We start from the raw sequence: 57,671 nt of genomic DNA on the forward strand, positions 1-57,671 counted from the left end.
TGCAGTCGCGGCAGGATTCTTGCTCAAAGGCATGGTGGACATCCAAACCTGTTTAATGGTCTTAGGCGGTTTGGTGGTCTTTACCGCAGCTTCTGTAATGTTGATCCGATTCTCAGTTGAGCATAAAGAAAAAGAACAACGCTTGTTTGAACAGGCTGTTTTAGAACGTGGCACAGAACAAAGTAGCGCAGCTTAATCATTCATCAAATTTTGGGAGAAGAACAATGAAATTAGTGATGATTGGTCACGGTATGGTCGGACATAAATTCATCGAAGCCATCTTGGAGAAAGCGGACGATGAGCTGGAAATTACTATTCTCGCTGAAGAACCACGTATTGCCTATGACCGCGTACATTTGACTGAATACTTCTCTGGTAAAACAGCCAAAGACTTATCGCTGGCACGTTTTGACTTTGCTGATGCGCATGGGATCGACCTCCGATTAAACACCAAAGCGGTTGAGATCAATCCTGCCGAGCAAACGGTGACCACCAATTTCGGTGATGTGATTCATTATGACAAATTGGTCTTAGCAACAGGTTCTTATGCCTTTGTCCCGCCAATCTCGGGTAATGACCGTGAAAACTGTTTTGTCTATCGTACCATCGAAGACTTGGATGCCATTCGTGCAGCAAGTCTGAATGCGAAGACAGGTGTGGTGATTGGTGGCGGCTTATTGGGTTTGGAAGCAGCCAAAGCCTTGCGTGATTTGAATCTGGAAACCCATGTGGTCGAGTTTGCACCACGCTTGATGGCAGTACAAATTGATGATCTTGGCGGTAAAGTATTGCGCCGTAAAATTGAAAATCTTGGGGTCAAAGTCCATACCCAAAAAACCACACAATGTATTGAAGCGGGTGACAGTGCAACGCATGTCATGAAGTTTGCCGATGGTAGCGAGCTGGAAACCGACATTATTTTATTTTCGGCGGGGATTCGCCCACGTGATGAATTGGCACGACTCAGCGGATTGGCATTGGGTGAGCGTGGCGGGATTAAAATCAATGATTACTGCCAAACCTCAGATCAACATATTTATGCGATTGGTGAATGTGCGCTCTGGGAGAATAAAATCTACGGTCTGGTCGCGCCGGGTTATGACATGGCACGTATTGCCGCAAAACATATCCTAGCCGAAGAAACTCATTGTTTCGCGGGTGCAGATATGAGTACCAAGTTGAAGTTGATGGGCGTTGATGTGGCATCCGTAGGTGATGCGCATGGCATGACGCCAAACTCGCTCAGCTATTTTTATGCTGATGAAGATAGCTTGGTTTATAAAAAGATCGTGGTTGATGCAGATAAAACCAAGTTGCTCGGTGCGGTCTTGGTCGGTGATGCTAAAGAATATAATGACCTGCTTCAAATGATGTTGAATGGTTTGGCACTCCCAGAAAGCCCTGAAAGCTTGATCATGCCCGGCTTTGCCGAATCAGGTGCGAAGGCAGGTGGTAGTGGTGTCGATTTATTGCCGGATAGTGCCACCATTTGTTCATGTAACAACGTCTCTAAAGCTGATATTTGCCAAGCGATTTGTGATGGTTCAACCTCGCTAGGTGCATTGAAAAAATGTACCAAAGCGGCAACAGCTTGTGGTGGCTGTGCGCCTTTAGTAACGCAAGTGTTAAAGTCCGAGCTACAACGCCAAGGCGTAACAGTCAATAACCATGTCTGCGAACATTTTCCATATTCACGCCAAGAGATTTATCACTTGGTTCGTGTCAATGAAATTAAGACTTTTGATGATTTGATTCATCAACATGGTCATGGTTTAGGTTGTGATATCTGTAAACCCATGGCGGCCAATATTTTGGCATCGTGCTGGAATGATTTTGTACTTGAACCAAGCCATGCAGGTCTACAAGACAGTAATGATTACTACTTGGGCAATATTCAAAAAGATGGTTCTTACTCGGTTGTACCACGTATGGCAGGCGGGGAAGTCACACCTGATGGCTTAATCGCTGTCGGTCAAATCGCCAAGAAATATAATCTATATACTAAAATCACGGGCGGACAACGGGTTGACTTATTTGGTGCGCAAATCCATCAACTGCCGTTTATTTGGGAAGAGCTCAATGCAGCTGGTTTTGAATCTGGTCATGCGTACGGTAAATCATTACGTACCGTGAAATCATGTGTCGGTAGTACATGGTGTCGTTATGGGGTCGATGATTCTGTGGGCTTGGCGATTGAATTAGAGAATCGTTATAAAGGCTTACGTTCACCGCATAAACTGAAAATGGCAGTGTCAGGTTGTACCCGTGAATGTGCCGAAGCGCAAGGTAAAGATGTCGGGGTGATTGCAACTGAGAAAGGCTGGAATCTGTATGTCTGTGGCAATGGCGGCATGAAACCGCGCCATGCCGAATTATTAGCATCAGATCTCGATACGCAAACCTTGATCCGTTATATCGACCGCTTCTTTATGTTCTATATCCAAACCGCAGATCGTTTACAGCGTACTAGTGTCTGGCGTGACAATATGGAAGGTGGTCTGGATTATCTCAAAGCCGTGATTGTGGATGATTCCTTAGGATTAGCCGAAGAACTCGAAAGCCGTATGCGCCATGTGATCGGTACTTATCAAGATGAATGGCGCACTGCGGTGGAAAATCCTGAAATCCGCAAACGTTTCCAAACCTATATCAATGCCAGTGCCGAGGAGCAGGCCGATCCACATATTCAGTTTACCCAAGTCCGTGATCAGATTCGCCCTTTGAATGAGGCTGAACGTTCAGTCGATCGCATCCCCATGGTTGAAGCATAAGGAGAACTCAAATGACCAGTTTAAAGAATATGGATATGCTGCCAGACGATCAATGGGTTGAGGTGTGTGGGCTGGATGACATCACACCCAATACAGGGGTCGGCGCATTGATTGAAGGTCAATCAGTGGCTCTGTTCCGTGTCGGGCATGAAAAACGCATTTATGCTTTAAGTAATAAAGATCCATTCAGCCAAGCCAATGTGATGTGTCGCGGCATCATCGGTGATTTACAAGGTGAACGTGTGATTGCATCGCCGATTTACAAACAACATTTTAGTTTGGCGACGGGGCGCTGTCTGGAAGATAAAGATCAAAAACTCTTGGTCTTTCCAAGCAAAATTGAAAATGGTCGGGTTTGGGTCGGGACTGTTCCGCAAAAAACCTATATTACCAACAATGGCGCTGCGCAAGAAAAATTAAAACTGGTGCTGATTGGTAATGGTCTGGCAGGTATGCGTTGTCTGGAGGACCTACTGGATATGGCACCAGATCGTTATGACGTCACGGTGATTGGTGAGGAACCTTGGGGCAACTACAACCGTATTATGTTGTCACCAGTACTTTCAGGTGAAAAAACCATTGATGACATCATGCTGCATCCACATGCATGGTATCGCGATAAAGGGATTCAGTTTATTGCCGATGATCCCGCGATCAAGATTGATCGTACCCGAAAAGTGGTGCATACAGAGAAAGGTGAAAGTGTTGATTATGATCGTTTGATTATTGCGACTGGTTCATCACCGTTTATTCCACCCGTGCAAGGTGTAGATTTAAAAGGCGTGATCAGCTTCCGTGATATTTATGATGTCAACACCATGATCAAATATTGCGAAAGCAAAAAAAATGCGGTGGTGATTGGTGGTGGTTTGCTGGGTCTGGAAGCGGCGTATGGACTGAAACAACGCGGAATGAATGTGACAGTTCTACACCTGATGGATCGCATTATGGAACGTCAGTTGGATGGACGTGCCAGCCGTATGTTGCGTCAGAGCATTGAGCAAAAGGGTATCAATATCATCACGGAAGCCAATACCGAAGCGTTGATTGGCGAAGATGGTCATGTCAGTCAAGTCCGACTTCAAGATGGAACACTATTGGATGCGGATTTGGTGATTTTTGCGGTTGGGATTCGTCCGAATATTGCTTTGGCTCAACGTGCAGGACTGCGTTGTAACCGTGGCATCTTGGTGAATGACACCATGCAAACTTTTGACCCAAGTATCTATGCCGTGGGTGAATGCATCGAACATCGTAATCAAACTTTTGGTCTGGTTGAGCCGTTATGGGGACAAGCATTTATCTGTGCAACGCATTTGGCTGAACATGGCAGCTTAACCTTTAAATCACCGACGGTACCAACCCAGTTAAAGGTGAGTGGTGTCGACGTATTCTCGGCTGGGAACTTTGAGCCGAAAGAAGATTATGAAGACATCATCCTGAATGATGATAAACGTCAAATTTATAAACGTATCATTATCCAGAAAGATAAAGTGATTGGTGCGGTTCTATTTGGTGATACAGAAGATGGGATGTGGTATGCCGAGTTGATTGCTGATCAAACGCCAATTTCTACCTTTAGAAATAAGCTGCTATTTGGTAAGGACTTTGCAATGAAAAAGGCAGGGTAATATTTCTAAGAGATTAAATTCCTATGTAAGTAGTTTGATACTCGGAAAAGTCATCTGCAACCTGCATGGTTTTTGTAAGAAATGTTTCTGCGATGAACCTAAATAGGTGACAGAAGAGAACAGGTTTTGCAGATGACAATGGTTTTGCCTACTTTTCCCAAAAGAAAAGTAGGTCGAGCCGAAGGCTTAGCCTGAAAATAAGATGAAAACTCGGTAAGACTCCCGAGAGTACGCATCTTTAAAAAGATTAACTAGGTAAAAGGGGCAGTCATGAACAGTATTCAAAATTTAGAACACAGTCGCTCCGATCAGGCAGGAACAATCATTACAAAAACGACATGTCCCTATTGTGGTGTTGGCTGTGGTGTGGATGTTAGTGTGCAACATAAAGCCCATGGCATGACGGTACAAGTTGCGGGTGATCTGGATCATCCTTCCAACTTTGGACGACTGTGTATTAAAGGCAGCAACTTGGCGGATACATTAGGCTTGGAAACTCGTGTGTTGCACCCTATATTTGGCCGTAAAAACCATCGTCAAGTGACGACATGGGATCAAGCTATCGAGAAAATTGCAGACCAGTTTCAAGCCTGTATTGACCAGTATGGAGCAGACAGTATCGCTTTCTATGTCTCAGGTCAGTTACTGACCGAAGATTATTATGTAGTGAACAAGTTTGTTAAAGGCTATTTGGGCACCGCCAATATTGATACCAATTCACGCTTATGTATGTCATCTGCGGTTGCAGCACATAAACGTGCCTTTGGTGAGGATATTGTGCCTGCCAGTTATGAGGATTTTGAACATACTGACATGGTGGTTTTGGTGGGTTCTAACACCGCATGGTGTCATCCCGTGCTGTATCAACGCATCATGCAGGCGAAAACTCAAAATCCTGATTTATTTGTGGTGGTGGTCGATCCTCGTTTTACCAGTACCTGCGAGCAAGCAGATTTACACATGCCAATTTTACCTGGTCAGGATGTGGCTTTATTTAATGGTCTGTTTCAGCATCTTTACCATCATGATTATACCGACCATCATTTTGTAGAGACCTATACCGAAGGTTTGGAGTCATTGTTAGCAGCGAGTGAAAGTGAGCAAGATTTTAATGCTTTAGTCAAACGAACTGGAATATCCGCAGAAAAATTACAGCTGTTTTTTGATAAGTTTGCTCAAACAGAAAAAGTCATCTCCTTGTTTTCGATGGGCGTCAATCAATCATCTCAAGGAGTCAATAAAGCCAATAGCATTATCAACTGTCATTTACTGACGGGAAAAATTGGCAAATTAGGTGCAGCGCCATTTTCAATGACCGGTCAACCCAATGCCATGGGCGGTCGAGAGGTTGGCGGACTGGCCAATATGTTGGCTGCACATCTGGATCTGGACAATCCTTCACATCAAAAACTGGTACAAGATTTTTGGAATAGCCCAGTGATTGCCAAGCAAGCAGGTTTAAAAGCAGTGGATTTATTCCAAGCGGTAGAGAATGGCAAAATCAAAGCGATCTGGATTATGGCCACCAATCCTGTGGTGAGCTTACCCGATGCCGATCAAGTCAAACGTGCCTTGGAAAAATGTGAGTTTGTTGTAGTCTCCGATATTTGTGCAGATACCGATACCACGGCTTATGCAGATGTATTGTTACCCGCGCTGGGTTGGGGGGAAAAAGATGGCACAGTCACCAATTCTGAACGCCGTATTTCACGGCAACGTGCCTTTTTAACTCCGCCAAAGCAAGCCAAAGCCGATTGGTGGGCGGTGGCTGAGGTTGCAAAAAAACTCGGTTTTACTGGTTTTGATTTTAATCATGCCTGTGACATTTTTAATGAACATGCGGCTTTATCAGCTTATCAAAATGCCAGTGTCGATCAACGTGACCAAGTTGAAAATTTCCGTTATTTCAATTTAAAAGGCTTAATGAATTTAAGTCTGGATGAATATAGCCATCTGCGCCCAATCCAATGGCCAGTCTGGGAGAAAGGTCAAAGTGTTGCGGTGCAGCAGCTATTTGATCGAGGCAGTTTTAGCCATAAAAATAAAAGAGCCAAACTGATTCCAACTGTTGCCATTGATCCAGTGCATACCATCTCCGAAGATTATCCATTGGTGTTGAATACAGGACGTATCCGTGACCAATGGCATAGCATGACCCGTACCAGTTTATCGGCAAACCTTACCACGCATCGCGCTGAACCTTTTTGCGAGATTCACCCGAATGATGCATTAAAATTCGGTATTCGTGATAAAGCTTTGGTGGAAGTCCGATCACAATGGGGCCGTTGTGTGTTGCGGGTGACCTTGGCACAAGGTGTGCGCCGTGGCCAAATCTTCGCCCCGATTCACTGGACTGAGCAAGTCGCTTCTGATGCGCGGATTGGTAAAGTGGTCAATCCAGTGGTGGACGCGATCTCAGGTGAGCCTGAGTTTAAACATACACCTGTGGCCATTCAGCCATTCCATACCACATGGCAAGGCGTGCTGTATGTGCGTGAAGGCTTTGAACATCAGATTAAAGCTTCATTGCAAAATTGTGCGTGGTGGGCCAAGATTAAAACGACAAAAGCCATTCGTTATGAACTTGCCGACCGTCAGAGTCTTGATCAAACTCAAAACAATCTGAAAAGCTTTTTGCCTTTTGTCGATGAAACCTATGAATGGTTAAGTCTGGAAGATATTTCATCGCAGCTCAGTCATAGTGTAATTTTAAAAGAGGGTATTCTGATTGCCAGTTTATATATCGCACCTGCTGATCTATTACCAGATCGGGATTGGGTGGCGAGTCTATTTAAACGCGAACGATTAAGTGCCATGCATCGTAAAGCCTTGCTGGCAGGGATGCCGATGTCTGCTGCAAATACTGATGGACCCTTGGTCTGCAGTTGCTTTAAAGTGGGTAAAAATAAGATTATCGAAGCCATTAAAACACAAAAGATTACTCATGAAAAACAAGTTACAGCCTGTTTAAAAGCAGGCGGCAATTGCGGTTCTTGTTTACCTGAGATTCGTGGTCTGATTAAAACCTGTCAATTGGAGGCAGAAGCATGAATACAGAATATCCTGCTACAGATCTGGTAATTTTGGCGGGAGGGCAAGCACGCCGTATGAATGGCCTAAATAAGTTACTGCAACAATTTGATGATCAGATTCAGCTTTCAAAGATCTGTGCAAAGTTAAGAGCAGACGTACAAGATATTTGGGTCAATAGCCATCGAGATTGCACGATTTACCAACAAATTGAACCTGATATTCAATGCTATGCCGATGATCAGCTGGGTTTTCTAGGCCCATTGATGGGGATGAAAAGTGCATGGTTACATTTGCAAGCCGACTATGCTTTATTTATTCCTTGTGATGTGACCTATATTCCCAATCAGGTTGTGTTTAAACTGCATCGTGCTTTGCAAAAGCAGCCGCTGGCTCAAGTGGCTTATGTCAATATCAATGGAGATGCGTTATATCCATTTTGTTTGCTCAAGCGGAGCAGTTTGCCTGTGCTGGAACAAGCGATTGATAAGGATCGCTTAAGCTTACGATACTGTTTCAAGCAACTAAATGCTCAAGTTGCACATTTTCAAAAACAAAGTCTATTCTGTCATAGCATTAACTCTTTAGATGAATTGCAACAATACAAACAAATGAAAAACTTTAAGCAAATGTTTTCAGACTAATCTCTGCTTAACTTATACCATTCAATTAGGTCGCTTTTAGACTGATTGCTGTAGCAATCAATAAAGCACAACATGCAACAAGTAATGAACTGTTGAAGGTATGATGAATAGAAAATAAAGCGTTTGACACCATTGGGCCAATGATTTGACCTATGCCATAGACAACCGTCATCAGGGCAATTAAATTATTTTGTGTTTGACGGGCGATTCGCTGTGCGATGGGCATGGCAATTGTGACAGTACCCATAAAGGTTGCCCCGACCAAAAATGCACTGAGCAAATAACCCAAAGTTGTTGGTAGAATAATTGGCAAGACTACACCGAAAGCCTGTAAACCTAAGTTTGAGGATAAGGCGACTTGTGTACCAAAACTTTGATGGAGACGATGCCAGAAAAAACAGGAAGGAATCGCACCCAAGCCAAAGATTGCCCAGATTTGTGCTGCATTAATATTGGGAAGTGCATTTTTGACTAACAATGGTAAATAGGTTGCGGTAATGATGTAGCCAAAACCCGCCAAGGCATAAATGATAATCAAAGCGTAGGCATGGGGGATTTTTCTATTGGCCTTGAATGTATCTTGAGCTGAAATCGCATTGGGTTGAGCCCGCGATAAACCAAACGTTGCGATGCAGCCAAGAACCAAACTGGATATACCGAGCAATAACCACAGTATTTTGCTGTGCCAACCCAGATGCGTACCAAAAACCAAAAGCTCGGCAGAGAGTGCAATCCCGAGCCCAACCCCAGCATATAAAATAGGGGCTTGATGTGTTTGTCTCTGCTGTTCAAGCAGCCATAATGAGGCTGACACCATGGCAAAGGCGCTAAAAATGCCCGCCAGACCACGAATCAAGATAATTAGGCTAATCGTATTAATACAACTGAGCAGAATCAGACAAAGTGCGGTACCCACTGTGGCAATAATACTACTGAGATAGCTCTGCTGTGATTTAATCTTGACCGCAAATAAAGCACCGAACAGATAGCCTGCATAGTTTGCAGAAGCAGCCAAACTGGCATGCTGTAGATTGACGATACCTTCATCAATCATATGCGGGTAGACCGCAGTAAACGCAAAGCGTCCGAAACCCATGCCAATCGCCATAACCAGCGCGGCACAGATTGCTGATTGTAGTGAGCTGTTGTTGTTTTTTCCCAGATCTGTCATGGCGGGTTTACTTCAACCCTTAGTCGCTATGACGCATGTGTTCTAGAGGTGGTGCCTTGGCAAGAAATTTGTAGTCCAGTAAATAAAGTCCATAGCTAAAGAAACTTAAAATACAGATCAAAAATAGAAGTTTAGAACCACTCATTATTTAAATCATCTTTGAGTTTTGAGAAATCAAGGAATATTTAAACAAGTGTCATGAATCATGTAAAATGATTTGAATTGATACCAACTATCTCTAATAGTGATGGCGATGCAGATTAAGTCTTTAGAAATTTTTATGATGGTAGTGAAGCTAGGGAGTTTTTCCGAGGCAGCAAAATCGCTTTATACGGTACAATCCAATGTCACCAGTCATATCAAAAAACTGGAAACAGAATTGAATGTCGAATTGCTACATCGGCAGAACCCAATTCAACTCACCAGAGCTGGGCAGCAGTTGTATGGTTATGCTGAAAAAATGCTGCATCTACAAAAAGAGCTGTTGGATAGTTTTTCCAATCATCATCTTGCAGCCAATCTGCCTTTGCAAATCGGCAGTATGGAAACCACGGCAGCAGTTCGACTGCCATCATTATTCCGCGATTTACAACAGCACAGTCCAGATTTTCCTTTTGCATTATTGACTGCACCCACACGAGATTTAATTGATTTAGTAAGTGCATCCAAGCTAGATTGTGCCTTTGTAGCACATCATGCACCGATTGATGGGATGTTTAATTTACATGTATGGACTGAGCAATTGGTGCTGATTTCCTCAACACATGCACCTGAACGACTTACAAATGAGGATCTGATTCAAAAGAGGTTCATTGCCTTTAAGCAAGGCTGTAGTTATCGCAAAGCCATTGATCAGTTCTTATCTGTCCATCATTTGCCCGCAGCCAATGTGATTGAAATGGGTAGTCTAGATGGCATTATCAGCTGTGTCAGTCTAGGTGTTGGCCTCGCAATTTTGCCGATGAGCTATGTACAGCAATCCCATTTTGCTCAAAGTGTGAAAATTCATCCCATCGATTCAGCCACAGCTCAGATCAATACCTATCTGATTGCGCATCGTGATATGAGCACATGGGCAACCAATATGCATCATTTCTTTAGACATTTAAAAATAATGATCCAGCCAAAGTCGGAAGTAAATCTGAGCTGATCGAAAAGAAAACAGAGAAATGCCACTTCTCTGTTTATTCTACGGATTGGGCTAGGCGATGTTCATGCTTTCGCCAGATAATTTTGCATTTCTTCTACAGGAACCATTCCGCCACCCGTTGCCCATACAATATGATTGGCATGTTGTAACTGCTGTTGAGTAAATTGATGCAAGTTTATATAAGCTTGATGTTTGCTCACGAGAATTGGGCCTAACATCCCTGCGAGTGCAGAAGGTTCGAGTTGTAGATTTTCAGACTGGTTAAGCATTCCTAGTAAGCGATACATGGTTTGATCATCCAATGTATAAAAAGCATCTAATAAGCGTTGCATGGCACGGCCGACAAAACCTGAAGCACGGCCCACAGCGAGACCATCTGCCGCGGTAATATTGTCAATGCCAATATCCTGAACGGAAATTTCATCATGTAAACCAGTGGCTACACCAAGTAACATACAAGGCGAATGGGTGGGTTCGGCAAAGATACAATGCACATGATCGCCAAAGGCCATTTTTAAGCCAAAAGCGACACCACCCGGTCCACCACCCACACCACAAGGTAAATAAACAAATAAAGGATGATCTTGATCGACAATAATATGCTGTTGATCCAATTGTTTTTTTAAACGTTCACCCGCAACGGCATAGCCTAAGAATAATGTTTTGGAATTTTCATCATCAATAAAAAAACAATCTGGATTTTCTAATGCTGCTTTTCGGCCAGCCTCTACTGCAACACCATAATCTTGCTCGTATTCAATTACCGTTACACCATGAGCGCGTAACTTGTCTTTTTTCCATTGGCGGGCATCGGCTGACATATGCACAGTCACATCAAAGCCTAATTTTGCGCTCATAATGCCAATCGAAAGTCCTAGATTGCCTGTAGAACCGACCGCGATGCAGTATTGACTAAAAAAATCTCTAAATTCGGGGCTGTCTAGCTTTGTGTAATCATCTTCAACGCTAAGCAGATTGGCTTGTAGTGCAAGTTGCTCAGCCCGATAAAGCACTTCATAAATACCACCACGTGCTTTAATTGATCCCGAAATTGGAAGATGGCTGTCTTTTTTCAGCCAGAGTTTGCCTGTAATTTTCTGATCGAAGCACATTTCAAGCGACTGTTGCATATTTGGGATTGTGCTTAGTTCCGATTCAATAATGCCTTGAGTTGCAAGCGTTTCCGGAAAGACAGCCATCAAGTAGGGGGCAAAACGTGCTAAGCGGTCACGGGCATCATCAATATCAGATTGATTAAGACCCACATAGGGCAAGCCCTGTTCAAGTGTCGTAAACTCAGGGTTAAACCAGATGCTTTCTTTAAGTTCAATCAGGTCTTTAACAATAGGGTAGCGTGTTACGAGGTCTTGAATTTGATCTAATTGCATACAGGTACTCAAAAAGTTTAAATTAATGTGGGTTCGTACAGTTTAGAAAACTTATTATTGATGTTGTATTGATCGTGAACTCCGTCATAGTCATAAATCTTATTATAGATAAGAGGTGAGTAGTGATTATATCTGCGACAAATGAACATTCACTTGAAGTTGTTAACGTTATACAACAAAGTATTCTCTCTTGTACGCTTGATCATAGGGATGATGCCACGATTATTCAGCATTGGTTAGAAAATAAAACTGAAGCGAATATAGGTGAGTGGATTAACAATAATATTTGTTTTTTATATTGCTTTTCAGGAAAAGTGGTTGGATTTATATGTATGTCTAGACATGGGAATTTATTTCTAAATTACATATTACCTGGTTTTCAAAATCAGGGCATTGGTGAAAAGCTTTTAAAGTATCTGATTGAGTATTGCAAAACTAATCATATTCAGACGATATTTTTAGAGTCTACTTTGACAGCGCTTAATTTCTATAAAAAACATAATTTTAAAGTAGTTGATGTGGTCACTGAAAATGAAAGAATAGTGGCTTATGAGATGTTGCTCCATGTAAAAATTTAAGGTTGGAAAATAGGCCTTAGCATTACCTGATTATTTGTTGTTAATTTCTGGTTAATGTACTTGACCTTTAATTAAATGAGTTCTATTTTGGAACTTAATTGGTTTTTGACCAGATCAGGCTTGTCTAATCAGGACTAGAATTAACCCAACTATGGTTTGAGAACTGAGAAAAATAAAAGGAACAGGAGTTTCATATGTTTGCGATTCGCTACCAACAGATTCCATTGCAATTCTTATTTGAGCATCAGGCAACTTTGGCAGGACTTGGAAAAATAGGCTTACGCAGTCTTAAAAAAACAAAGATTGCTCCAGTTGACTGGCAGTCATTAGCATCGATTAATGAAGTGATTGATGCGCCGAGTCAAGATTTGATTGAACATTACATCCTATGGAGTGGCGCTGAGCCTGATAAATATCATGACTCAATTCCACCACATATGGTGTCACAATGGGGACTATCCTTTACGACGCGATTATTGCTCCAAACGCATTATCCATTGAGTCAAGTGATCAATCAGGGCGTCAGTCTGAAAATTCACGGCAAGATTCCAAGAACAGAAAAACTCATGATTCAAGCCAAGATCGCACAGGTAGATGGACGTAATGGTTTGGCACGTGTTTCAGTTCAAATTACCACAGGTACGATTGCTGAACCTGAACTGGTGGAAGCGCTACTACATATGGCTTTTATTCTGCCTCATTTTGAAAAAACCAAGCGCTTGGACACCGCAGACACAAAGCTTTGGCATACACTTGGCGAATGGTCGGCTCGTTCAGATGATGGTTTGAAATTTGCCTTACTCACAGGAGACTTCAATCCGATTCACTGGGTTACACCATTAGCCAAACTGTCAAACTTTGGTCAAAAAGTGCTGCATGGCTTTGGGGTGTTTGCACGTAGTTTTGAATTACTGCCAGAACCGATTCAGCAAATTGATGTCCGCTTCCTAAAACCGGTCAAACTTCCTTCAGAACATAACTGCGTGGAAACCAGTACTGAGCAGGAACAAAAGTATCTCCGTGTTGTTAGTTCAGCAGGGCAAATCTGCTTAATGGGCCAATATTCATAAAATAATAAGGTGAGAGCAATGACGACGCTTACAGCAGCAAGACAGGATGTAACCGCTTGTATTTTGTGTTCACGCAATTGTGGACTCAGTGTAGAAATTGAAGATAACCAGTTTAAGAAGATTAAAGGTGATGATCAGCATCCTTTCTCGCAAGGCTATATCTGCCAGAAGGCCGCACGTTTGCAGCATTACCAACAACATGCTGATCGTTTAACTTCACCGTTAAAACGTCAGGCAGATGGTTCATTTAAAGAGATTAGCTGGGAACACGCCATTCAGGAAATTGCTGAGCAGCTTGTACAAATTCGAAATAGCCATGGCGGAACTGCCTTTGCATCTGTAGGTGGTGGTGGTCAGGGGAATCATTTAGGTGCTGCTTATGGTCGTCAGTTGCTCTATGCCATGAAAAGTTTTTATTCCTATAATTCTTTGGCGCAGGAAAAAACGGGCGATTTCTGGGTCAATGGTCGTTTGTTTGGCAGCCAAGCGTGTCATACCACCGAAGATGTAGAGCATGCAGATTATGTGCTGTTTATTGGCACTAATCCTTTTCAGGCGCATGGGATTCCAAATGCACGAGACACTTTAAAACATATTAAAAAAGATCCGAATCGAACCATGGTGGTGTTTGATCCACGTGTGACCGAAACCGCTAAACAAGCTGATATCCATGTGCAATTAAAACCAGGAACTGATGCTTATCTGATGTCCGCCATGATTGCAATCATGCTGCAAGAAAGATTGTATGATCAACAATTTATTCAGCAACATACGCACGGCTTTGATCAGGTCAAACAAGCCTTCTTAGCGGTTCCAATTGAAGAATATATCCAAAAAGCCGATGTCTCCGTAGAACTGATTTATCAGATTGCGCGTGATTTTGCCAAGGCACAACGTGCTTGTGTCCGAATTGATCTCGGTATTCAACATACCTTAAATACCACTTTAAATGGTTATCTGGAGAAACTTTTATATTTGCTCACAGGGAATTTTGGTCAACAAGGCGGCAATAATCTGCATACCATGTTTATTCCAATCCTCAGTAATACCGATGAACGTAATCCTAAATATCGCCGTACCGTACACCACAAAATGTTCCCGATTTCAGGCTTCTTTCCTCCGAATATTTTACCTGATGAGATTCTAAAAGCAGGGGAAAAGCGAGTTCGTGCGGTGTTTGTAGATAGCTGTAATCCTTTATTGACCTATCCCGATACTGCCGCTTATGAACAGGCTTTTCAGTCCTTAGAGCTCTTGGTGGTGGTCGATGTGGCCATGACTGAAACAGCGCGGATGGCGCATTATGTGTTACCTGCACATAGTCAATTTGAAAAGTGGGAATTTACAGGATTTAATCTGGAATTTCCGAAGAATGGCTTTCATTTACGCCATCCCTTATTTAAGGCACAAGGTAATAACCTGCCTGAAGCGGAAATCTATACCCGTCTGCTCGAAGCCATGCAGGTCATTCCTAAACAATTTCCGATATTGAGTAAAATTGCAGAAAAAGATTCGGCCAATACCGCGTATCTTGCCTATTTCGGTGCGCTAGGTATCAGTTTTGCGAAAAATAAAAAGTTAATTCCCTATGCGGCATCCATTGTATATCGCACCTTAGGCAAAACGTTGCCGAATGATGCTGCATCAACTGCCTTGCTATTACCCTTATGTATGCAATATGCAGCTCAACATTACCAAGCGGTAAAGCAAGCAGGCTATGTTGGCAATCGTTTAAACCTAGGTGTTAAGTTATTCCAGAACATTTTGCAGCAACGCTCGGGCGTGGTGTTATCACAACATGACTATGCTGATGTTTGGGAACTGATCGCCTATAAAGATAAGAAAATTCGTTTGGCAATTCCTGAAATGTTTATCGAGTTAGCTCAGTTAAAACAACAGTCTTTGACTTTAACTGATGCATATCCCTTTATTTTGCTCGCGGGTGAACGTCGTAGTTATAACGCCAATCAAATTTATCGTGATCCTGCTTGGCGTAAAGTCGATGCGGAAGGACGTTTAAGAATCAATCCTGAAGATGCGCAGACTTTTGGGGTCGAAACAGGACAGATGCTGCACTGTATTTCTGAGCACGGCAAGATTCAGGTCACGGTCGAACTTGATGAGGGCATGCGGAAAGGCGTGGTGTCGTTACCGCATGGATATGGATTGCGCTATCGGGGCGGAGAGCCGATTGGGCCACAATTGAATCGTCTTACTTCTTCTCAACATTGTGATCCATTATCCAAGACACCCTATCATAAATATGTGCCTGTACGTTTGGAGCGGCTCACAATTTAGACCATTAGCCTATTGATATTTCTGTTGAAATGCACCAAATTCTTACATGTTGCTTAAATCATGTTTGCAATGGGTGCAATATAAACTGAACAAAAATATGCTGACAGATGCTATTTTTCTTTGTAGATTGAAACTGACTGATTCAATTAAATAAGTAATATCATCATAAAGTTGCTATGGGATTGGAATAATTATTGCTATAAAAATAATTCACTGTGATGCGTACAACAAGGATGCACAGAAGCTGTGCTAAACCCAGTAAAAGATTCACAAAATGAGTGCGTATGATGAAGCATGAGAGACCTGAAACGAGCTTACCGATCTTGCAAGATCAGTATGGTCGTATTAAGCGTAAGTTACGGATTTCGGTGACGGATCGCTGTAATTTTAAATGCGTTTATTGTATGCCTGAGCATCCGCAATGGATGAAAAAGCACGATTTACTGAGTTTTGAAGCCTTATTAATATTTTGCAAATATATGGTTCAACAAGGGATTGAAAATATTCGTATCACAGGGGGAGAACCCCTTATGCGTCAAGGTGTGGTGCATTTTATTCGGGATTTACAGGCCTTCAGGGCTATGGGACTCAAACGCATTTCAATCACCACCAATGGTCATTATTTAGCGAAGTATGCGGAACAATTGAAGCAAGCTGGCTTGGATGATCTGAATATCAGTCTGGATAGTCTTGACCCGATTCAATTTAAACAACTGACTAAAAAAGATATTGTGCCTGTACTGAATGGTATTGAAGCAGCAAAAAAGGTAGGGCTTCCATTCAAAATCAATTGTGTTTTGATGCAGGGGCAAAACCATGACCAGATTTTGCCGATGGTACGCTGGGCAAAGCAGCATAACATTCCATTACGTTTTATTGAGTTTATGCCGCTGGATGGCGATCAGCACTGGACCAATCAATCAGTGGTGAGTGAGGCGGAAATCCTAGCGCAACTCAAACCTTATTATGCTATTCAAGTCTTGCAACAACAGCATGAACCTGCACGGATTTACCAGCTGGATGGTCAATATCAGTTGGGCATCATTTCAACCATCACGCATTCTTTTTGTGGCGATTGTGATCGGATCCGCTTGACCGCTCAGGGTGAACTCTATAATTGTTTGTTTGCACAACAGGGGCTTAATATCAAAGCTGATTTAGAAGCCGCTAAGCAGTCCAATCCGGATATTAAACAGCACGCATTACAACAGCTTGATCAGAAAATTAAGCCTTATATTTGGCATAAGGCCAAAGGCTATCATGCACTACAGCATCAACAAGCACGTAAAATCAGCATGCATATGCTGGGTGGTTAAATAAAAGTGGTCTGGAGAACATATGCAAACCATTGAGATTAAAATAGAAGCGTTTGGGGCAATCGAAAGGTTATTACCAAAGCCGCTGGCATTTGAGTTTGCAGCAGACCGAATGGTCAAAGATGTATTGGCACATATTGTGACACTTTACCCAGAGGCGAATCATGCCATGGAAAAATGCGCGTGTGCGATAGGCGAAGATATTATTACACGCCAAACTGCTTTAGAAAATTCCTGTACCTTGGTGTTGTTGTCACCTGTAGCGGGAGGTTAAACATGCGTGAATTTGCCAGAGTACAAGATCAGGCTCTAAGCCTTGATTCTTTTGATCCGATTCAGTCTTTTCCAGAATGTGGTGGGGTTGATATTTTTATTGGTACGGTTCGCAATCACCATCAAGGTAAAGCGGTTAAAGCCTTAAAATATACCTCTTATACACCTGTTGCTGAGAAAATGATTCGTGAGATTGAACAGCAAATCCAAGAAAAATATCAGGTCTCTTATGTTCGGGTGATGCATCGGATTGGCTATCTGGATGTCAGTGAAACGGCGATTATTGCCATAGCCTACGCAGCACATCGCCGTGAAGCTTTTCAAGCCTGTGAAGAGGCGGTTGAGCGGGTCAAACATGAAGTGCCGATCTGGAAAGAAGAATTTTTTATGGATGGAACCAGTCAATATGTGGAAGGTTGCTGTATTCGTAAAGATCAAACCGATAATGTTCAAGCGAAAATCCCCCTAAGTCCCCCTTTATTAAAGAGGGATTTACCCGAGCATCACCATGAAAATTGTAGCCATGAGCATACACACGAATAAAGCGTCAGGAAGTTAAAATGAAAAATGTTGGGATGAAACCCGAGAGTTATCGTGTTGCAGAAGCACAAGCGATTTTACATGCCCCTGCGCATTGCATTCAGTTACTCCGAGATGGCAATACTGAAAAAGGTGATGCCTTAAAAACGGCTCGTATTGCAGGGATTCTAGCGGCTAAACGTACGGATGAGCTGATTCCACTCTGCCATCCATTACCGATCTACCGCGCCGATGTTGATTATGACCTACATGATGATCATGTGGTGATTCTGACGACGGTTGAGACGATTGGCCCTACAGGCGTGGAAATGGAAGCGCTAACCGCTGCAAGCCTAGCGGGTTTAACACTGTATGACATGCTTAAGCCGCATTGTGAACCTGAAGAGCTATGCTTAGATCAGTGCAAATTGCTGAAGAAAAAAGGTGGTAAATCACATTTTAAACGTACTTTACGTCAACCTGTCTCAGCAGCAGTAATTGTACTGTCAGATACGGTTGCTGCAGGTCGTAAACCCGATACTGCAGGTAAATCGGTTGTAGAAACTTTGACTGAAGCGGGCTTTGATCCAATTCATTATCAAATCTTGCCAGATGAAGCTGATCAGCTTAAAGATCTGGTTCTGGAACTGACCAAATCTTATGCCTGTATTATGACAGTAGGTGGAACAGGTATTGGCAAGCGCGATATTACCGTGGATACCCTAGAGCCACTATTGGAGCGCAAACTTGATGGCCTAATGGAGGCAGCACGCTCATTTGGGCAAAAACGAACACCTTATGCGGCGATGTCTCGCGGTGTTGCCGGGTTTATTGACCGTTCATTGGTGGTGACCTTACCGGGAAGCCGTGGCGGCGCAAGCGAATCCATGGCGGCAATTTTACCAGCTTTGGTGCATATTTTTGATGTCTGTCGTGATCTACCCCATCCGGGAGGTTATGAATAATGTCAGGATGTGGTGCCGAAAAAGGTCTGATCAGTATTGATGAAGCATTAGCATTGGTGCAAACCCAACCTAAAGCTTTAAAAATTGAGACATTGCCTTTAGCCGATGGACTAAATCGTTATTTAGCCAAATCGATCAACTCCAATGTCAATCTACCGAGTTTTTCGCAAAGCGCAGTGGATGGCTATGCCCTGAATAGTTCAGTTGAGAATCTTCTGGACACGGTATATGACGTGATGGGTGAAATTAAGGCAGGCAGTGAATCTGATCATCAGCTCCAAGACGGGCAAGCGATTCGTATTTTTACTGGTGGCAAGATACCAGATGGAACAACACATGTTGCTCGACAAGAAATTGTCGCCGTTGAAACCAATCAAACCATTCGATTGACTGAACATATTTCAGCGCAAGCGGATATCCGTTTTGTCGGTGAAGAAGTGCAACGAGGTCAGCAACTGGCAGATGTTGGGCAGCGCATCAATATTGGTGCACTTGCAGCACTCAGTATGGCAGGGGTACGAAGCATCGACGTGTTTCAAGCACCGAAAGTGGTTGTGATCATTACTGGGGATGAAGTTGCAGAAACGCCTGAAGATTTGCAGACAGGGAAAGTGTTTGATGCCAATGGGCCATTATTAAAAGCTTGGTTGCAAGACTATGGCATCGATGCGGAAATTTTGCATATTGCCGATGAGGCTGAGCAAGTCACGCAATGTTTTGAGCGCCTAAAACAGCAATATGATCTGATCATTACAACGGGTGGTGTTTCCGTTGGCGATTATGATTTTGTTCGTCCATGCGCTTTTGAAACGGGTTTTGAACAAATCTTCTGGAAAGTGAAGCAAAAACCGGGTAAGCCACTGTTCTTTGCTGAGTATACAGATCAAGATCATAGTTGCTATTTATTGGGTTTACCGGGTAATCCAGCAGCGGTGTATGTGTGTATGCAAGTCTATGGCAAAGCTTTATTAGATGCCTTGCAAAACCAACGCCAGCCCTTGCAATGGTTGAGCGGTGTGCTCACTCATGATTTAAAATCGGATGCACGTGAACGTTTTTTAAGAATGCAGGCTTATTTTGATCAAGGGCAACTCAAGTTCCAAAGCTTGGCGAAACAGCAATCGCATATGTTGAGTAATTTAATGCAGGCCAATAGTCTGGTCCGTATCCCCGCCAATACCAAACTGGAAGCAGGACAAATCCTTGCTGGGCTATTCATTCATAACTAAATTGTTTTGATGAATTTATGTAAAATGACTGAATATTGGTACTTTTAGCCTAGTGCCAATATTGCATCTGATGGATAAGGTGATTTAGTGTATATTTTATATTGTTTAGTTTCTAAACATGACGGTTCAAGACATTGATGTCTTTTAAATAAAACTTTAAAAAAATGATTAGGTGATAATAATGAAATGGGATGAAATTGGCGACCAGCCATGTTCAGTGGCGAGGACGCTCTCAGTGTTGGGTGATCGTTGGACAATGCTCATCTTGCGAAATGCATTTATGGGTATACGTCGCTTTGATGATTTTCAGCGCAGTCTGGGGCTGACGCGGCATGTACTTTCAGAGCGTTTAAAGCGCTTGGTTGAGCATGGGATTTTAACCAAAGTACCTTATGTCGATCGTCAGGAGCGTTTTGAATATCAACTCACAGATAAGGGCTTAGACCTTTATCCAATTATTCTTTCTATGGTGCAATGGGCCGATAAGTGGATGGATATGGGGTTAGGTAAACCCGTTGAATTTACGCATAAAAGTTGCGGGCGAAAAGTTAATCCCAAAGTGGTCTGTTCTGAATGTAATCAACCGATTCACGCTAAAGATGTGCGCGTAGCGGCAGGTCCAGGCTATTTTGCCTTTATTGAACAAAAGCAGAAAACAGCATGATTTGCTTATCGCCTTTGTTGTTCTATTTCATGCTGAATGGCATGGGATAGAACCTCAAAGACTTTAGGCTCAAGTGATTGTGCTACATTAAAACGAATAAAATTCTTAAAATTCTGACTTTGGCTAAACGCATTGCCTGGCGCTAAAATAACGCCATGTTCTAGGCAGTGTTGTGCAATCCGCGCGGTATCAAAATGTTCAGGTAAATTACACCACAAGAAAATGCCAGCGGATGGTTTAACCCATGCGTTGATTCCGAGTTTCTCAAGTTGCTTGACTGTTGCGTCCATTGCTTTGGCCAAACGTATTTTTAGCTCTTCTAGGTATTTACGGTAATTACCATCGGTCAATGCGGCATACAGAATTTCTGAAGAGAGGTTATTACCCCCAAAACAGGTTGCGATTTTGATATCAGCCAAGTCCTCGATCCATTCTGATTGGCTTGCAATATAGCCCGTACGGGCAGAACCTGATAATGTTTTAGAAAAACTACCAATATGAATGACACGGGATAAGCCGTCTAATGCGGCCAGACGAGGGGCGCTATGTCGTTCTAGATCTGCAAAAATATCATCTTCAATCACCACCAGATTAGACTGTTCAACCAGTTTTAAGACTTGATACGCTGTTGATGCGGTTAATACCGCTCCCGTTGGATTATGAATACCTGAGTTGGTAATGTAGAGGCGTGGATTATGGATTTTGATGGCTTGAGCAAAAGCCTCCAGATCAGGCCCTGCAGGCGTGTAAGGCACACCAATGATTTGGATTTGATGAACTTTAAGCAATGCATGGAAGTTAAAATAACAAGGGTCATCCACTAAAACCACATCATTCGGTTTGAGAAAATAACGACAAATTAAATCGATTGCCTGTGTGCCTGAGTCGGTCAATAAAATTTGATTGGGCTGTGCTTCAATACCTTTGCTTAATATTCTGCGTGAGAGTAACTCACGTAAAGGTGCTAGGCCTAATGGCGTTGAATAATTCGTCAAAGTGCTTGAAGGAGCTTTGGATACTTTACGAATGGCTTTACGGATATTTTCATGTGGCATCCAGTCATCAGGTAACCAACCGCAGCCCGGTTTTAAAACTCCTTGTTTTGCTTCGAGGGCTTGTCTTGAAATCCAGAGTGGATCGATACTCCGATCGATTTTTGGATGAATTTCAGAGATGGATAAAGGTGCAAGTGGTCCTGCAACAAAAAAACCTGAACCTGTTTTTGCCTCAATAATGCCTTGAGAAGCAAGGCGTTCATAGGCTTCAACGATTGTTGAGACAGATAGATGAAGTACAGCAGCCAAAGCACGGACTGAGGGTAAACGTGAGCCGGGTAGTAATGAGCGGTTTTTTATTTGTTCCTGAATATGTTGGATTACAAAATCAATTTTAGTACTTTTCATGAGAGCATCTTTAACTGTATGGGTAAAATAACCAATACAGTTATTTGAAATTGTACTGTACTGTGTGTGGTATTTAAACCATATCACAGTTTAAATTCTCCATGTGGATTTGGAGAAAATAAATGAAAACTTTAAATAGCGGCTGGTTCAATGGTCTGATTGGTGTAATTATTTTCGCAGGGTCGTTACCTGCAACACGTGTTGCAGTCATGGATTTTAGTCCCACCTTTTTAACAGCTGCCCGTGCTGCGATTGCTGGACTACTTGGTTTGGCCTTGATTTTATTATCGCGTCAGCAGATACCCGAGCGCAAAGATTGGCTGCCATTATTTTATGTTGCACTGGGAGTGGTGGTTGGCTTTCCACTGTTTACGGCTTTGGCACTTCAATATGTTAGTGCTGCACATACCATTGTTTTTGTGGGTTTATTGCCACTGGCAACTGCGATTTTTGGCGTGTTAAGAGGTGGAGAAAGACCAAATTTAGCTTTTTGGTTATTCGCTATTTTAGGTGGGATGCTGGTTTGTGGTTATATGCTGATTCAAACAGGGAGCTGGGCATTTAATTATGGTGACACGTTCATGCTCTTGGCGATTTTGCTTTGTGCTTTTGGTTATGCCGAAGGGGGTAAGCTATCGAAACATTTAGGGGGGTGGCAAGTCATTTGCTGGGCGTTGATTATTACCTTGCCGATCATGCTACTGCTCTCTTATTTGTATATGCCTGTAAACTTTGCTGGAGTTTCAACATCGGCAAAACTAGGTTTAGCTTATGTGTCTTTATTCAGTATGCTGATCGGATTTTTCTTCTGGTATAAGGGCTTGGCACAAGGGGGGATTGCCACAGTTGGTCAGTTACAACTGCTGCAACCTATCTTTGGTTTGGCGATTGCGGCTGTCTTATTGCATGAACAAGTCAGTGCAGCGATGTTCGTCGTGACGGTTGCAGTAATCCTTTGTGTTGCTTTCGCCAAAAAATATGCATGATGCTCATGCATATACATAGCTTATAGACAATTTGCAGGTTTAGGTACACCCGCTAAACGGCTTAAATGACGAGCGACTAAACCTGTATTAAACTTCTGCTGCAACAAGGCATTATCAATTTCAGCATTAACAGTTTTCATTAAAAACTTAATGAGTGGACGTGTTGCAGGTGAATGACCAAATTGTTGATAGAACTGTCTTACAGCATAAAGAATCTCAAAATGCCAATCCGTTAATTGTAAATCTAAAGACTTTGCCAACTCTTGAGCAACGTTTTGATCCCAAATGCTGTAATCAACTAAATGGCCGTCTTGGTCTAATTCTAACTGCATAAAATAGCCTAAAAAATAAAAAATGAATGAGAGAAATATTATTTCAAAGAAACACAACGTTTGAATTTTAAGCTGAGCTCTGCAAATTGGTCATAATCGATTGCCTGAATTTTGTCTTTAACTTCATCATTAAGAAGATTGTGCTCATTACTTAAACAATAAATGTGATGATAAGTTGCTGTAATTAATGCAGACACCTGAACGGCTGCATCACCCATAATCACAATATAGTCATCAGATTGTGCCATTTTTACTAAGTCAGACCAGAGCTGTTCTGTTGCAGATTGGACTAAAAAGAGCGTTGTTTTTTCCATAATGAAACACCTTACCAGTATAGTATATGATCAAATGACTGGATAAACTCCGGATTGAGATCAATGAATTCGATCTCCTGATCTGTATTTTTAATGATTCTAAGTTCTTGATTTTCATATTCAATTAAAATTGGAGTCAAATCATAGAACTCAAAACTTTCAACCATATTGGCTGCAATTTTAAACTCATGTTTAAGTTGATCAAATTCTAACTTATTGTCCAATAAGTTAATTGCCGCACACTTTAATAATACTTTGACAGAAATACCAAAGGTTGCTAAAACCATAGTTGCGGACAAGCTTTCATTGATTTGCAAACTTGTTAAGTTAGGTTGCGTTAGGATGACGAGTACAGATTTCACACAATTTACCTTTTCAAAGCAACACTGTAGTAAAGAACTTAAATTAAAATTGAATTAAACGAGAACAGCTTTGTACTGCGTCAGCAAGCTCACCAAGACCAACCAGTTCAAAGCCTTTGGCTAAGTTGTAATGTTGGAGTGAATGGCGCTTTGCATTGTCCGCATCAGTGATTCCCCGAGCAAGGGCAGCACTGACACAGACAGGGAGTCGAATGCCGAGCTTTTGCCATTCTTGTTTTAGATTGCGTTGATCATCAGGAAACCACTGTAAGTCATTCGCAACCTGAACACCATCTTGGTAAAAGAAGACTTGAAGTTCTTCATGCTTATTTTGTAAGGCTTGAGCTAAACCAAAAGCATGCCAAGCCAAAATTGACGTAGGCGCAGAAGTAATTAGCAGTAGTGTACTCATTGAATATTCACTATGGTCGTAGTAGGCAAAAATAATGATGGATAGATTTAAAGGAAGGTAAGTATACAATGATTTTGCTGACAGGTGGTTTAGGCTTTATTGGTTCGCATATAGCTTTGAGTCTGTTGGCTCATGGTCAAGAAATTGTTATTGTGGATAATTTAGCCAATTCAACCTTACAGACCTTAGAGCGGCTCGAATATATTTCAGGCATGTATATTCCATTTGCGAAACTGGATGTCCGTAATACACCAGCTCTAAATAAAGTATTCGAACAATATTCAATTGATACAGTGATTCATACAGCCAGTTTTAAATCTTTAGAAGAATCTGTGTTAAAACCGCTGGAATATTATAATGACAACGTCAGTAGCATAATGAGCTTATTAAGAGCTATGCAGCGAATGGGGGTTAGACAGTTAATTAATCTCTCGAGTTTGGCTGTATATGGCCAATCAGATGCGAAACTATCTGAAGAAACCAAGTTTAATTATAGCTACCCGAATCCCTATGTTCGATCACAGCAAATGGTTGAAGATATTATTGCTGATACTTATAAAGTCGATCCTGAATGGCGTATTGTGAACTTGCGTTTATCGAATATCGTGGGTGCATTTGAGCATGGTGTTTTAGGTGAATTTGTTACGCAATTACCCAAAAATATTGTGCCTTTGGCCTTACAGGTTGCAGCGATGCAACGCAAATATATTGAATTGCAAAATCAGGCAGCAACGGCTGATGGTACGGTTGAGCGAAGTTTCCTACATGTTTTGGATGCATGCGAGGCAATCCTAAAAACATTGAATTGGCTGAAGTCACAATATAATTGCTTAGCGTCATTCAATATTGCACATTCGCAACTGACATCGATTCAAACTTTGCTGAATGAAATCGAAAAGGTGACGCAAACAAAAGTGAATACTCAACCAGCGGTTTTTCAACATCAAGAAATAGCGCAACTCGGGGCAGCTTTAGAGAAAGCAGAGAAGGTATTGAATTGGTCTCCAAAGCGACCTTTGACTGTGATGATTGAAGATGAATGGCGGTTCTATTTAAATACCTTAAAAGGTAATTAAGATAATGATTCTTATTTACAATTATATCTGCTTTGATTAGGATAATGGCTACTAGCCAAAGCATCACCTTGCTTCAGCCCGTGAGAACTTTAACCAAATAGAGCAGAGGTTGTTTATGCAAATGCGAATTGAACACGACACAATGGGCGAAATTGAAGTACCCAATGACGCTTTATGGGGGGCGCAAACGCAACGGAGTCTACAAAACTTTAAGATTGGTCAGGAGCGCTTACCGCGGGCGATGATTCGTGCAATGGGGTTAGTCAAGAAAGCTGCTGCAATGACCAATGCTGAGTTAAAACAACTGCCTGAAGATTTGAGCCAGTATATTGTTGGTGCTGCTGAAGAAGTGATTGCTGGACAATGGGATTCACAATTTCCCTTGGTGGTTTGGCAAACAGGTTCAGGCACACAAAGCAATATGAACTGTAATGAGGTGATTGCCAATATTGCCAATCAGAAATTAGGGCAGGCATTGGGAGCACAGAAACCAGTACACCCAAACGACCATGTCAATCGTGCACAATCGACCAATGACTCTTTCCCAACTGCAATTCATGTTGCAGCCAGTATCCAAATTAATGAATTACTGATTCCTGCTGTTGAAAAACTCAAGGCTACTCTGGAACGTAAATCAAAAGAATTTGATGATATCGTGAAAATTGGGCGGACGCATTTGCAAGACGCAACCCCTTTGACCTTAGGGCAAGAATTTAGTGGTTATGTGTCGCAGCTGGAACATGGCTTAAAACGTTTACAGCAAGCGCTTGCAGGTTTGTATGAGTTACCGTTAGGTGGTACAGCTGTGGGGACTGGACTGAATGCACATCCTGACTATGCAGTGAAAGCAGCTGAACAGTTGGCTGAACTTACAGGCTTACCATTTGTCACAGCACCAAATAAATTTGAAGCTTTGGCGGGGCGTGATGCAGCTGTGTTTGCATCAGGCGCATTAAAAACGCTAGCAGTAAGTTTAAATAAAATAGCGAATGATATTCGTTGGTTGGCAAGTGGCCCACGCTGTGGTTTTGGTGAAATCCGTATTCCAGAGAATGAGCCCGGTTCGAGTATTATGCCAGGCAAAGTCAATCCCACGCAGAGCGAAGCAATGACCATGGTTGTTGCACAAGTCTTAGGGAATGACACTACGATCAATGTTGCAGGGGCTTCGGGTAACTTTGAGCTCAATGTGTTTATGCCTGTGATTGCATACAACTTATTGCAATCAATTCAGTTATTGGGTGATGCATGTAATAGCTTTAATGATCATTGTGCGGTTGGAATTGAACCAAACCGTGAAAAAATTGATTACTTCCTGCATAATTCCTTGATGTTAGTCACGGCACTTAATCCTGTTATTGGCTATGAGAATTCGGCTAAAGTTGCGAAAACTGCGTATAAGGAGAATAAAACCTTAAAACAGGTTGCAGTTGAACTCGGACTGGTTACCGAAGCGCAATTTGATGAGGTGGTAAAACCTGAAAATATGGTTTCTCCAAATAGTAAGTAAGCTTGATTCCTGAATAAAAAATCCCTCTTGAATAGAGGGATTTCTTTATAAAATAGAGATATTAAGTACTATAGTTGGTCAGGATCTATGATGTGTACAAATAAGGAAATCCAAGTACTGATACCAGCGACTAAATGCTTTAAAGACTTGTTTTATAGATTGAATTGCAATTTCACTTTCATATGTTGAGAAGGTTAGCTGATCTATGATTTTTTCTTCAGCTCCAATGGTATGACCTGTTTCTTTATGATAATGGATGTCTCCACAATAACTTAACTGGTAATTAGAATGTTGGGTGATATCTCTCAATTTTGAAAAGATGATATGACCTGTAATCTCGATTGCTTCGATAATTGCAAGTCGAATATTGGCTGGTTGGTTGTGAACTAAATGGACTAACTCGAAAAAAAGGATTTGGTTTTCTTCATTTTCTTTTGACCATAATTTTTTTAAAGTTGTCGTAAATTTTTCAGGAAGATCATAGCTTAGTTTTTCTAAATCATGCACATACCAAATCCAATGTTCGGCATCTTCTGCTGCATGTATGTTTACGAGATTTTCCAATTCATTTGTTGGTGCTTTAAATGGCAATATATATTTATTAAAGTCACCAAAGTTCATAACGAAATGGGCGATAAAAGGTAGAAATACAAGTTTATTTTTTAATGAAATGGATGTGCTGTCTAATGTATCTAATAGTTTTGATTTATCTAAGACTATACGTTCAGACATTATCAATTCTTTGATCTTAATCACTTTGATTAACTCCTACAAAGCCTATTCAGAACAGACATAAGGTAATCAGTAAATGATGTCCGTTGTTTTAAAGCCTATTGAATTAATAGATATTTCACATTTTTTTAATCTTAAAAAAGCTGTGAAATGAGTAATTTTGAACTGACCTGCATGGTCAGTTCTATTATTCCAAAGGTAGAGAACGGATAGCAAACTTTTATGTATCTGCTACACGATGATGATGTAAATAATTATTCTCCATGATGTGGTAGGCAGTTGGTTAAGGTCAAAGATCTCTCTTTGACTATGTTCTATGCTTGAGATTATGATTTTGTAGGAGCTACTTAATGTGTAGAGGAAAGTCTTTAGAGCGAAACTAACATTGAATAAATTGTCATAATTGTTAGAATGATCATCTTCTTCTGTTTTTATCTTTTTTGTTTTGCCAACACTGTGCAGAGCTGAAATTAAGTTTATATAAAACAGCATTTTACCTTAGGATTTTTTTTGATGCTCTCTATCTATTTAACAGATACCAAAACCAACATCCAATTTTCTGATCTTCCAAATGAAAATCCTGTTAAGTTTCTGTTGAATTTAAAGAAAATTTTTCCAAGTACGGCAGACTTACTCTTGCCTGTATTGCCAGAAGACAATAATTTGGAAAATGTGACTTGGGAAGCGACGTCAAAAGACTTTGAGATTTTTAAAAAACTATTGGAGGGCTGGGGCATCATCGAGCTACGTTTAAGCGCGATTACCACCTATAAAGATAAAAACTTTGCCAATGAGTTAGTTAAAAAGGCTCAAATTAAACGTAAACACATCGCCCAAACTCAACCACAGTTATCGTTGATTGCCTTAGATTATGTGTTGATGCATGAGATTCATGCACTGATTGATGCTGAACAGGTGATGATTGGGGAAAAATTCTATTTACCGACATTGCGGGAGCTTTGGAAGGGACAATTCCCAGATCAAATTTTGCAATGCAAGTTTTAATTATTTAAAGCAGGCTGTCAGCCTGCTTTTTTATGATCTTAACTTTAGCCCAATAGAACAAATTTCCGTCTACAAACAATTACAAGAATTTAGTGTCTGTATTTTTAAGCGGCATATATATTGCTTATAGGGATATAAATATTATTGCGGGAGAGAAGTTCTTCAATGAACTCGCCGAAGGAGCAACGACCCCGGAAACTCTCAGGCAGAAGGACTGTAATAATAGAAATACAATCTGGAGAGCAGTGCTCAACTTGTAGAAATATACGACAACTTTATTCTTCTACGACAAACACTCACCGAAGGGGAAGGCTTAATGGTTAATTGGTAATCATCTGCCGAAACTCTCAGGTACCATGACAGATGGGGCTATGCATTAAGAAATGTGATGCATTTCTAGGAGTTTGCTATGCCACATGTTGTTGTAATTGGTGCGGGGATTACGGGTGTAACGTCTGCTTATGAATTAATTAAATTGGGTTATGAGGTGACGGTGATTGATCGCCATCTGTTTCCAGCTATGGAAACCTCTTTTGCCAATGGTGGGCAATTATCTGCCTGCAATGCGGAAGTCTGGAACCAAAAAGCAACGGTACTCAAAGGTATCAAATGGATGAGTAAGAAAGATGCACCATTATTGCTCAACCCATCTTTTAGTGTGCACAAGTATCGCTGGCTGATTGAGTTTTTGACGCATATTAAAAATTATAAAGCCAATACCATTGAAACAGTGCGTTTAGCCTTGTTGGCAAGACAACGTTTGTTTGAGGTTGCTGAAAAGGAAAATATTTCTTTTGACTTGGAAAAACGTGGCATCTTGCATATGTATCACACTAAAGAAGATTACCAAATTGCCAAGCAAGTCAATGATGTATTGGTTGAAGGGAAACTAGAACGGAATGCGATAACTCCTGAAGAAATGAAAGCCATCGAACCGACATTAACAGGTGACTATTATGGCGGATATTACACTGCCGGTGACGCAACTGGTGATATCCATAAGTATTCTGTCGGGTTGGCGGAAAGAACACAGCAATATGGTGTGAAATATTGTTTTGGTCTGGATGTGGTAGATATTAAATTTAGCCAAGACAAAGCGATTGTTCACTGTAAAAATAGCTCGGAAAATGTTAATCCAACTGCGGATGGGATTACTGAAATTATTGCTGATCTGGTTTTAGTCTGTGGGGGAGTCGGAAGCTATCAACTGGCCGATATGCTAGGGGACAGCGTCAATGTATATCCTGTGAAAGGCTACTCTATTACAGTACAACTCAAAGATGAGCGTAGCGTAAATAATGCACCTTGGGTGAGTTTGCTCGACGAGAGTGTAAAAATCGTGACCTCACGTTTAGGTGCAGACCGTTTACGTATTGCGGGAACAGCTGAGTTTAACGGTTACAACAGAGACATTCGTGCAGATCGTATTCAACCCTTAATTAATTGGGTAAACCAGAACTTTGATATTTCAACGGAACATGTGGTTCCATGGGCGGGTTTACGTCCCATGATGCCGAATATGTTGCCTGTGGTGAGACAAGGTAAGCAACCAAGAGTCTTTTATAATACGGGACATGGACATTTAGGCTGGACACTCTCTGCCGCAACAGCTGTATTGATCAGTCAGGAAATTGCACAAAAATTTCCAAGCTGAATAAAAAAGCCGATGTGAAAACATCGGCTTTGTCGTGTTTGGATTAGTCGTATAAGCGGTAAATACCTGTAAAGCGACTGCAATCTTTTTGCTCAGATTTAACAATTAACAGTGCTTTCTGGAAGTCCAATTGATATTGGCATTTTTTTTCATTATCAATGATTTGGCTTCTTTGTTCAGGCGTACTATAGGCGAGCAATGACTGCGTTTGGGTTTCTAGACGGTTATTCGGATTGCGATAGGCCGTTCCTTCGATTTTAAGTTTGTCTTTATCGAGCTGGTGAATCTGTAAATGAACAGGTTGCGCTGCTAGTTTACCGTGTTCATATTTTAAATAATGCTGTGTCAATGTTTGATTCATTGAAGTATAAAAATTTAAATCGTCTAAACGTGCATCAAATTGCTGTTGATAACAATTTTTACTTTTGCACTGTTGTACCTGATTTAGCCATAAGCTTTGTGTATCGTGTAATAACTGTAGTGGGGCGTCTGTTACTAAATAGGCAGTCAGAAACTTGGTATTCAGCTTCAAACGCTGCTCTTTATATTGTTTAGAGCAGATTTTATTGGCGTTTAAATCATTGCTCGTGCAGTCAATTGCTTCGGCATAGGTAAATGTTGAGCAAAAACAACTCAATGTGATGATGTAGCCAGATTTCTTTAATTGATTTCTTACAGTGTTAAACAGCATAATCACTTATACTTTCAGTCTAATTTGCTCAACGTACTATAGCGAAATAGAAAGCCTGAATACAAGATTTGTTCAGTATATTGTAAAAGGAAAATCATATGGTTGCTCAAATTCGTATTGGACAAGGGATTGACGTACATGCATTTGAAGAAGGTAATTTTGTTACTTTAGCCGGTATTCAAATTCCACATACGCATGGTTTAAAGGCGCATTCCGATGGTGATGTGGTGTTGCATGCATTAAGTGATGCGTTACTGGGTGCTTTGGCATTGGGTGATATTGGACAGCACTTTCCAGATACCGATCCAGAATACAAAGGTGCTGACAGTCGCTTGTTGCTTAAACATGTCTATCAATTGATTCTAGATCGTGGTTATCAACTCAATAATGCTGATATTACCGTTGCTTGTGAGCGTCCTAAGTTGGCTAAACATAATCTGGAAATGCGCCAGAGTATTGCAGATGTATTGGATGTTGATGTAACTCAAATCAGTATTAAAGCCACAACAACGGAAAAACTTGGTTTCACAGGTCGCCAAGAAGGGATTTTGGCGACCGCAACGGTTTTGATTTCACATCAAGCAAAATGATTGCTGTTAATCAATGATTGTTCTAGTTCTTGCGTTGCTTTACGACCTTGCAGTTGTAAAGTAATGCTATGAATTAAACCGGTCCATGTTTCGTTGGGTTCCCAAACTTGATGTAACAGCTCTTGTGCTGTTGGTAGGTCGATATTCATATAGAACTGGCGATAGAGGTACATCAAGCTACTGACACGCATATTGTCATTGCAGTGCAGCCAAATGATTTCGTTTTGCACCAGATGGTCAATAAGATCTAAAACAAATAAACATTGCTCAGAACAGGGCACATCCCAACCAATTGGAATGTGAATATAGTTTAATCCCAAATCTAGACAGATCTGGTCTTGCTTAGCCAGATGATTGTCAGATTGGCTGGTTGCAAGGTTAATGACTGTGCCGCAACCATACTCTTTGATTTGTTGTAATTGCTCGGCAGTCGGTTGACCAGAGCTAAACAGATGCTCATGCACCAAAGAGAAGTTTGGTATTTGAGATAAGGCTTGTTCAAGTGAAGTCATAACGTCCGCTGCATATTGAGTGAAGTTCTCACATCATGAGAAACTTATTCTAAAGGGCTGGTCTTACTATAAGTGTTTTTATTTCAGTGTTCAATTTAGAACGCACAAATAAAAAACAGCATCCAATGATGCTGTTTTTTTAACTTAATCTTTTTTAAGATTCTCATTGAGTAAGAATTCCATTAAGGCTTTTTGCGCATGCAAACGGTTTTCAGCTTCATCCCAAACCACAGCATTTTTGTGATCTAGCATATGTTCCGAAATTTCTTCGCCACGATGAGCAGGTAAACAATGCATAAACAGACAATCAGGATGAGCCAAGTCCATAAGTTTTTCATTAACTTGAAATGATAAAAACGCCTTTTCTCGTAATTTTTGTTCTTCTTCCTGTCCCATGCTGGCCCAGACATCAGTCACAATCAGATCGGCATTAACGGCAGCATCTTCGGCCTTATTAAATACTTCTACACAATCTGCAAATTCAGCTAAGAATTCAGGCTTTGGTTCATAACCTTCAGGTGTTGCAATCTTAAGCTTAAAGCCCATGAGGTGTGCAGCTTCAATATATGAATTGCACATGTTGTTACCATCACCAATCCAGGCTACGGTTTTGCCTTCAATGCTGCCACGATGTTCTTGAAAGGTTTGTAAGTCGGCAAGCAATTGACAAGGGTGGTGATCATCAGTCAGGCCATTAATCACAGGCACTGTTGAGTAAGATGCAAAGCGTTCAACAATATCGTGAGCAAAAGTACGGATCATCACGATATCGAGCATACTTGAAATCACACGTGCAGAATCTTCAATAGGTTCGCCACGGCCTAATTGTGTGTCGCGAGGTGAGAGGAAAATTGCACTCCCGCCAAATTGACAGATGCCAGCTTCAAAGGAAATTCGGGTACGTGTACTCGATTTTTCGAAAATCATTCCCAAAACTTTACCCGCAAACGGTTGAAAAAGCGTGTTGCTGTGTTGCATGCGTTTAAGCTCTTGCGCACGATCTAAAATGCGTTGCAACTCTAATGAAGATAGGTCACGTAAAGTTAGGAAATGCCGAAGCGCCATAGCTACTCCCACAATAATTATTGAATTAAAACAATAATTAATTGTTGTTTGACGAGTGGTGAATTAAAAAGAATTGACTACTATACTATACGTCTGAAAAAATGCAAAAGATTTAGACTTTTTGATGCGCTTTTAAAAAAAGATCTACTGAATAGTTAATATAATCAATAATTTCTGCATCATTGGCTGGTACGTCTAAGCCCATTAAGTTGCGCCATTCGACGTCTCTTAAAATGCCAAAATACATCGTTGCAGAAAACTGTGGCTGTGCACAGTAAATTTCATTATTTGTATGAGCATGCTCAAGCGCAGAGGAAATCGTGTTTTGAATATTGAGAGCACATTGATTGTAGAAATAATGGGCAAGTTGAGGGTCCTTTTGCGTCTGTTCTGTAAACATTCGCATAAAGGCAATATTTTCTGGTTGGATAATGTGTTGGTAAAAACGCTGCAGGGTATGCATTAGGTAATCTCTTAAAGTACTTGTTTCTGGTGTATAAGGGAAACAGACGCCTTTAAAAAATACTTCTCTTCGATAATCGCAAATCGCGGTAAAAAGACCTTCTTTGTTACCAAAGTATTTGTAAATTGAGGTTTTAGAGCCCCCTGCATGATTGACGATATCATCCAAAGAAACTGCTTCATAACCTTTCTCTAGAAATAAATCGCTTGCACATAGTAATAAGGCAAGACGACGTTCTTCTCCACGACGAGTTTGAGGTTTGGCGCAACTCGGATAGCAAATATCAGTCATTATCTACTTTAGGTTGGTTGGGTTAATCCTAGTATAACAAAAACCATATCCATTGTATGACTATGAATTTAAGCATACGGAAGAACACTGCAACTTGAACAAAAAAAAGCGAGTAACAGGGTACTCGCTTTGAATGAATATGCCTTCTAAGCAGAACGTGCTTCGTCATCCTCCTCGTCATCGGTGGAATCCATGCCAAGTTCTTTGAGTTTACGGGTTAGGGTATTACGCCCCCAACCTAAGAGCTCAGCAGCATGGCGTTTGCGACCACGAGTTTGCTGTAATGCTGCATTGATTAGGGTGCGTTCAAACATCGGTGTGGCGATATCTAGGAGCTTCATTTCACCATTTTTAAGCTTTTGAATTGCCCATTGACCTAAGAGCTCATCCCAGTGGTGTACTGCAATACGCTCAACTAAGGCTGGACTAGTGCCTGATATTGTTTGGACATCACTGGTTTTTTGTACTGATGCCTGTTTGAGCTCGGCAGGTAAATCTTCCGGATAAACTTCACGACCAGTGATCATGACGGTCAACCAGCGGCAAGTGTTTTCTAACTGGCGAACGTTACCAGGCCAAGGTAGCTGTTGCATATAATCCGTAGTTTCAGTACGTAAGATTTTAGGACTTACCCCAAGTTCTTTTCCTGCACGAGCCAAGAAATGCTGAGCCAGCATCGGAATATCTTCGCTACGATGTGACAGTTTTGGAATGTGAATACGGATGACGTTCAGACGATGGTATAAGTCTTCACGGAAGCGTCCTTCATTCACCAGTTTTTCCAAATCTTGATGGGTTGCAGCCACGATACGTACGTCGACCTTGACAGGGATATGTCCACCGACACGGTAGAATTCACCATCTGCCAAGACACGGAGTAAACGTGTTTGTGTTTCAAAAGGCATATCGCCAATTTCATCAAGGAATAACGTACCGCCATTGGCCTGTTCAAAACGGCCTTGATGTTGGGTGTTTGCACCTGTGAACGCACCTTTTTCATGCCCAAACAACTCGGTTTCAATCAAGTCTTTGGGAATGGCCGCCATATTCAGTGCAATAAATGGTTTGGCACGACGAGGTGAGTGTTTATGTAAGGCATGAGCAACTAATTCTTTACCTGTACCAGATTCACCGTTAATAAGCACCGTAATATGTGATTGCGATAAACGCCCAATCGCACGGAAAACTTCCTGCATTGCTGGTGATTCGCCGATAATTTCCGTTGACTGTAAAGGTGATGCTGCTTTGGTGGCTTCTTGTTGTTGCAATTTATTGATATGCAAAATCGCACGATTGACCAATGCGAGTGCTTCATCGATATCAAAAGGTTTTGGTAAATATTCAAATGCACCTGTTTGATAACTTGATACAGCAGATTCTAAATCTGAATGTGCTGTCATGATGATTACAGGTAAATCTGGATGTGTGTTTTTAACCTTGGATAAGAAGGTTAGTCCATCAATACCAGGCATACGGATATCGGTAAGAATTACGTCTGGCGCATCATCATGCAGACGTTCCAGTGCAGTTTGTGCTTCTTCAAAGTTGGTGACATCAAAACCTTCTTCTTTGAACGTTTTTTCTAGTACCCAGCGCATGGCACGATCATCATCTATTACCCAAATTTTATTTCGTGACATGGTTTAACTCCCAAGGTAGATATAGGCTAAATACGGTTTTTCCTGGAACTGATTGACACTCAATCATTCCGTTATGTTGATGCATAATATTTTGAGCAATACTGAGGCCAAGTCCTGTGCCTTTAGCTCGCCCTGTTACCAGTGGATAAAAAACAGATTCGAGGATGCTTTCTGGGACACCAGGGCCATTGTCTTCGATATCAATACGGATGGCTGAGCGGTTTAACACGCCATTAATGGTCACGAGACGCTGAATTCGTGTTCTTAGAGCAAGTTCTGGCTCTGACTCGATAAAAAAGTCTTTATTTTCTGTCATGGCCTGTACTGCATTAACACTGATGTTAAGCATGACCTGAATCAACTGATCACGATCTGCCATCACATCGGGTAACGACAGGTCATAGTCACGGGTAATCTTGATTTTTTTCTTGGTCTGGTTGGCAATCAGTGAGCGAACACGTTCCAAGGGTTCATGCACATTGACCAGCTCGTAACTAGGAAGTTGACGCGAGCCAAGCATGGTATCGGCTAAATTGGTGAGTCGATCAACTTCACTAATAATGATGTCGGTAAACTCACGATAGCTATCATCACCTAAACTACGTGCCAGTAATTGAGTTGCGCCACGAATACCCGCTAACGGATTTTTGATCTCATGAGCCACACCGCGAACCAGTTGTCGTGCAACTTGATGCTGTTGAACCAAATTTTCTTCTTTTGAAATTTTTAACATCCGATCGATCGGATTGAGTTCAATCAGCAGTAAGGGGTGATAGCTTTTACCTGCATTAAGTTGAGAAGCGGTGTAATCAACATGAATGGGTTTGAAATTTACATTAATCACTGCTTCGCGACGGGTATAATGCTGACCACTTTCTAATGTGTTTAATAAAGCTTCATGAGTGTTGAACGCGTCATCATGCGCATGTAGTAAATTTAATACAGGCTGACCCGAAGCGCGCAGCAAGCTGATATCAAATAATGCTTCACAAGCAGAATTTAAATAAAAAATATTAAGCTTACTATCGACCAATAATATGGCAGTTGTCAGATTATCTACTAAAAGTCGATAGTCGATAGGGTTCTGTTGATCCATTTGTGAATCGTCCTGTTTTAAAATGGCGCAATAAATATAAATTTTAATGAAGAGCCATTAACTTCTAAAATGTACTTTATGCAAAATACAAGCCAACTTTCTATTAACTAAATTTCAATCACTTAATTCTGGAAATATCGATTTATACGGTATTTTTCACATACATCTGCATATTTCAATATTTTATTATGTTCCAAATTGGTGCGTTGTTGGTTTTTATTTAAATTTTTGGTTGTATTTTGGTGCATTACACAAAGAGATGGCTTTGCTGCTATGCGAAGACAAAGAAAAGTCATACAATACGCCGATTCAAGTGGAGCGCAGATTCATGAAGACCCCCAAAGTCGGTTTTGTATCTTTAGGTTGTCCTAAGGCATTGGTAGATTCTGAACGAATTTTAACTCAGTTAAAGACTGAAGGTTATCAAGTTGCATCAGATTATGACGGTGCAGATTTGGTTGTTGTTAACACCTGTGGTTTTATTGAATCTGCAGTGCAAGAGTCTTTAGATGCCATTGGCGAAGCCATGAGCGAAAATGGACGAGTTATCGTTACAGGTTGTTTAGGTAAAGATGAAGACAAAATTCGCCAAATGCACCCCAATGTACTTAAAGTAACAGGGGCGGCAGCCTATCAAGATGTGATGGAAGCAGTACACGAATATGTACCTGCACCACCAAAACACAACCCATTTATTGATTTAGTACCAGAGCAAGGTGTTCGTTTAACACCAAAGCATTATGCCTATTTGAAAATATCAGAAGGCTGTAACCACCGTTGTACATTCTGCATTATCCCAAGCATGCGTGGAGACTTGGTCTCTCGTCCTGTAGGTAAAGTATTGGATGAAGCAGCTGCACTTAAACGTGCTGGTGTAAAAGAAGTCTTGGTGATTTCTCAAGATACTTCTGCTTATGGTGTGGATACCAAGTATAAGTTGGACTTCTGGAATGGCCAGCCAGTCAAAACCAAGTTCTATGACATGTGTGAAGCCCTTGGTCAGCTCGGTATCTGGGTGCGTTTACATTATGTTTATCCATATCCACACGTAGATGCTGCCATTGACTTGATGGCGCAAGGTAAAATCCTCCCTTATTTAGATATTCCTTTTCAGCACGCCAGTCCGCGCATCTTAAAATTGATGAAGCGACCAGCTCATAGTGAAAATACATTAGAGCGCCTTAAATTGTGGCGTGAAAAATGCCCTGAATTGGTGATTCGTTCAACATTCGTTGTAGGTTTCCCAGGGGAAACAGAAGAAGATTTCCAGATTTTATTGGAATGGTTGAAAGAAGCTCAACTTGACCGTGTTGGTTGTTTTACTTATTCGCCTGTAGAAGGTGCAACTGCGAATGATCTGCCTGATCATGTGCCAGAAGAAATCAAGCAAGATCGTTATGAGCGTTTTATGGAAGTTCAACAGGCGATTTCTGCGGCCAAATTACAAAAACGTATTGGTCAGACAATGACGGTGCTTGTCGACAGTCTGGAAGAAGAATTTCCAGTGGCTGTTGCGCGTTCCTATGCAGATGCACCAGAAATTGATGGCAATGTTTTTGTTGAAGATATTGATAAGAGCGTGATTAAAGCAGGTGATTTGCTTGAAGTCGAAATTACGGATGCAGATGAATATGATTTGTTTGCAAAGTTAATTCAGATTAAATCTGCTTGAGATTGAATTAAATTTAAGAAAACTTTGAGATTGGTCGGTTTGGAGTAAAGGTATGTCAGCGTCTAAAAATCCACGTTATGCACGAATTTTGCTAAAGCTTTCGGGTGAAGCTTTAGCGGGTAATAAAGATATGGGTATTGATGCCCAAGTGTTGGATCAGATGTCGCTTTCGATTGCACACTTGGTCGGTTTAGGCGTACAAGTGGGTATCGTTGTTGGTGGTGGTAACTTGTACCGTGGTAGCCAACTACAGAAAGATGGTCTGGTGGGTCGTGTAACGGGTGACCAGATGGGTATGTTAGCGACAGTGATGAACGGTTTGGCAATGCGTGATGCATTGGTGCGTCGTAATATTAGAACACGTTTAATGTCAGCATTATCAATCGGCACTGTGGTTGAGCCTTATTCAAGCCGTGATGCGATTCGTCACTTGAGTCAAGGTGAAGTTTGCGTATTTGTTGCCGGTACAGGGAATCCATTCTTTACTACAGATACAGCAGCTTGCTTACGCGGTATCGAGATTGAGGCAAACTTGATCTTGAAAGCGACCAAAGTGGATGGTGTTTATAACAAAGATCCAAGCAAATATGATGATGCAGTTAAATATGACAATTTAACTTTCGATCAAGTGCTGGATGAAAAGCTTGGTGTGATGGATTTGACAGCAATTTGTTTATGTCGTGATCACAATGTGCCATTGCAAGTTTTTGATATGAACAAATCTGGTGCATTACTTTCTGTCGTAATGGGCGAAAAAGAGGGTACTCACGTTACGAATTAATGTACGTGAGCCATAAAGCTCTTTATACTAATGTTTAAATATTTTGTAATACCTAATGAATAAGTAAGGAAGATCATATGATTAACGATCTCAAACAAGATAGCGAACAGCGTATGCAAAAGTCGCTTGACTCGTTAGAGTTAGGCTTTGCCAAAGTTCGTACAGGTCGTGCGCACCCATCAATTTTAAATGGTGTGATGGTTTCTTACTACGGCTCTGATGTTCCATTAAATCAAGTGGCAAATATTGGGCTTGAAGATTCGCGTACGCTGTTAGTTCAACCATTTGAACGCTCAATGGTTGCTGCAATTGATAAAGCGATTCGTGAAGCGGGTTTGGGACTAAATCCTATTACTGCTGATGCAATCCGTGTACCAATGGCAGCATTAACAGAAGAAACTCGTCGTGATATGCAAAAAGTTGCGCGTGCGGAAGCTGAAAATGCCAAAGTTGCGATTCGTAATATCCGTCGTGATGTATTAGGTGATATCAAAGCATTATTGAAAGAAAAAGAAATTTCTGAAGATGATGATCGCCGTGCATCGGATGAAATTCAGAAAATTACTGATAAATATGTTGCAGAGGTTGATAAACGTCTTGCAGCGAAAGAAGCAGAATTGATGAAGGTCTGATTCTATTATGACCTTGCAAGAAGAATCGCTTCTTCCTCAACATGTTGCCATCATTATGGATGGCAACAATCGTTTTGCTAAAAAAAAGCAAATGCAAAAAGGTGATGGGCATCGGGAAGGCAAAAATGTCTTGGATCCTATTGTTGAACATTGCAAAAAAGAGGGTGTACGTGCTTTAACGGTTTTTGCATTTTCAAGTGAAAATTGGAATCGGCCACAATACGAAGTAGAGTTGTTGATGAAGTTGTTAGAAGAGACAATTCATGAACAATTACCCCGTATGGAAAAGTTCAATATCTCGTTACGTTTTATTGGTGATCGTGCCCGATTATCGAGTGAGTTGCGTGATCTCATGCAATACGCAGAGCAAAAAACGGCAGCTTTTAATTCCATGACTTTAACCATTGCGATTAGCTATGGGGGAATGTGGGATATGGCACATGCTGCAAAGCTTATTGCTCAAGATGCACTTGCTGGAAAAGTTCAAGCAGATCAGATAAATGTTGATTTATTTGATAAATATGTCAGTCTAAATGATCTACCTGCTGTTGATTTGTTAATTCGCACGGGCGGAGATTACCGTTTGTCTAACTTCTTGTTGTGGCAAGCTGCGTATGCGGAATTATATTTTACCGATACGTTGTGGCCAGAATTTACAATAGAAGAGTTAGATCACGCATTTCGTGTTTTTTCAGGACGTGAAAGACGCTTTGGTAAAACCTCAGAACAGATTCAACAAGCGAAAATCGAGAATTAATAATGTTAGAGCGGATTATTACCGCATTGGTGTTAGTTGCTGTTGTTTTAAGTTGCATGTTTGCAACGCAATCACATTATCCAATGTTTATACTGATGATTTTAGCCGCAGGGGTTGCAGGTTACGAATGGTTTAAGCTTATGCCTCGAACAACTGCATCTGCATCGGTCTCAAAACCTAAGGCTTGGATCTATGGCGGATGCGTTGCGGCGGTATCCACACTAGCATTATTTTTTGATGATGTAGCGCTTTTGCTGTGGGCTGCCTCTATTCTCACTTGGTTGGGCAGTATCTATTGGGTTAAGAACTTTCCTGAATCGGATAGCTGGTACAATGCATCCTTATATATCGTTGGATTTATTCTGATTTCTGCTGCTGTTACAGCGCTCTATGCGGTCTGGCATAGTTCACCGTGGTGGTTGATGTATTTGTTCTTGTTGGTTTGGGGGGCTGATAGTGGTGCATACTTTGTCGGCCGTAAATTTGGTAAGAAAAAACTTGCACCCTTTGTGAGTCCAAACAAATCTGTTGAAGGTCTTTATGGTGGTATCGCTACAACTGTGCTAATTATGTTGGTTGTGCAATATTCCTACTTAAATTTAACTGCCGTACAGCTTATTTTGTTCTTAATCCTATCGATTGTTACTGTGTTTGCTTCCGTGTTGGGCGATTTGTTTGAATCAATGATTAAACGCCGTGCAGGAATTAAAGATTCTGGTCGGGTTCTTCCAGGGCATGGCGGTGTGTTGGATCGTATCGATTCTTTACTTGCTGCAGCACCGATTTTTGCAACGGGTATGTATATATTAAAACTTATTGGTGTAGATCTTTAAATGACTCAAGCTGTTTGTATATTGGGTGTTACGGGTTCAATTGGACAAAGTACTTTAAAAGTATTGGAACAACACCCAGACCAATACACTGTATTTGCAGTCTCTGCATATAGTCGTTTAGATGAACTTTTAGAAATTTGTAAAAAATATCATCCAAAAATTGTGGTTGTGCCGAATGATAAAGCATTTGAGTTACAGCAAAAATTCAATCAAGAACATCTAAAACAGATTGAAATTTTAACGGATGAATCGGGTTTAATTGCAATTGCTGAACATGCTGATGTTGATATTGTTATGGCAGCAATTGTTGGGGCTGCGGGTTTACTGCCAACTTTGGCGGCAGTAAAAGCAGGTAAACGTGTTTTGCTTGCCAATAAAGAAGCCTTGGTGATGTCTGGTGACATTATGATGCAGGCAGCACGTGATCATCATGCGCTATTGTTACCTGTAGACTCTGAGCATAATGCTATCTTTCAGTCTTTACCCCACGATTATTTAAATGCAGAAAGAACAGGACAGCCCCAGCTCGGGGTGTCTCAGATTTTGCTGACCGCATCAGGTGGGCCTTTTCTGAATCATTCTTTGGAACAGTTGCATGATGTTACTCCTCAACAAGCTTGTAAACATCCAAATTGGTCAATGGGACAAAAAATCTCTGTTGATTCTGCAACATTAATGAATAAAGGCTTAGAATTGATCGAAGCTTGTCATTTGTTTTCAATATCAGAACATTTTGTTACAGTTGTTGTTCATCCACAAAGTATTATTCATTCCATGGTGCAATATGTGGATGGATCAACTTTGGCGCAAATGGGTAATCCAGATATGTGTACGCCGATTGCACATGCATTGGCTTGGCCAAAACGTCTGGCAACACATGTCCCGGCACTGAATTTGTTTGAGACAGCTCAATTGAATTTTCAGTCGCCTGATATTGTTAAATTTCCTGCATTGGATTTAGCACGTCAGGCAATGCGTGCAGGTGGCTTGGCGCCGACGATTTTAAATGCGGCAAATGAAATGGCAGTTGCAGCATTTTTACAGAAAAAGATTCGATTTACTGAGATTACTCAAGTAGTCGAGAATACTTTGCAAACTGTACAAAATGCTAAAGCAGAAAATATAGACATCATTTTACAGACTGATATGATCGCAAGACAAATTGCAGAAAAGTATATTGTGGGTATAGGAGGCTAAATCGTATGAATGCACTATTTATGATTGTTGCAGCGATTTTATTGCTTGGTCCTCTGATCGCAATTCACGAATTTGGTCATTATTGGGTCGCACGTAAATTAGGCGTTAAAGTTCTGGTCTATTCGATTGGTTTTGGTCCAACTTTACTGAAATGGCAATCTAAGAAATCAGGCATCCAATATCAACTTTCTGCTTTACCACTTGGTGGTTATGTCAAGATGCTGGATGAACGTGAAGGAAATGTTGCAGAGCAAGATTTACCTTATGCGTTTAACCGCCAGTCTCCATGGAAACGTATTGCAATTGTTGCTGCTGGCCCTTTGATTAATCTGATTTTTGCTGTGTTCCTGTTTTGGATTTTATTCTTACCTGCACAAGAGCAACTGAATACGCGTATCGGGAAAATCATGCCGAATACGCCAGCAGCACAAGTTGACTTACACGTGGGTGATAAAGTGTTGATGGTCGATGGTAAAGCGACCACTACGTGGGAAAAACTGAATTATGCTTTGGTTAATCGTGTAGGTGAGACTGGTCAGCTTTCAATTATTGTTGATCGTGCTGGTGCAGAAAAGCAGTTTAATCTACCAATCAAAGAATTTTTAAAAGATCAAAGTCAATCTCCTTTGGATGTATTGGGTTTTTTGCCTTACCGTCCTGTTATTCCAGCCACAGTCAAAGAACTGAGTGCGGATGGGGCTGCAATCCGTCAAGGGATGAAAGCGGGTGACCAGATTGTTGCAATTGATAATGTTGCAATGAAAGATTGGTTTGATGTTGTCGATGTTGTTCAAAAATCACCAGAAAAGCTATTGAATATTGATGTGATACGTCAAGGTCAATTGGTGCATTTGCAGGTAATGCCTCAAGGGCAACGCGACAATATGGGTAATACGACTGGGATGCTTGGTGTGAAAAGCGATGCAGGCAAGATCACGATTCCAAATGACTACAAGCAAACCATTCAATACTCACCTGTTGAAGCGCTTGGTGTTGCTTTCGAGAAGACAACACAGCTTTCAGGTATGATTTTTAACTCTATCATCAAAATGGTGCGTGGATTAATTGGTTTAGATAATCTTTCTGGTCCAATCACGATTGCGAAAGTGGCGGGGCAAAGTGCAGAAATGGGATGGCAAACGTTTATCTCATTTATGGCTTTAATGAGTGTGAGTTTGGGGATTCTAAATTTACTACCGATCCCAATGCTGGATGGTGGTCATTTGGTGTATTACTTTATTGAAGCAATTCGTGGTAAACCTGTTTCTGAACAAATACAGATGTTTGGTCTAAAAGTTGGTATGGTACTGCTCGGTAGCATGATGCTTTTGGCTTTATTTAACGACTTCATGCGTTTATAAAAAAACGCAAATGGAATTTAACTTACTGGAAAATATATGGGCATGCGTCACACACATTTATTAATGCCTTTGGCACTGGTTAGTGCGATGGCAGTGGTACAACAAGCATACGCTGCAGATGAGTTTCTTGCACAAGATATACGAATTGATGGCTTAGTGCGTTTAACACCTGCAAGTATCTATTCTATGTTACCGATAAATAGTGGCGATAGAGTTAGTGATCCGATGATTGCTGAGGCAATCCGTACTTTATATGCTTCAGGTTTATTTGATGACATTAAAGCTTTTAAAGAAAATAATGTATTAGTCTTTAAAGTTGTTGAGCGTCCAGTTATCTCTAAATTGGAGTTCAAAGGCAATAAACTCATTCCAAAAGAAGCCTTAGAACAAGGTTTAAAGAAGATGGGGATTGCTGAGGGTGAAGTTTTCAAAAAGTCTGCGTTGCAGGTGATTGAAACTGAGCTAGAACAACAATATACCCAGCAAGGTCGTTATGATGCAGATGTAACTGTTGAAACAGTTGCACGTCCAAATAACCGCGTTGAATTAAAGCTGAACTTCAATGAAGGTACAGCCGCGAAAGTATTCGATATCAATATTATCGGTAATACCGTCTTTAGTGATAGCGATATCAAGCAAGCTTTCGCGGTTAAAGAAAGTGGTTGGGCTTCAATTGTTACGCGTAATGACCGTTATGCGCGTGAGAAAATGGCAGCAAGTCTAGAAGCTTTACGTGCTTTATATCTAAACAAAGGTTATATCAATTTTAATATCATCAACTCACAGTTAAACATCAGTGAAGATAAGAAACATATCTTTATTGAGGTTTCGGTGGATGAAGGCAGCCAGTTTAAATTTGGCGAAACAAAGTTCCTCGGTGATGCACTTTATAAGCCAGAAGAGTTAACAGCGCTTAAATTGTATAAAGATGGCGAAACCTATTCACAAGAAAAAGTGAATGCAGTTAAGCAACTTCTTTTGCGTAAATATGGTAATGCAGGCTATTACTATGCTGAAGTGAATGTTGTACCTGAGATTAATAATCAAACAGGTATTGTCAACCTGAATTATTATATTAATCCTGGTCAGCAAGTAACCGTTCGTCGTATTAACTTCACGGGGAATAGTAAAACTGCGGATGAAGTACTACGTCGTGAAATGCGTCAAATGGAAGGTGCATTAGCAAGCAACGAGAAAATAGACCTTTCTAAAGTCCGTTTAGAGCGTACAGGCTTCTTTAAAACCGTTGATGTTAAACCTGTTCGTGTACCAAATTCACCAGATGAAGTGGATTTGAATGTGAATGTTGAAGAACAACATTCTGGTACGACAACACTTGCGGTCGGCTATTCACAAAATGGTGGTGTAACCTTCCAGGCTGGTTTAAGTCAGACTAACTTTATGGGGACGGGTAATCGTGTAGCGATTGATTTATCACGTTCTGAAACGCAAGATTACTATAACTTAAGTGTGACTGATCCATACTTCACCATTGATGGCGTGAGTCGTGGTTATAACGTTTACTATCGTAAGACCAAGCTAAACAAAGACTATAACGTCAACAACTATGTCACTGATAGTATTGGTGGTAGTGTAAGTTTTGGTTATCCAATTGATGAAAACCAAAGTTTAAGTGCCTCTTTAGGAATTGATCAAACGAAAGTGCGTACTGGTCCAAATGTTTCGACCTATATTCGTGACTATTTGCTGGCAAATGGTGGTAAGCAGACAGCTGAAGCGACTTGGTGTCCATCAGGCAAGCCAAAAACTCAGCCAGATCCTAAAGATCCTACTAAAACGATTGAAATACCTGGAACTTGTGATGGTGAATTCCAACCATATGGCAGTGCATTCGAAGGCACTTTCTTAACCTATAACTTGAACTTGGGTTGGTCGTATAACACCTTGAACCGTCCAATTTTCCCGACCTCGGGTATGTCACATCGTGTTGGTCTTGAAATTGGTTTACCGGGTAGTGATGTCGATTACCAAAAATTAACCTACGATGCACAGGCATTTAAATCACTTTGGGGTGGGTTTGTACTGCGCGGTTACGGTAAGTTAGGTTATGGTAATGATCTACCATTCTATAAGAACTTCTATGCAGGTGGTTATGGTTCAGTTCGCGGTTATGATAACAGCACACTGGGACCTAAGTATCCAAGTGTAATTTTCCGTGAGACTGGGCAAAATGACCCTAGCCCAGAAGAAGTAGGTGGTAATGCATTGGTTCAATTTGGTACCGAATTAGCACTTCCTTTACCATTTAAAGGCGATTGGACACGTCAAGTACGACCAGTAGTTTTTGCTGAAGGTGCACAAGTATTTGATACACAATGTAAAATACCAAGTTCATCGCAAACACCTTTGATTAATGGTCAGCCTCAAGTTGACCTCAAACAGTATTGCAAAGATAACAATGGCTTTGATTTTGGCAATATGCGCTATAGCGTAGGTGTAGGTTTCACATGGATTACCATGATTGGTCCTTTATCGCTTAGCTACGCATATCCGCTAAATGATAAAAAAGGCGATGAGACGAAGTCTATCCAATTTGAAATCGGTCGTACTTTCTAAGTACGGCCTTGTTTAGTGCTGTAAAATATATAAAGGATGCAAAAATGAAAAAATTAACAATGCTCATGTTAGGGTTAGGCTTCACGGTTTCTGCAACTGTAAATGCTGCAGGTCTAGCAGTAGTAGATTTAGCTAAGGTTGTGGAAAGCAGCACTTATCTTAAGCAGCAAAATGCAAGCTTAACTCAGTCAGTAAAACCAACATCGACTAAACTTGAGCAATTGGGTAAAGAATTAGAATCTTTGCAGCAAAAAGCACAGACTGATGGTCAAAAAATGAATCAAGCTGATATTCAAAAGCTTACTGCACAATATCAGTCGAAACTCAGTGAATTCAATTCAACGCAACAAGGTTTACAGACCAAAGTTCAGTCAAGTTTACAGGCAATGAACACGACTTTTGAAACACGCGTGAAGCAGGCAGCTGAACAATTGCGTAAAGAGAATAATTTAGACTTCATTTTAAATAAAAATTCTGCGATTGCCTCTGACGCGCAGTATGATTTAACTGATAAAATGATTCAAAAGGTTAATGCAATTAAATAATCAATGAATAGACGTACTTATCGTTTAGAAGAAATTGCTCACCTTGTCAAAGGTGAGCAATTTGGTCTGAAAGACTTTCAAATTGCTAACTTGGCAAGTTTAGAGCATGCGCAAAAGCAGCATATCTGTTTTGTGAATGGCGAGAAATATTTGGCGCAAGCCGAAGCGAGTCAAGCAGGTGCATATATAGTTACAGCAGCTATGAAACAACAGCTTGCGAGTAAACAGAACTTTATTGTCGTTGATAATCCTTATCTAGCTTTTGCCACACTCACACATTTATTTGAAAATAAGATTGCTGAACGAGGCATTGAAAGCACTGCACAAATTCATCCTTCAGCAATAATTGCTGATGATGCTTATATTGGGCATTATGTGGTTATCGGCGAAAATTGTGTGGTTGGTAATAATAGTATTATTCAGGCACATGCTTTTCTTGATGATCAGGTTGAAATCGGTAAAGATTGCTTTATTGATGCCCATGTCACGATAACAGGTGCAGCACAGTTAAAAGATCGTGTCAGAATTCATGCCAACACCGTAATTGGAACTGAAGGTTTTGGTTTCGCCCCTTATCAGGGCAAGTGGCATCGGATTGCACAATTGGGTTCAGTTCGTATCGGAAATGATGTCCGTATTGGTTCGAATTGTAGTATAGATCGTGGTGCACTAGACGACACGGTTTTGGAAGATGGTGTCATTATTGATAACCTTGTGCAAATTGCCCATAATGTTCATATTGGTGAAAATACAGCGATTGCCGCTAATTGCGGAATTGCTGGAAGTGCCCGCATTGGCAAAAACTGTATCATAGGTGGCGCATCAGGTGTGGTAGGTCACCTTACAATTGCGGATAATGTGATACTTACAGGCATGTCAATGGTCACAAAAAATATTTCTGAGGCCGGAACTTATTCTTCTGGGATAGGACTTTTTGAAAATAGTCATTGGAAAAAGACCATTGTACGCTTAAGACAATTAGCAGATGTGCCATTGACCCAAATCACTAAAAGACTTGATCATATGCAAGCTCAATTAGAGTCCCTTGAATCAACCTTTAAGTTGCGTAAATAATTTATTATGACTGAGTCTACTTCTCCAGCATTTACAATGCCTGAATTACCGATGGATATTCTTACGATTCGTGAATATTTACCCCATCGTTATCCATTTTTATTAGTCGACCGCGTTACAGAAGTAACCGAGAACAGTATTGTTGGTTATAAAAACGTTTCGATTAATGAAGAGTTTTTACAAGGGCATTTCCCGACTTATCCAATCATGCCAGGTGTACTCATTATTGAAGCTTTAGCACAAGTTTCGGGTATATTGGGTTTTGTCTTAACTAATCAAAAGCCAAAAGCAGGTTCGTTGTTCTTGTTTGCAGGTGCAGAAAAAATCAGATTTAAGAAACAGGTCGTTGCAGGAGACCAGCTTATCTTAAAATCTGAGCTTGTAATGCAAAAACGTGGCATTTACAAGTACAATTGCACCGCTAGTGTCGATGGTAAGGTTGCCGCGACAGCAGAGATTATTATTTCCCACCAGAAAATTGAGCAGACATGAGTAGTCAAAATTTAATACATCCTACAGCAATTATTGACCCGTCTGCAGAAATCGCATCTGATGTACAAATTGGTCCGTATTGTATTGTGGGTCCAAATGTAAGTATTGACTCTGGTACTAAGTTACATTCACATGTTGTTATTGGTGGTTTTACCAGAATTGGTAAAAATAATGATCTTTTCCAGTTCTCAAGTATTGGGGAAATTTGCCAAGATTTAAAATATCAAGGCGAAGAAACATGGTTAGAGATTGGTGATAATAACAAGATTCGCGAGCATTGTACCTTACATCGTGGAACAGCTCAGGATCATGGTGTTACCAAGATTGGAAGCCATAACCTATTGATGGTGAATACACATATTGCACATGATTGTGTGATAGGGAACCATAACATTTTTGCCAATAATGTCGGTATTGCTGGACATGTACATGTCGGTGATCATGTGATTGTTGGTGGTAACGCTGGTATTCATCAGTTCTGTAAGATCGATTCTTATAGCATGATTGGTGGAGCTGCTTTGATTCTTAAAGATGTTCCAGCTTATGTCATGGCGTCTGGAAATCCAGCACGCGCATACGGGATGAATATTGAAGGCATGCGCCGTAAAGGCTGGTCTCGCGATACAATCCAAGGTTTAAGAGAAGCTTATAAACTGATTTATAAATCTGGTTTGACAACTGAGCAGGCGATCAAGCAGATTCGTGACGAAATTTTAGTGAAGACGCCTGAGGCGCAATTGTTTATTGACTCATTAGAGCAATCGACACGTGGTATTGTGCGTTAAGTGATTGTAATAATAAAAAAGACACTACGGTGTCTTTTTTTACGGGCCTAGTTTGCTTCAATAAATTGCTGCCGATATTGTTTTGGGGACACATCAAATGTACGTTTAAATGCCTGACTAAAAGCAGTTTCAGATGAATAGCCAACTTTATTGGCAATTTGCTGAATCGAATAGTTACTTTTACGCAAATATTGACTTGCCAAGCGCATACGATGCTGTTGTAAATAGGCTAGTGGAGATTCGCCAATCACTTCGTGGAATAGGCTGGCAAACTTTGAACGTGACATACAACATTGTTCAGCAAGTAGCTCGACTGTCCAGGCTTCTTCAGGGTGGTTGTGAATCGCCGCCAGACTATTACTGAGTTCGGGATGGTTTAAAGCACTGAGCCAGCCATGCTGAGTTGAAATTTGTTGGATATGATCCCGAATGCATTTGATTAATAGAATATTCACGAGATGATCGATAATAATATCTCGGCCTGCTTGAATATTTTGGGTCTCTAAAGCAAGAAAGTGTAGACCGATTTGTAACCATTCTGGCGCATTGGTATCACCATGTTGAAGATGAATTAATTGCGGTAATGCCTGAATAAATGGACGTGCCATTATGGTATCAATTTGACAACGAACAGTTAAAATTAAGTTTTTCTTAGATGAATGTGTTCCAAATTCAATCGCTTCTTCTTTGTGGCCATGGAAAAACTTTGAAATATCGACGGCATCAACCAGTTTGGTAATCGCATTATCTGCACCTGTATGTGCTTTCCCTGATGGAATAACCACAATTTCACCAGCATGTGCAGTTAAACTATTTTGTGCGTCAATTTGAATAAAAACAGAACCAACTAGAACAATGTGAACAATTAACGCAGTTTGATCTTGGCAGAAAAAACTCCATTCTCCTTGAGTTTTCAAGTAGATATATTCAGTGTGATTTAAATGTATATCAGCAAATATTTTACTTAAAGCATCCATATGATTTTTAAATGGGGTATTCATTTAAATTATAGTGAGCTACGCCAATAACTCAATATGTGTTTTTAGGACAAAAACAGGGAGGATGATGCCAAAGACTTTGACATAGCTTTTTTGGACGCTTGCAACTGTCATGAATTTCATAATTCCTCAAAATATACTCATATATACAAAGACATGGATTCGATGATGAATGCGCCAGTAAATGTTGAACAAGAACTTACGCCAGTAAGCATTCCAAAGTCAAAAACTGAGTTGGATCGTAAACGTTATTTATGGGCTATTAGCCCAGCTTTACCTGTAATCGGGATTGGTATTTTAGCAGGTTATCAATTTGCACCACGGCCATTGAAAAAACTCTTTGCTTTAGGTGGACCAATCGTTTTACATATTGTGATTCCAACAATTGATACGATTATTGGGAAAGATGCCAATAATCCAACAGATGAAGATATTCGACTGTTGGAAAAAGACCCTTATTATTCCCGTCTGGTGAAAAGCTTTATCCCCTTACAATATGCCGCCAATGTCTATGCCTGTTATTTAACTAGCCGTAAAGAAACATCATTTTTAGACAAAATCTTATTGGGTATCTCAATGGGAGCAGTCAACGGGATTGCGATCAATACAGCACATGAACTGAGTCATAAACATGATCGTATTGACCATATTCTGTCGCATTTAGCGCTAGTACCAACAGGCTATAATCATTTCCGAATTGAACATCCTTATGGCCACCATAAACGTGCTGCAACACCCGAAGATCCTGCATCTTCACAAATGGGTGAAACATTCTATGAGTTTTGGCCACGTACCGTGATTGGTTCATTCAAGTCAGCCATTGAGATTGAAACCAATCGTTTAAAACGTAAAGGTAAAGAATTCTGGTCAACTGAAAATGAACTCTTGCAAGGTTGGAGCATGAGTGCTGCTTTTCATGCATCGATGGTCGGTTTGTTTGGTAAGGGGGTTATTCCTTATTTAGCGACTCAAGCTTTCTATGGCATTAGCTTATTTGAGATTATTAACTATATCGAGCACTATGGTTTGAAACGCCAGAAGGATAAGAATGGTAAGTATGAGCGAACCATGCCAGAACATAGCTGGAACAATAATAATATTGTGACTAACTTATTCTTGTATCAGTTGCAGCGTCACTCAGACCATCATGCTTATCCAACCCGTCCTTTCCAAGCATTACGTCATTTTGATGAGGCGCCTGAATTACCAAGCGGTTATGCAAGTATGTTGTTACCTGCATTAATTCCACCATTATGGTCAAAAATGATGGATAAGCGAGTCTTTGATCACTATAAAGGTGATTTGAATAAAGCCAATATTTATCCAAAACGTCGTGCCAAACTATTTAAGAAATTTGGTGTGGTCGATCAATCTTTGCAACAAGTTCAGGTTGAAGCTGTGATTACTGAATAATCAAAAAAGCTTACCGAAAGCAAGGCACTGAAGATTCATCTTCAGTGCCTTTTTATTTTCTTGTATTAAAACTTTAACCAACTACGGATTTTGCATTTTCTTGCTGTATATCTATGTATAACCTAAGAATAATCTTATAAGCGATTTATGAGGCAAAGATGACAAAACATTATGATTATATTGCGATTGGTGCTGGAAGCGGTGGTATTGCATCAGTCAATCGTGCTGCCATGTATGGTAAAAAGTCTGCGTTGATCGAAAAAGCTGAAATCGGTGGAACCTGTGTCAATGTTGGCTGTGTGCCGAAAAAAGTGATGTGGTATGCCGCACATGTGGCGGAGTCGATTCAAAAATACGGCCCCGATTATGGTTTTAACAGCAAAGTTGAATCTTTCGAATGGCAAACACTCATCGATAATCGTCAAGCCTATATTGAGCGCATTCATCAATCCTATCAAAATAGCCTAAGTAAGAATAAAGTAGATCTCATTCATGGTGCAGCACATTTTATTGATGCTCATACCATTGAAGTGAATGGAGAACAACTCACAGCAGACCATATTTTGATTGCGACTGGCACACAGCCCTCATTGCCTGATATTGAGGGGGTTGAACACGGGATTGATTCAAATGGTTTCTTTGAATTAAAAGCATTACCTAAAATCACAGCCGTGATAGGTTCAGGTTATATTGCGGTTGAACTGGCAGGGGTATTAAATGCCTTAGGTTCTCAGGTCGGTTTATTTATCCGTAAAGATTTACCGGTGCGGCGTTTTGATTCCTTCTTGAGTGAAACTCTGGTGGAGGTGATGCGAACCGATGGTATCACTGTGCATACCCAGGCAGTTCCTAAGAAAGTCACCAGAAATGTTGATGGTTCAGTCGTACTGCATTTAGAAAATGGCGAAAGTCATACTGTAGATTGTTTAATTTGGGCAACGGGTCGAGAACCCAATACGGCGAGTTTAAATTTGGACAAAGCTAATGTTCAGTTGGATGAGCGTGGTTATATCCAAGTGGATAAATTCCAGAATACCTCACAAAAAGGTGTCTATGCTGTTGGGGATATTACGGGGAAAATGGAACTGACACCTGTAGCCGTCGCTGCTGGGCGTCGATTGTCTGAACGACTCTTTAATCATAAGCCTGAAGAACATTTAGATTACGAAAATATTCCAACGGTAGTGTTTAGCCATCCACCGATTGGAACGGTGGGGATCACTGAGCAAGAAGCCATTGAACAATATGGTCAGCAAGCGGTTAAAGTCTACAACTCCTCGTTTACAGCCATGTATAGTGCGATTACACAACATCGCCAACCAACTAAAATGAAATTGGTTTGTGTGGGGGAGAATGAGAAAATTGTGGGTATTCATGGCATTGGTTTTGGTATGGATGAGATCCTGCAAGGTTTTGCGGTGGCTTTGAAAATGGGTGCAACCAAGCAAGATTTTGATAATACGGTTGCCATTCACCCAACTTCCGCAGAAGAATTTGTAACGATGAGATAGGATTGGATCAAGCACTCAATAAAAAAGGACGTTATGACAACGTCCTTTTTAGGTTATTGCCGATTCAAGATTATTTTAGTTCACTGGATGATTTACCCAATTCACGGCGAGCAATGATCAATTGCTGAATCTGTTGCGTACCTTCAAAAATATCCAGAATTTTGGAGTCACGCGCCCATTTTTCCAATAATTCATCTTCAGCATAGCCGACACTTGCCGCCAGTTCGACACATTTGAGGGTGATCTCATTGCCGACACGACCCGCTTTGGCTTTGGCAATCGAAGCTTCTTTCGAGTTCGGCTTTTTATTGTCTGCCATCCAGGTTGCTTTAATCATTAATAATCGTGCAGCTTCCCACTCAGCCTCCATACGATAGATTTGTGCAGCTAAATTCGAGGTTTGTAAGTAGGGTGTGGTGTAGTCTGGATCAAGTTGATCTTTGAAAATCTCTTTGATGCGTTCTAAGGATGCTTTGGCACAACCAACTGCCATGGCTGCGACTAGCGGGCGGGTATTATCAAAGGTTTCCATTACACCTGCAAAGCCTTTAGCCACATCAATTTCAGGATTACCCAGCAAATTGGCAGCGGGCACACGACAGTCGATAAAGCTGATTACTGCGGTATCTGAGGCTTTAATCCCAAGTTTATGCTCAAGCCGTTCAACTTTCATGCCTGCTGTGCCTTTCGGTACTACAAAAGACTTGATCGCAGCACGACCTAATTTTTTATCCAAGGTTGCCCAGACCACGACCGAGTCTGCACGTTCACCTGAAGTGACAAAGATTTTCTCGCCATTCAGGATGTAATCATCACCATCTTTGGTTGCTGTGGTGCGAATCGCAGCAGAGTCTGAACCACAACCTGGCTCGGTAATTGCCATGGCTGCCCAAGTGCCTTTGAAGCGTTCTAGCTGTTCATCATTGGCCACTGCTGCAATCGCAGAGTTGCCCAGACCTTGGCGAGGCATACTCAGTAAGAGACCAGTATCGCCATAACACATTTCAATGATGCCGAGTGCCGCAGACATATTGCCGCCGTTTACAACGGCATCCAGATTGACTGTTCCACGTTTACTGGCATTTGCAGCACCAACACCTTCGCCACTTTCATTCATTCCATCCAGTAGCGCCGCCAGCATATCCAGTTCCTTAGGATAGGCATGTTCAGCTTTATCGTATTTACGTGAAATTGGACGGAGTACATTGAGTGCAGTTTCGTGTGCCTGATCAATCAGCATTTTGAATTTTTTCGGATTTTGTAAATTCATTATTGTTCTCCAAAATTAAGCATGTAAGCCAGAATGCAAGATTGCAGTTGCACGAAGGTCACGATACCAGCGCTCAACAGGATGTTCTTTGGTAAAGCCATGACCGCCAAGAATCTGAACGCCATCTGTCCCCATTTTCATTGATTTCTCAGCGCAAAGCAGGCGAGCAAGATAGGCCTCACGATGAAAGGGTTTGCCCGCTTCTGCCAAACTTGCTGCGTTAAGAACCAACATACGCATCGCATCAATTTCAATCGCCATATCTGCAATCATGAATGCAACACTTTGACGATGAGAAATGGGTTCTCCGAAGGCAGTACGTTCATTGGCATATTTGATACAGTAGGCTTTGATTGCTTCACAGGTTCCGACCGCCATCGCACACCACATCAAATTACCTAGATCGACAAAGGCAGTGTAGTCAAAGTCAGCATCGCCTAAACGTAAGGCTGGCGTTTGATTAAATTGAAGAGTCGCTGTTTCCGTGGCTTTCAGACCCATTGCTGGATTGGCTTTGATCGAGATCGTTTCATTGGATTGCACCACAAAAATATCAGGCTTGCCGTTGAATTCTGCACTGACGAGGAAGACATCTGCGGTGTCTCCCAAAACCACCAAGCTCTTTTCACCCGTGATATAGAACTGCCCATTGGCTTCTGTTGCCGAGGTTTTTAACTGATAGGGATTAAAAGCAGGGGTCGCCTCCTGAAAGGCAAATGTCGCCGTAACATCAGTATCTTCTGCAAACACAGGTAAGTACATCGATTGCACTTGAGTTGAACCCCAACGTGTTATGGCATTAATCACACTGAAAGTACTGAGTAAACCTGCGGTCAGACTGAAATCACCCTTAGCCAAGCTTTCCGCAATCAGGATATTGCTGACAATATTCTGTTCTGCTGCCACACCACCCAATGCTTCTGGCAACGCATAATAGTTGAGCCCCAAATCAACCAAATGTTGCCACAGTTCTTCAGGAAATTGAGCATGATGATCTGCATCATGTGCCAATGTGTAGAGCACTTCTTCAGCAAATTGTGACATGGCGTCAACCGTCATTTGCTGTTCTTCCGTCAGACTGAGATCAAACAGATTTTTGTTGGTCTGGTTTGGGAGACGCTGTTTATCGATGGGTTGTGGCTTAAATGCTTTTTGTGTTTTATTAAGTACTTTAAAGCCAGTTTTTGAACCTTGATATAATGATTTCTCTACAAATTTTCTTAATTTGAGTTGATCAAGCATTTCGCTTCCTGCGAGTTTGGTGATCAAAGATAGCCCAAGACCTTGAGCCTTATTCATCATATTCGACATGATTTTATCCTAGAGGATGGTTGTAAATTTATGCTGACATGCTCCTGATCAAAAAACTATGTCTTGTTTGACATGCAGATTGGAGAAAGATAAAGGGTGAAATAGCACTTTACTGTTTTTTATCTTGTTGTTTTTTAATTATTAAATAAAATATAGAGAAAATTATTTTTTTAAAAATTGACCAAAATGACAGAGGCCAGCGCTCGGCTTAATCTGTTTATTGTTTAGTGAGGTCATTCTGCCATTTTGGGGTCTCCACTATTAGCTTAATCCTTCGGTCAGAATCACCATATATTCACCTGCTAAATCACGATGCTTTTTGGCCTGTTGATAGGCATCACTGTGATACCAATTTTGTGCTTCCTGCATATTACTAAATTTAATGATGGCTACCCCGTCGCTTTCAATATTTTCCAATGCAATGGACTGACCATAAAACACAATCGGTTCAGCATCAAAACCTTGACTCGCTTGACGTGCCAAAGTGGTGTAGGTCTTCATTTCATCTTGGTTTTTTAATTGTTTACGAATAAGAATGATATAGGCACTCATGGATTTTCCTGAATTGAATTTATTTTTAACACAGCATATTTTGAAGGTGGTTGATGGATATGCAATGCTATCCATCAAGGTACTTAGTTTAAGCTGCACGGGCAACCAAAGTTAAAATATCATAGGTTGCGACCAATTCATCTCGCTGATTTTTAACCTTGATATCCCAAACCACAACACCATGTTCAGGTTGAGATGGATCTTTTTGTGGTTTAGGGGTTTTCTGTTTGCAGGTCAATTCAACCCGAATAGAATCACCGATTTTGACAGGCTCAACAAAACGTAAATTATCCATTCCATAGTTGGCAATCACAGGGCCTTGAGCGGCATCGACAAATAAACCTGCTGCTGCTGAAACAATGAAATAGCCATGTGCCACACGCTCACCAAAAAAGGAATCTGCTGCCGCGATTTTATCGGTATGCGCATAGAAATAGTCGCCACTGAGGCAGGCAAAATTGACAATATCGGCTTCAGTTACGGTACGACGTGCAGTCAATAAACGCTCACCAATGACCAGTTCATCAAAATCCTTTTTAAAAGGATGGACGCGGTCTTGCTTGATGTTTGAACCTACGGTCCATGAATGCGTCACTTGAGTGAGGCTGTTCGGTGAACCTTGAATCGCCGTCCGTTGCATATAGTGTTTTACCGCACGAATGCCGCCCAGTTCTTCACCGCCACCAGCACGCCCAGGGCCGCCATGAACAAGATGAGGCAGTGGAGAGCCATGTCCCGTACTTTCTTTGGCAGATTCTTCATCCAGAATGTGTACACGACCATGCCATGGCGCAATTTTTTGAATGATCAGTTCGATATTCTCATCACTATTTTTTACCACAGAGGCCACCAGACTGCCTTCACCACGCGCCACAAGATCGGTAAGTTCCTCGATTGATTGATACGGCATCAAGGTACACACAGGGCCAAAAGCTTCAGTGGTATGTACCAAGCTTGCCTGTAGTGGTTGCTCACACAATAACAAGGTCGGTGGGAAGAATGCACCTTTCTCAGGATGGTCAGCATTGATTTTGAAAGTTGTCTCGCCCCCAAAAACAATTTTGGCTTCTTTCGCCAGT

The 57,671-nt window shown here is 41.1% G+C and carries 54 protein-coding genes and 1 riboswitch (2 of these 55 cut by a window edge); of the genes, 35 read left to right on the forward strand and 19 right to left on the reverse strand.

Annotation, left to right across the window (positions count from 1 at the left end):
* The 5 genes from F895_RS09785 to mobA all read left to right on the forward strand — a co-directional run.
* Positions 1–196 carry the 3' end of an MFS transporter gene (locus F895_RS09785; protein ID WP_005241239.1) on the forward strand. Its footprint begins 1,157 nt before the window's first position, so the window shows 196 of its 1,353 coding nt (coding positions 1,158–1,353); the start codon falls outside the window, past its left edge; the stop codon is at positions 194–196.
* 28 nt (positions 197–224) lie between these two features.
* A complete protein-coding gene (nirB, locus tag F895_RS09780) occupies positions 225–2,771 on the forward strand; it encodes a nitrite reductase large subunit NirB (RefSeq protein WP_005241241.1) in 2,547 nt (848 codons plus the stop codon).
* 11 nt (positions 2,772–2,782) lie between these two features.
* A complete protein-coding gene (nirD, locus tag F895_RS09775) occupies positions 2,783–4,402 on the forward strand; it encodes a nitrite reductase small subunit NirD (RefSeq protein ID WP_005241242.1) in 1,620 nt (539 codons plus the stop codon).
* A gap of 270 nt (positions 4,403–4,672) precedes the next feature.
* Positions 4,673–7,453, forward strand: a complete 2,781-nt coding sequence (locus F895_RS09770; RefSeq protein WP_005241244.1) for a nitrate reductase — start codon at positions 4,673–4,675, stop codon at positions 7,451–7,453.
* On the forward strand, positions 7,450–8,076 hold the full coding sequence (gene mobA, locus F895_RS09765) for a molybdenum cofactor guanylyltransferase (protein WP_005241245.1): 627 nt from the start codon (positions 7,450–7,452) through the stop codon (positions 8,074–8,076). The genes F895_RS09770 and mobA overlap by 4 nt, the downstream gene beginning before the upstream one ends.
* A gap of 25 nt (positions 8,077–8,101) precedes the next feature.
* On the opposite strand, the gene F895_RS09760 is transcribed toward mobA, so the two are convergent.
* A complete protein-coding gene (locus tag F895_RS09760) occupies positions 8,102–9,247 on the reverse strand; it encodes a YbfB/YjiJ family MFS transporter (protein WP_010589761.1) in 1,146 nt (381 codons plus the stop codon).
* A gap of 247 nt (positions 9,248–9,494) precedes the next feature.
* On the opposite strand from F895_RS09760, the gene F895_RS09755 reads away from it, so the two are divergent.
* The gene (locus F895_RS09755; RefSeq protein ID WP_005241249.1) at positions 9,495–10,397 is read left to right on the forward strand and encodes a LysR family transcriptional regulator; all 903 of its coding nucleotides are present in this window, start codon (positions 9,495–9,497) and stop codon (positions 10,395–10,397) included.
* Between the two features lie 62 nt (positions 10,398–10,459).
* On the opposite strand, the gene F895_RS09750 is transcribed toward F895_RS09755, so the two are convergent.
* Positions 10,460–11,785 (reverse strand): D-serine ammonia-lyase, encoded by a 1,326-nt coding sequence (locus F895_RS09750; protein ID WP_005241251.1) that lies wholly within the window; start codon positions 11,783–11,785, stop codon positions 10,460–10,462.
* A 122-nt stretch (positions 11,786–11,907) separates the two neighbouring features.
* Between F895_RS09750 and F895_RS09745 the strand changes: the two genes are divergently transcribed.
* The 9 genes from F895_RS09745 (at position 11,908) to F895_RS09705 (ending at position 20,697) form a co-directional block, all read left to right on the forward strand.
* Positions 11,908–12,363 carry a GNAT family N-acetyltransferase gene (locus tag F895_RS09745; protein WP_005241253.1) on the forward strand — a complete coding sequence of 152 codons (456 nt, stop codon included), beginning with the start codon at positions 11,908–11,910 and terminating at the stop codon, positions 12,361–12,363.
* 194 nt (positions 12,364–12,557) lie between these two features.
* On the forward strand, positions 12,558–13,433 hold the full coding sequence (locus F895_RS09740) for a MaoC/PaaZ C-terminal domain-containing protein (RefSeq protein ID WP_005241255.1): 876 nt from the start codon (positions 12,558–12,560) through the stop codon (positions 13,431–13,433).
* 18 nt (positions 13,434–13,451) lie between these two features.
* Positions 13,452–15,731, forward strand: a complete 2,280-nt coding sequence (locus tag F895_RS09735) for a molybdopterin-dependent oxidoreductase (protein ID WP_005241256.1) — start codon at positions 13,452–13,454, stop codon at positions 15,729–15,731.
* A 284-nt stretch (positions 15,732–16,015) separates the two neighbouring features.
* On the forward strand, positions 16,016–17,047 hold the full coding sequence (gene moaA, locus F895_RS09730; protein WP_005241257.1) for a GTP 3',8-cyclase MoaA: 1,032 nt from the start codon (positions 16,016–16,018) through the stop codon (positions 17,045–17,047).
* Positions 17,048–17,069: 22 nt separating this feature from the next.
* Positions 17,070–17,321, forward strand: coding sequence for a MoaD/ThiS family protein (locus F895_RS09725; RefSeq protein ID WP_005241258.1), 252 nt, complete (start codon positions 17,070–17,072; stop codon positions 17,319–17,321).
* Positions 17,322–17,323: 2 nt separating this feature from the next.
* On the forward strand, positions 17,324–17,863 hold the full coding sequence (locus F895_RS09720) for a molybdenum cofactor biosynthesis protein MoaE (RefSeq protein WP_005241259.1): 540 nt from the start codon (positions 17,324–17,326) through the stop codon (positions 17,861–17,863).
* Between the two features lie 17 nt (positions 17,864–17,880).
* Positions 17,881–18,804 carry a bifunctional molybdenum cofactor biosynthesis protein MoaC/MoaB gene (gene moaCB / locus F895_RS09715; protein WP_005241260.1) on the forward strand — a complete coding sequence of 308 codons (924 nt, stop codon included), beginning with the start codon at positions 17,881–17,883 and terminating at the stop codon, positions 18,802–18,804.
* Positions 18,804–20,033, forward strand: coding sequence for a molybdopterin molybdotransferase MoeA (locus F895_RS09710; RefSeq protein WP_005241261.1), 1,230 nt, complete (start codon positions 18,804–18,806; stop codon positions 20,031–20,033). The genes moaCB and F895_RS09710 overlap by 1 nt, the downstream gene beginning before the upstream one ends.
* Before the next feature lie 181 nt (positions 20,034–20,214).
* On the forward strand, positions 20,215–20,697 hold the full coding sequence (locus tag F895_RS09705; RefSeq protein ID WP_005241263.1) for a winged helix-turn-helix transcriptional regulator: 483 nt from the start codon (positions 20,215–20,217) through the stop codon (positions 20,695–20,697).
* 5 nt (positions 20,698–20,702) lie between these two features.
* Here the strand turns inward: F895_RS09705 and F895_RS09700 are convergent, their stop codons facing one another.
* Positions 20,703–22,100, reverse strand: a complete 1,398-nt coding sequence (locus F895_RS09700) for an aminotransferase-like domain-containing protein (protein WP_010589757.1) — start codon at positions 22,098–22,100, stop codon at positions 20,703–20,705.
* A gap of 122 nt (positions 22,101–22,222) precedes the next feature.
* On the opposite strand from F895_RS09700, the gene F895_RS09695 reads away from it, so the two are divergent.
* Positions 22,223–23,086 carry a DMT family transporter gene (locus tag F895_RS09695; protein WP_005241267.1) on the forward strand — a complete coding sequence of 288 codons (864 nt, stop codon included), beginning with the start codon at positions 22,223–22,225 and terminating at the stop codon, positions 23,084–23,086.
* A 20-nt stretch (positions 23,087–23,106) separates the two neighbouring features.
* On the opposite strand, the gene F895_RS09690 is transcribed toward F895_RS09695, so the two are convergent.
* Genes F895_RS09690 through tusD form a run of 4 tightly spaced genes read right to left on the reverse strand, consistent with a single transcriptional unit; the run spans position 23,107 to position 24,506 of the window.
* Positions 23,107–23,418 carry a TusE/DsrC/DsvC family sulfur relay protein gene (locus tag F895_RS09690; RefSeq protein ID WP_005241268.1) on the reverse strand — a complete coding sequence of 104 codons (312 nt, stop codon included), beginning with the start codon at positions 23,416–23,418 and terminating at the stop codon, positions 23,107–23,109.
* Positions 23,419–23,456: 38 nt separating this feature from the next.
* Positions 23,457–23,732, reverse strand: a complete 276-nt coding sequence (locus tag F895_RS09685; protein ID WP_005241269.1) for a hypothetical protein — start codon at positions 23,730–23,732, stop codon at positions 23,457–23,459.
* Positions 23,733–23,743: 11 nt separating this feature from the next.
* Entirely contained in the window at positions 23,744–24,094 is a 351-nt protein-coding gene (locus tag F895_RS09680; protein ID WP_005241271.1) for a hypothetical protein, read from the reverse strand.
* Between the two features lie 43 nt (positions 24,095–24,137).
* Positions 24,138–24,506, reverse strand: coding sequence for a sulfurtransferase complex subunit TusD (tusD, locus tag F895_RS09675; protein ID WP_005241272.1), 369 nt, complete (start codon positions 24,504–24,506; stop codon positions 24,138–24,140).
* Positions 24,507–24,574: 68 nt separating this feature from the next.
* Here tusD and F895_RS09670 point away from each other — a divergent pair, with 68 nt between their 5' ends.
* Together F895_RS09670 and fumC are read left to right on the forward strand one after the other, a co-directional pair.
* Complete coding sequence (locus tag F895_RS09670) at positions 24,575–25,582, forward strand: NAD-dependent epimerase/dehydratase family protein (protein ID WP_005241274.1); 1,008 nt, start codon at positions 24,575–24,577, stop codon at positions 25,580–25,582.
* A gap of 115 nt (positions 25,583–25,697) precedes the next feature.
* The gene (gene fumC / locus F895_RS09665) at positions 25,698–27,092 is read left to right on the forward strand and encodes a class II fumarate hydratase (RefSeq protein ID WP_005241277.1); all 1,395 of its coding nucleotides are present in this window, start codon (positions 25,698–25,700) and stop codon (positions 27,090–27,092) included.
* 78 nt (positions 27,093–27,170) lie between these two features.
* Here fumC and F895_RS09660 read toward each other — a convergent pair whose 3' ends face one another.
* Entirely contained in the window at positions 27,171–27,824 is a 654-nt protein-coding gene (locus F895_RS09660; protein ID WP_227501347.1) for a hypothetical protein, read from the reverse strand.
* Positions 27,825–28,337: 513 nt separating this feature from the next.
* On the opposite strand from F895_RS09660, the gene F895_RS09655 reads away from it, so the two are divergent.
* Both F895_RS09655 and F895_RS09650 read left to right on the forward strand, forming a co-directional pair.
* Positions 28,338–28,829, forward strand: a complete 492-nt coding sequence (locus F895_RS09655) for a hypothetical protein (protein WP_005241281.1) — start codon at positions 28,338–28,340, stop codon at positions 28,827–28,829.
* Between the two features lie 137 nt (positions 28,830–28,966).
* Positions 28,967–29,056, forward strand: a riboswitch (glycine riboswitch).
* A gap of 182 nt (positions 29,057–29,238) precedes the next feature.
* Positions 29,239–30,483, forward strand: a complete 1,245-nt coding sequence (locus F895_RS09650) for a D-amino acid dehydrogenase (protein ID WP_005241283.1) — start codon at positions 29,239–29,241, stop codon at positions 30,481–30,483.
* Between the two features lie 43 nt (positions 30,484–30,526).
* On the opposite strand, the gene F895_RS09645 is transcribed toward F895_RS09650, so the two are convergent.
* Positions 30,527–31,174, reverse strand: a complete 648-nt coding sequence (locus tag F895_RS09645; protein ID WP_005241284.1) for an A1S_1983 family putative colistin resistance protein — start codon at positions 31,172–31,174, stop codon at positions 30,527–30,529.
* 98 nt (positions 31,175–31,272) lie between these two features.
* Here F895_RS09645 and ispF point away from each other — a divergent pair, with 98 nt between their 5' ends.
* Positions 31,273–31,764: a 2-C-methyl-D-erythritol 2,4-cyclodiphosphate synthase gene (gene ispF / locus F895_RS09640; protein ID WP_005241285.1), complete on the forward strand. Its 492-nt coding sequence runs from the start codon at positions 31,273–31,275 to the stop codon at positions 31,762–31,764.
* Here ispF and F895_RS09635 read toward each other — a convergent pair.
* The 5 genes from F895_RS09635 to glnL form a co-directional block, all read right to left on the reverse strand.
* A complete protein-coding gene (locus tag F895_RS09635; RefSeq protein ID WP_005241286.1) occupies positions 31,752–32,276 on the reverse strand; it encodes a protein tyrosine phosphatase family protein in 525 nt (174 codons plus the stop codon). The two genes, ispF and F895_RS09635, sit on opposite strands and share 13 nt — an antisense overlap.
* Before the next feature lie 144 nt (positions 32,277–32,420).
* Positions 32,421–33,341, reverse strand: coding sequence for an ornithine carbamoyltransferase (gene argF, locus F895_RS09630; RefSeq protein ID WP_005241287.1), 921 nt, complete (start codon positions 33,339–33,341; stop codon positions 32,421–32,423).
* Between the two features lie 112 nt (positions 33,342–33,453).
* Positions 33,454–34,095, reverse strand: coding sequence for a TetR/AcrR family transcriptional regulator (locus F895_RS09625; RefSeq protein ID WP_005241289.1), 642 nt, complete (start codon positions 34,093–34,095; stop codon positions 33,454–33,456).
* Between the two features lie 146 nt (positions 34,096–34,241).
* Positions 34,242–35,735, reverse strand: a complete 1,494-nt coding sequence (gene glnG / locus F895_RS09620; RefSeq protein WP_005241290.1) for a nitrogen regulation protein NR(I) — start codon at positions 35,733–35,735, stop codon at positions 34,242–34,244.
* Complete coding sequence (gene glnL, locus F895_RS09615) at positions 35,722–36,831, reverse strand: nitrogen regulation protein NR(II) (protein ID WP_005241293.1); 1,110 nt, start codon at positions 36,829–36,831, stop codon at positions 35,722–35,724. The genes glnG and glnL overlap by 14 nt, the downstream gene beginning before the upstream one ends.
* 328 nt (positions 36,832–37,159) lie before the next feature.
* Here glnL and rimO point away from each other — a divergent pair, with 328 nt between their 5' ends.
* The 12 genes from rimO (at position 37,160) to lpxA (ending at position 49,537) form a co-directional block, all read left to right on the forward strand.
* Positions 37,160–38,503, forward strand: a complete 1,344-nt coding sequence (rimO, locus tag F895_RS09610) for a 30S ribosomal protein S12 methylthiotransferase RimO (protein ID WP_005241294.1) — start codon at positions 37,160–37,162, stop codon at positions 38,501–38,503.
* Between the two features lie 52 nt (positions 38,504–38,555).
* Positions 38,556–39,284, forward strand: coding sequence for a UMP kinase (pyrH, locus tag F895_RS09605; RefSeq protein ID WP_005241296.1), 729 nt, complete (start codon positions 38,556–38,558; stop codon positions 39,282–39,284).
* 77 nt (positions 39,285–39,361) lie between these two features.
* Entirely contained in the window at positions 39,362–39,916 is a 555-nt protein-coding gene (gene frr / locus F895_RS09600; RefSeq protein ID WP_005241297.1) for a ribosome recycling factor, read from the forward strand.
* 7 nt (positions 39,917–39,923) lie between these two features.
* Positions 39,924–40,673: a polyprenyl diphosphate synthase gene (gene uppS, locus F895_RS09595; protein WP_005241299.1), complete on the forward strand. Its 750-nt coding sequence runs from the start codon at positions 39,924–39,926 to the stop codon at positions 40,671–40,673.
* A gap of 2 nt (positions 40,674–40,675) precedes the next feature.
* Positions 40,676–41,506, forward strand: a complete 831-nt coding sequence (locus F895_RS09590; RefSeq protein ID WP_005241301.1) for a phosphatidate cytidylyltransferase — start codon at positions 40,676–40,678, stop codon at positions 41,504–41,506.
* Positions 41,507–42,703, forward strand: a complete 1,197-nt coding sequence (gene ispC / locus F895_RS09585) for a 1-deoxy-D-xylulose-5-phosphate reductoisomerase (RefSeq protein WP_005241303.1) — start codon at positions 41,507–41,509, stop codon at positions 42,701–42,703.
* Between the two features lie 5 nt (positions 42,704–42,708).
* Positions 42,709–44,064, forward strand: coding sequence for an RIP metalloprotease RseP (gene rseP, locus F895_RS09580; protein ID WP_005241306.1), 1,356 nt, complete (start codon positions 42,709–42,711; stop codon positions 44,062–44,064).
* Positions 44,065–44,100: 36 nt separating this feature from the next.
* Positions 44,101–46,641: an outer membrane protein assembly factor BamA gene (gene bamA / locus F895_RS09575; protein WP_005241308.1), complete on the forward strand. Its 2,541-nt coding sequence runs from the start codon at positions 44,101–44,103 to the stop codon at positions 46,639–46,641.
* A 44-nt stretch (positions 46,642–46,685) separates the two neighbouring features.
* Entirely contained in the window at positions 46,686–47,186 is a 501-nt protein-coding gene (locus F895_RS09570; protein WP_005241310.1) for an OmpH/Skp family outer membrane protein, read from the forward strand.
* A 3-nt stretch (positions 47,187–47,189) separates the two neighbouring features.
* A complete protein-coding gene (gene lpxD, locus F895_RS09565; protein ID WP_005241318.1) occupies positions 47,190–48,260 on the forward strand; it encodes a UDP-3-O-(3-hydroxymyristoyl)glucosamine N-acyltransferase in 1,071 nt (356 codons plus the stop codon).
* A gap of 6 nt (positions 48,261–48,266) precedes the next feature.
* Positions 48,267–48,752 (forward strand): 3-hydroxyacyl-ACP dehydratase FabZ, encoded by a 486-nt coding sequence (fabZ, locus tag F895_RS09560; RefSeq protein WP_004653316.1) that lies wholly within the window; start codon positions 48,267–48,269, stop codon positions 48,750–48,752.
* Positions 48,749–49,537: an acyl-ACP--UDP-N-acetylglucosamine O-acyltransferase gene (lpxA, locus tag F895_RS09555; protein WP_005241319.1), complete on the forward strand. Its 789-nt coding sequence runs from the start codon at positions 48,749–48,751 to the stop codon at positions 49,535–49,537. Before fabZ ends, lpxA begins: the two co-directional genes overlap by 4 nt.
* A 47-nt stretch (positions 49,538–49,584) precedes the next feature.
* On the opposite strand, the gene F895_RS09550 is transcribed toward lpxA, so the two are convergent.
* Entirely contained in the window at positions 49,585–50,514 is a 930-nt protein-coding gene (locus tag F895_RS09550; protein WP_026040130.1) for an AraC family transcriptional regulator, read from the reverse strand.
* Positions 50,515–50,703: 189 nt separating this feature from the next.
* On the opposite strand from F895_RS09550, the gene F895_RS09545 reads away from it, so the two are divergent.
* Positions 50,704–51,948 (forward strand): alkane 1-monooxygenase, encoded by a 1,245-nt coding sequence (locus F895_RS09545; protein ID WP_005241322.1) that lies wholly within the window; start codon positions 50,704–50,706, stop codon positions 51,946–51,948.
* 158 nt (positions 51,949–52,106) lie between these two features.
* Positions 52,107–53,459, forward strand: coding sequence for a glutathione-disulfide reductase (gene gorA, locus F895_RS09540; protein WP_005241323.1), 1,353 nt, complete (start codon positions 52,107–52,109; stop codon positions 53,457–53,459).
* 70 nt (positions 53,460–53,529) lie between these two features.
* Here the strand turns inward: gorA and F895_RS09535 are convergent, their stop codons facing one another.
* The 4 genes from F895_RS09535 to paaZ all read right to left on the reverse strand — a co-directional run.
* Positions 53,530–54,729, reverse strand: a complete 1,200-nt coding sequence (locus F895_RS09535; RefSeq protein WP_005241325.1) for an acyl-CoA dehydrogenase family protein — start codon at positions 54,727–54,729, stop codon at positions 53,530–53,532.
* Positions 54,730–54,744: 15 nt separating this feature from the next.
* The gene (locus F895_RS09530) at positions 54,745–56,031 is read right to left on the reverse strand and encodes an acyl-CoA dehydrogenase family protein (RefSeq protein WP_171057822.1); all 1,287 of its coding nucleotides are present in this window, start codon (positions 56,029–56,031) and stop codon (positions 54,745–54,747) included.
* Positions 56,032–56,301: 270 nt separating this feature from the next.
* Positions 56,302–56,592, reverse strand: a complete 291-nt coding sequence (locus tag F895_RS09525; protein ID WP_005241328.1) for a DUF1330 domain-containing protein — start codon at positions 56,590–56,592, stop codon at positions 56,302–56,304.
* Between the two features lie 88 nt (positions 56,593–56,680).
* On the reverse strand, positions 56,681–57,671 hold the 3' end of the coding sequence (gene paaZ / locus F895_RS09520; protein WP_005241329.1) for a phenylacetic acid degradation bifunctional protein PaaZ. The gene runs 1,112 nt beyond the window's last position; 991 of the gene's 2,103 nt are visible here — the last part of the coding sequence; its start codon lies beyond the right edge, outside the window — the gene reads right to left on this strand; its stop codon occupies positions 56,681–56,683.

It is taken from the genome of Acinetobacter sp. CIP 64.2 (genome assembly GCF_000369645.1).
Lineage (GTDB): Bacteria > Pseudomonadota > Gammaproteobacteria > Pseudomonadales > Moraxellaceae > Acinetobacter.

Coding starts and splice junctions, on each gene's coding strand:
- nirB (WP_005241241.1), top strand. CDS start 225: ATGAAATTAGTGATGATTGGTCACGGTATGGTCGGACATAAATTCATC.
- nirD (WP_005241242.1), top strand. CDS start 2,783: ATGACCAGTTTAAAGAATATGGATATGCTGCCAGACGATCAATGGGTT.
- F895_RS09770 (WP_005241244.1), top strand. CDS start 4,673: ATGAACAGTATTCAAAATTTAGAACACAGTCGCTCCGATCAGGCAGGA.
- mobA (WP_005241245.1), top strand. CDS start 7,450: ATGAATACAGAATATCCTGCTACAGATCTGGTAATTTTGGCGGGAGGG.
- F895_RS09760 (WP_010589761.1), bottom strand. CDS start 9,247: ATGACAGATCTGGGAAAAAACAACAACAGCTCACTACAATCAGCAATC.
- F895_RS09755 (WP_005241249.1), top strand. CDS start 9,495: ATGGCGATGCAGATTAAGTCTTTAGAAATTTTTATGATGGTAGTGAAG.
- F895_RS09750 (WP_005241251.1), bottom strand. CDS start 11,785: ATGCAATTAGATCAAATTCAAGACCTCGTAACACGCTACCCTATTGTT.
- F895_RS09740 (WP_005241255.1), top strand. CDS start 12,558: ATGTTTGCGATTCGCTACCAACAGATTCCATTGCAATTCTTATTTGAG.
- F895_RS09735 (WP_005241256.1), top strand. CDS start 13,452: ATGACGACGCTTACAGCAGCAAGACAGGATGTAACCGCTTGTATTTTG.
- moaA (WP_005241257.1), top strand. CDS start 16,016: ATGATGAAGCATGAGAGACCTGAAACGAGCTTACCGATCTTGCAAGAT.
- F895_RS09725 (WP_005241258.1), top strand. CDS start 17,070: ATGCAAACCATTGAGATTAAAATAGAAGCGTTTGGGGCAATCGAAAGG.
- F895_RS09720 (WP_005241259.1), top strand. CDS start 17,324: ATGCGTGAATTTGCCAGAGTACAAGATCAGGCTCTAAGCCTTGATTCT.
- moaCB (WP_005241260.1), top strand. CDS start 17,881: ATGAAAAATGTTGGGATGAAACCCGAGAGTTATCGTGTTGCAGAAGCA.
- F895_RS09710 (WP_005241261.1), top strand. CDS start 18,804: ATGTCAGGATGTGGTGCCGAAAAAGGTCTGATCAGTATTGATGAAGCA.
- F895_RS09705 (WP_005241263.1), top strand. CDS start 20,215: ATGAAATGGGATGAAATTGGCGACCAGCCATGTTCAGTGGCGAGGACG.
- F895_RS09700 (WP_010589757.1), bottom strand. CDS start 22,100: ATGAAAAGTACTAAAATTGATTTTGTAATCCAACATATTCAGGAACAA.
- F895_RS09695 (WP_005241267.1), top strand. CDS start 22,223: ATGAAAACTTTAAATAGCGGCTGGTTCAATGGTCTGATTGGTGTAATT.
- F895_RS09690 (WP_005241268.1), bottom strand. CDS start 23,418: ATGCAGTTAGAATTAGACCAAGACGGCCATTTAGTTGATTACAGCATT.
- F895_RS09685 (WP_005241269.1), bottom strand. CDS start 23,732: ATGGAAAAAACAACGCTCTTTTTAGTCCAATCTGCAACAGAACAGCTC.
- tusD (WP_005241272.1), bottom strand. CDS start 24,506: ATGAGTACACTACTGCTAATTACTTCTGCGCCTACGTCAATTTTGGCT.
- F895_RS09670 (WP_005241274.1), top strand. CDS start 24,575: ATGATTTTGCTGACAGGTGGTTTAGGCTTTATTGGTTCGCATATAGCT.
- fumC (WP_005241277.1), top strand. CDS start 25,698: ATGCAAATGCGAATTGAACACGACACAATGGGCGAAATTGAAGTACCC.
- F895_RS09660 (WP_227501347.1), bottom strand. CDS start 27,824: ATGTCTGAACGTATAGTCTTAGATAAATCAAAACTATTAGATACATTA.
- F895_RS09655 (WP_005241281.1), top strand. CDS start 28,338: ATGCTCTCTATCTATTTAACAGATACCAAAACCAACATCCAATTTTCT.
- F895_RS09650 (WP_005241283.1), top strand. CDS start 29,239: ATGCCACATGTTGTTGTAATTGGTGCGGGGATTACGGGTGTAACGTCT.
- F895_RS09645 (WP_005241284.1), bottom strand. CDS start 31,174: ATGCTGTTTAACACTGTAAGAAATCAATTAAAGAAATCTGGCTACATC.
- ispF (WP_005241285.1), top strand. CDS start 31,273: ATGGTTGCTCAAATTCGTATTGGACAAGGGATTGACGTACATGCATTT.
- F895_RS09635 (WP_005241286.1), bottom strand. CDS start 32,276: ATGACTTCACTTGAACAAGCCTTATCTCAAATACCAAACTTCTCTTTG.
- argF (WP_005241287.1), bottom strand. CDS start 33,341: ATGGCGCTTCGGCATTTCCTAACTTTACGTGACCTATCTTCATTAGAG.
- F895_RS09625 (WP_005241289.1), bottom strand. CDS start 34,095: ATGACTGATATTTGCTATCCGAGTTGCGCCAAACCTCAAACTCGTCGT.
- glnG (WP_005241290.1), bottom strand. CDS start 35,735: ATGTCACGAAATAAAATTTGGGTAATAGATGATGATCGTGCCATGCGC.
- glnL (WP_005241293.1), bottom strand. CDS start 36,831: ATGGATCAACAGAACCCTATCGACTATCGACTTTTAGTAGATAATCTG.
- rimO (WP_005241294.1), top strand. CDS start 37,160: ATGAAGACCCCCAAAGTCGGTTTTGTATCTTTAGGTTGTCCTAAGGCA.
- pyrH (WP_005241296.1), top strand. CDS start 38,556: ATGTCAGCGTCTAAAAATCCACGTTATGCACGAATTTTGCTAAAGCTT.
- frr (WP_005241297.1), top strand. CDS start 39,362: ATGATTAACGATCTCAAACAAGATAGCGAACAGCGTATGCAAAAGTCG.
- uppS (WP_005241299.1), top strand. CDS start 39,924: ATGACCTTGCAAGAAGAATCGCTTCTTCCTCAACATGTTGCCATCATT.
- F895_RS09590 (WP_005241301.1), top strand. CDS start 40,676: ATGTTAGAGCGGATTATTACCGCATTGGTGTTAGTTGCTGTTGTTTTA.
- ispC (WP_005241303.1), top strand. CDS start 41,507: ATGACTCAAGCTGTTTGTATATTGGGTGTTACGGGTTCAATTGGACAA.
- rseP (WP_005241306.1), top strand. CDS start 42,709: ATGAATGCACTATTTATGATTGTTGCAGCGATTTTATTGCTTGGTCCT.
- bamA (WP_005241308.1), top strand. CDS start 44,101: ATGGGCATGCGTCACACACATTTATTAATGCCTTTGGCACTGGTTAGT.
- F895_RS09570 (WP_005241310.1), top strand. CDS start 46,686: ATGAAAAAATTAACAATGCTCATGTTAGGGTTAGGCTTCACGGTTTCT.
- lpxD (WP_005241318.1), top strand. CDS start 47,190: ATGAATAGACGTACTTATCGTTTAGAAGAAATTGCTCACCTTGTCAAA.
- fabZ (WP_004653316.1), top strand. CDS start 48,267: ATGACTGAGTCTACTTCTCCAGCATTTACAATGCCTGAATTACCGATG.
- lpxA (WP_005241319.1), top strand. CDS start 48,749: ATGAGTAGTCAAAATTTAATACATCCTACAGCAATTATTGACCCGTCT.
- F895_RS09550 (WP_026040130.1), bottom strand. CDS start 50,514: ATGGATGCTTTAAGTAAAATATTTGCTGATATACATTTAAATCACACT.
- F895_RS09545 (WP_005241322.1), top strand. CDS start 50,704: ATGAATGCGCCAGTAAATGTTGAACAAGAACTTACGCCAGTAAGCATT.
- gorA (WP_005241323.1), top strand. CDS start 52,107: ATGACAAAACATTATGATTATATTGCGATTGGTGCTGGAAGCGGTGGT.
- F895_RS09535 (WP_005241325.1), bottom strand. CDS start 54,729: ATGAATTTACAAAATCCGAAAAAATTCAAAATGCTGATTGATCAGGCA.
- F895_RS09530 (WP_171057822.1), bottom strand. CDS start 56,031: ATGATGAATAAGGCTCAAGGTCTTGGGCTATCTTTGATCACCAAACTC.
- F895_RS09525 (WP_005241328.1), bottom strand. CDS start 56,592: ATGAGTGCCTATATCATTCTTATTCGTAAACAATTAAAAAACCAAGAT.